54 protein-coding genes (1 of these 54 cut by a window edge) are annotated in these 56566 nt (G+C 59.2%); 31 read left to right on the forward strand and 23 right to left on the reverse strand.

Features of this window, described 5'->3' with window-relative positions:
• Nucleotides 1-569 carry the 5' portion of a hypothetical protein gene (locus FHJ80_RS04230; protein WP_176558213.1) on the reverse strand. It extends 388 nt beyond the left edge of the window, so the window shows 569 of its 957 coding nt (coding positions 1-569); it begins with the start codon at nucleotides 567-569; its stop codon lies beyond the left edge, outside the window.
• 280 nt (nucleotides 570-849) lie between these two features.
• Here FHJ80_RS04230 and FHJ80_RS04235 point away from each other — a divergent pair, with 280 nt between their 5' ends.
• Genes FHJ80_RS04235 through FHJ80_RS04270 form a run of 8 tightly spaced genes read left to right on the forward strand, consistent with a single transcriptional unit; the run spans nucleotide 850 to nucleotide 10474 of the window.
• Nucleotides 850-2889, forward strand: a complete 2040-nt coding sequence (locus FHJ80_RS04235; protein ID WP_139525795.1) for a methyl-accepting chemotaxis protein — start codon at nucleotides 850-852, stop codon at nucleotides 2887-2889.
• Between the two features lie 10 nt (nucleotides 2890-2899).
• Nucleotides 2900-3967, forward strand: a complete 1068-nt coding sequence (gene cheB / locus FHJ80_RS04240) for a chemotaxis-specific protein-glutamate methyltransferase CheB (RefSeq protein ID WP_139525796.1) — start codon at nucleotides 2900-2902, stop codon at nucleotides 3965-3967.
• Complete coding sequence (locus tag FHJ80_RS04245) at nucleotides 3964-5346, forward strand: protein-glutamate O-methyltransferase CheR (protein WP_139525797.1); 1383 nt, start codon at nucleotides 3964-3966, stop codon at nucleotides 5344-5346. The genes cheB and FHJ80_RS04245 overlap by 4 nt, the downstream gene beginning before the upstream one ends.
• Complete coding sequence (locus tag FHJ80_RS04250) at nucleotides 5346-7463, forward strand: hybrid sensor histidine kinase/response regulator (protein WP_139525798.1); 2118 nt, start codon at nucleotides 5346-5348, stop codon at nucleotides 7461-7463. Before FHJ80_RS04245 ends, FHJ80_RS04250 begins: the two co-directional genes overlap by 1 nt.
• 22 nt (nucleotides 7464-7485) lie before the next feature.
• Nucleotides 7486-7842, forward strand: a complete 357-nt coding sequence (locus FHJ80_RS04255; protein WP_139525799.1) for a response regulator — start codon at nucleotides 7486-7488, stop codon at nucleotides 7840-7842.
• A 51-nt stretch (nucleotides 7843-7893) separates the two neighbouring features.
• Nucleotides 7894-9582, forward strand: coding sequence for a diguanylate cyclase (locus FHJ80_RS04260; RefSeq protein ID WP_139525800.1), 1689 nt, complete (start codon nucleotides 7894-7896; stop codon nucleotides 9580-9582).
• Nucleotides 9554-10093: a chemotaxis protein CheW gene (locus tag FHJ80_RS04265; protein ID WP_139525801.1), complete on the forward strand. Its 540-nt coding sequence runs from the start codon at nucleotides 9554-9556 to the stop codon at nucleotides 10091-10093. Before FHJ80_RS04260 ends, FHJ80_RS04265 begins: the two co-directional genes overlap by 29 nt.
• 12 nt (nucleotides 10094-10105) lie before the next feature.
• Complete coding sequence (locus FHJ80_RS04270; protein ID WP_139525802.1) at nucleotides 10106-10474, forward strand: hypothetical protein; 369 nt, start codon at nucleotides 10106-10108, stop codon at nucleotides 10472-10474.
• Here FHJ80_RS04270 and glp (FHJ80_RS04275) read toward each other — a convergent pair.
• From glp (FHJ80_RS04275) to FHJ80_RS04325, 11 genes are all read right to left on the reverse strand, one after another.
• The gene (glp, locus tag FHJ80_RS04275) at nucleotides 10463-11668 is read right to left on the reverse strand and encodes a gephyrin-like molybdotransferase Glp (RefSeq protein ID WP_139525803.1); all 1206 of its coding nucleotides are present in this window, start codon (nucleotides 11666-11668) and stop codon (nucleotides 10463-10465) included. The two genes, FHJ80_RS04270 and glp (FHJ80_RS04275), sit on opposite strands and share 12 nt — an antisense overlap.
• Nucleotides 11661-12179, reverse strand: a complete 519-nt coding sequence (moaB, locus tag FHJ80_RS04280; protein ID WP_139525804.1) for a molybdenum cofactor biosynthesis protein B — start codon at nucleotides 12177-12179, stop codon at nucleotides 11661-11663. The genes glp (FHJ80_RS04275) and moaB overlap by 8 nt, the downstream gene beginning before the upstream one ends.
• Before the next feature lie 3 nt (nucleotides 12180-12182).
• Nucleotides 12183-12527: a DUF1244 domain-containing protein gene (locus FHJ80_RS04285; RefSeq protein ID WP_139525805.1), complete on the reverse strand. Its 345-nt coding sequence runs from the start codon at nucleotides 12525-12527 to the stop codon at nucleotides 12183-12185.
• A gap of 103 nt (nucleotides 12528-12630) precedes the next feature.
• Nucleotides 12631-13743: a formate dehydrogenase subunit gamma gene (locus tag FHJ80_RS04290; RefSeq protein ID WP_176558214.1), complete on the reverse strand. Its 1113-nt coding sequence runs from the start codon at nucleotides 13741-13743 to the stop codon at nucleotides 12631-12633.
• Between the two features lie 11 nt (nucleotides 13744-13754).
• The gene (fdh3B, locus tag FHJ80_RS04295) at nucleotides 13755-14369 is read right to left on the reverse strand and encodes a formate dehydrogenase FDH3 subunit beta (RefSeq protein ID WP_139525806.1); all 615 of its coding nucleotides are present in this window, start codon (nucleotides 14367-14369) and stop codon (nucleotides 13755-13757) included.
• Between the two features lie 61 nt (nucleotides 14370-14430).
• Nucleotides 14431-17286: a molybdopterin-dependent oxidoreductase gene (locus FHJ80_RS04300; RefSeq protein ID WP_139525807.1), complete on the reverse strand. Its 2856-nt coding sequence runs from the start codon at nucleotides 17284-17286 to the stop codon at nucleotides 14431-14433.
• Between the two features lie 24 nt (nucleotides 17287-17310).
• Nucleotides 17311-17514: a twin-arginine translocation signal domain-containing protein gene (locus tag FHJ80_RS04305; protein ID WP_139525808.1), complete on the reverse strand. Its 204-nt coding sequence runs from the start codon at nucleotides 17512-17514 to the stop codon at nucleotides 17311-17313.
• A gap of 76 nt (nucleotides 17515-17590) precedes the next feature.
• A complete protein-coding gene (locus tag FHJ80_RS04310) occupies nucleotides 17591-18244 on the reverse strand; it encodes a molecular chaperone (protein WP_139525809.1) in 654 nt (217 codons plus the stop codon).
• Between the two features lie 4 nt (nucleotides 18245-18248).
• Nucleotides 18249-19961, reverse strand: a complete 1713-nt coding sequence (locus tag FHJ80_RS04315; RefSeq protein WP_139525810.1) for a 4Fe-4S dicluster domain-containing protein — start codon at nucleotides 19959-19961, stop codon at nucleotides 18249-18251.
• Nucleotides 19962-20158: 197 nt separating this feature from the next.
• A complete protein-coding gene (locus FHJ80_RS04320; RefSeq protein WP_139525811.1) occupies nucleotides 20159-20815 on the reverse strand; it encodes a DUF3306 domain-containing protein in 657 nt (218 codons plus the stop codon).
• The gene (locus FHJ80_RS04325; RefSeq protein ID WP_139525812.1) at nucleotides 20812-21252 is read right to left on the reverse strand and encodes a DUF3305 domain-containing protein; all 441 of its coding nucleotides are present in this window, start codon (nucleotides 21250-21252) and stop codon (nucleotides 20812-20814) included. Before FHJ80_RS04325 ends, FHJ80_RS04320 begins: the two co-directional genes overlap by 4 nt.
• A 151-nt stretch (nucleotides 21253-21403) precedes the next feature.
• On the opposite strand from FHJ80_RS04325, the gene FHJ80_RS04330 reads away from it, so the two are divergent.
• Genes FHJ80_RS04330 through FHJ80_RS04350 form a run of 5 tightly spaced genes read left to right on the forward strand, consistent with a single transcriptional unit; the run spans nucleotide 21404 to nucleotide 26164 of the window.
• Nucleotides 21404-22261 (forward strand): formate dehydrogenase accessory sulfurtransferase FdhD, encoded by an 858-nt coding sequence (locus FHJ80_RS04330; protein WP_139525813.1) that lies wholly within the window; start codon nucleotides 21404-21406, stop codon nucleotides 22259-22261.
• On the forward strand, nucleotides 22258-22878 hold the full coding sequence (mobA, locus tag FHJ80_RS04335; RefSeq protein WP_139525814.1) for a molybdenum cofactor guanylyltransferase MobA: 621 nt from the start codon (nucleotides 22258-22260) through the stop codon (nucleotides 22876-22878). Before FHJ80_RS04330 ends, mobA begins: the two co-directional genes overlap by 4 nt.
• On the forward strand, nucleotides 22875-24128 hold the full coding sequence (gene glp, locus FHJ80_RS04340; RefSeq protein ID WP_139525815.1) for a gephyrin-like molybdotransferase Glp: 1254 nt from the start codon (nucleotides 22875-22877) through the stop codon (nucleotides 24126-24128). The genes mobA and glp (FHJ80_RS04340) overlap by 4 nt, the downstream gene beginning before the upstream one ends.
• Nucleotides 24125-25117, forward strand: coding sequence for a GTP 3',8-cyclase MoaA (gene moaA / locus FHJ80_RS04345; protein ID WP_139525816.1), 993 nt, complete (start codon nucleotides 24125-24127; stop codon nucleotides 25115-25117). Before glp (FHJ80_RS04340) ends, moaA begins: the two co-directional genes overlap by 4 nt.
• Before the next feature lie 3 nt (nucleotides 25118-25120).
• Nucleotides 25121-26164: a GTP-binding protein gene (locus FHJ80_RS04350; protein ID WP_139525817.1), complete on the forward strand. Its 1044-nt coding sequence runs from the start codon at nucleotides 25121-25123 to the stop codon at nucleotides 26162-26164.
• Here the strand turns inward: FHJ80_RS04350 and FHJ80_RS04355 are convergent.
• Entirely contained in the window at nucleotides 26144-29194 is a 3051-nt protein-coding gene (locus FHJ80_RS04355; RefSeq protein ID WP_139525818.1) for an EAL domain-containing protein, read from the reverse strand. The two genes, FHJ80_RS04350 and FHJ80_RS04355, sit on opposite strands and share 21 nt — an antisense overlap.
• Before the next feature lie 189 nt (nucleotides 29195-29383).
• On the opposite strand from FHJ80_RS04355, the gene FHJ80_RS04360 reads away from it, so the two are divergent.
• Nucleotides 29384-30292: a LysR family transcriptional regulator gene (locus FHJ80_RS04360; protein WP_139525819.1), complete on the forward strand. Its 909-nt coding sequence runs from the start codon at nucleotides 29384-29386 to the stop codon at nucleotides 30290-30292.
• Between the two features lie 64 nt (nucleotides 30293-30356).
• Here the strand turns inward: FHJ80_RS04360 and FHJ80_RS04365 are convergent, their stop codons facing one another.
• Nucleotides 30357-31868 carry an NCS1 family nucleobase:cation symporter-1 gene (locus tag FHJ80_RS04365; RefSeq protein WP_139525820.1) on the reverse strand — a complete coding sequence of 504 codons (1512 nt, stop codon included), beginning with the start codon at nucleotides 31866-31868 and terminating at the stop codon, nucleotides 30357-30359.
• 614 nt (nucleotides 31869-32482) lie between these two features.
• On the opposite strand from FHJ80_RS04365, the gene FHJ80_RS04370 reads away from it, so the two are divergent.
• The 5 genes from FHJ80_RS04370 (at nucleotide 32483) to FHJ80_RS04390 (ending at nucleotide 38615) form a co-directional block, all read left to right on the forward strand.
• The gene (locus FHJ80_RS04370) at nucleotides 32483-33349 is read left to right on the forward strand and encodes a nitrilase-related carbon-nitrogen hydrolase (RefSeq protein ID WP_139525821.1); all 867 of its coding nucleotides are present in this window, start codon (nucleotides 32483-32485) and stop codon (nucleotides 33347-33349) included.
• A 34-nt stretch (nucleotides 33350-33383) separates the two neighbouring features.
• Nucleotides 33384-34823, forward strand: a complete 1440-nt coding sequence (hydA, locus tag FHJ80_RS04375) for a dihydropyrimidinase (RefSeq protein WP_139525822.1) — start codon at nucleotides 33384-33386, stop codon at nucleotides 34821-34823.
• 38 nt (nucleotides 34824-34861) lie between these two features.
• The gene (locus FHJ80_RS04380) at nucleotides 34862-36241 is read left to right on the forward strand and encodes an NAD(P)-dependent oxidoreductase (protein ID WP_139525823.1); all 1380 of its coding nucleotides are present in this window, start codon (nucleotides 34862-34864) and stop codon (nucleotides 36239-36241) included.
• Nucleotides 36238-37581: an NAD-dependent dihydropyrimidine dehydrogenase subunit PreA gene (preA, locus tag FHJ80_RS04385; protein ID WP_139525824.1), complete on the forward strand. Its 1344-nt coding sequence runs from the start codon at nucleotides 36238-36240 to the stop codon at nucleotides 37579-37581. The genes FHJ80_RS04380 and preA overlap by 4 nt, the downstream gene beginning before the upstream one ends.
• Nucleotides 37582-37757: 176 nt before the next feature.
• Entirely contained in the window at nucleotides 37758-38615 is an 858-nt protein-coding gene (locus FHJ80_RS04390; protein ID WP_139525825.1) for an ABC transporter substrate-binding protein, read from the forward strand.
• Between the two features lie 81 nt (nucleotides 38616-38696).
• On the opposite strand, the gene FHJ80_RS04395 is transcribed toward FHJ80_RS04390, so the two are convergent.
• Nucleotides 38697-39647: a LysR family transcriptional regulator gene (locus FHJ80_RS04395; protein ID WP_139525826.1), complete on the reverse strand. Its 951-nt coding sequence runs from the start codon at nucleotides 39645-39647 to the stop codon at nucleotides 38697-38699.
• 130 nt (nucleotides 39648-39777) lie between these two features.
• Between FHJ80_RS04395 and FHJ80_RS04400 the strand changes: the two genes are divergently transcribed.
• From FHJ80_RS04400 to FHJ80_RS04425, 6 genes are read left to right on the forward strand one after another with little or no spacing between them, the layout of a single operon-like run.
• Nucleotides 39778-40752 (forward strand): TAXI family TRAP transporter solute-binding subunit, encoded by a 975-nt coding sequence (locus FHJ80_RS04400; RefSeq protein ID WP_139525827.1) that lies wholly within the window; start codon nucleotides 39778-39780, stop codon nucleotides 40750-40752.
• An 18-nt stretch (nucleotides 40753-40770) separates the two neighbouring features.
• Nucleotides 40771-42648, forward strand: a complete 1878-nt coding sequence (locus tag FHJ80_RS04405; RefSeq protein WP_139525828.1) for a TRAP transporter fused permease subunit — start codon at nucleotides 40771-40773, stop codon at nucleotides 42646-42648.
• The gene (locus FHJ80_RS04410; protein ID WP_196781563.1) at nucleotides 42645-43571 is read left to right on the forward strand and encodes a 3-hydroxyacyl-CoA dehydrogenase NAD-binding domain-containing protein; all 927 of its coding nucleotides are present in this window, start codon (nucleotides 42645-42647) and stop codon (nucleotides 43569-43571) included. The genes FHJ80_RS04405 and FHJ80_RS04410 overlap by 4 nt, the downstream gene beginning before the upstream one ends.
• Complete coding sequence (locus FHJ80_RS04415) at nucleotides 43568-44416, forward strand: 3-keto-5-aminohexanoate cleavage protein (RefSeq protein WP_139525829.1); 849 nt, start codon at nucleotides 43568-43570, stop codon at nucleotides 44414-44416. The genes FHJ80_RS04410 and FHJ80_RS04415 overlap by 4 nt, the downstream gene beginning before the upstream one ends.
• Entirely contained in the window at nucleotides 44413-45786 is a 1374-nt protein-coding gene (locus FHJ80_RS04420) for an acyclic terpene utilization AtuA family protein (RefSeq protein WP_139525830.1), read from the forward strand. The genes FHJ80_RS04415 and FHJ80_RS04420 overlap by 4 nt, the downstream gene beginning before the upstream one ends.
• Nucleotides 45779-46105: a hypothetical protein gene (locus FHJ80_RS04425; RefSeq protein WP_139525831.1), complete on the forward strand. Its 327-nt coding sequence runs from the start codon at nucleotides 45779-45781 to the stop codon at nucleotides 46103-46105. Before FHJ80_RS04420 ends, FHJ80_RS04425 begins: the two co-directional genes overlap by 8 nt.
• Here FHJ80_RS04425 and FHJ80_RS04430 read toward each other — a convergent pair.
• Genes FHJ80_RS04430 through FHJ80_RS04440 form a run of 3 tightly spaced genes read right to left on the reverse strand, consistent with a single transcriptional unit; the run spans nucleotide 46080 to nucleotide 49317 of the window.
• On the reverse strand, nucleotides 46080-46970 hold the full coding sequence (locus FHJ80_RS04430; RefSeq protein ID WP_255303871.1) for an amino acid ABC transporter substrate-binding protein: 891 nt from the start codon (nucleotides 46968-46970) through the stop codon (nucleotides 46080-46082). The genes FHJ80_RS04425 and FHJ80_RS04430 overlap by 26 nt on opposite strands.
• A gap of 3 nt (nucleotides 46971-46973) precedes the next feature.
• The gene (locus FHJ80_RS04435; protein ID WP_255303872.1) at nucleotides 46974-47882 is read right to left on the reverse strand and encodes an amino acid ABC transporter substrate-binding protein; all 909 of its coding nucleotides are present in this window, start codon (nucleotides 47880-47882) and stop codon (nucleotides 46974-46976) included.
• Entirely contained in the window at nucleotides 47872-49317 is a 1446-nt protein-coding gene (locus FHJ80_RS04440) for a GGDEF domain-containing protein (RefSeq protein ID WP_139525832.1), read from the reverse strand. The genes FHJ80_RS04435 and FHJ80_RS04440 overlap by 11 nt, the downstream gene beginning before the upstream one ends.
• Before the next feature lie 303 nt (nucleotides 49318-49620).
• Between FHJ80_RS04440 and FHJ80_RS04445 the strand changes: the two genes are divergently transcribed.
• Nucleotides 49621-50097, forward strand: coding sequence for a YbaK/EbsC family protein (locus tag FHJ80_RS04445; RefSeq protein ID WP_139525833.1), 477 nt, complete (start codon nucleotides 49621-49623; stop codon nucleotides 50095-50097).
• Nucleotides 50098-50114: 17 nt separating this feature from the next.
• Here the strand turns inward: FHJ80_RS04445 and FHJ80_RS04450 are convergent, their stop codons facing one another.
• A complete protein-coding gene (locus tag FHJ80_RS04450; RefSeq protein WP_139525834.1) occupies nucleotides 50115-50564 on the reverse strand; it encodes a GNAT family N-acetyltransferase in 450 nt (149 codons plus the stop codon).
• Nucleotides 50565-50738: 174 nt separating this feature from the next.
• On the opposite strand from FHJ80_RS04450, the gene pcsA reads away from it, so the two are divergent.
• On the forward strand, nucleotides 50739-51479 hold the full coding sequence (pcsA, locus tag FHJ80_RS04455) for a phosphatidylcholine synthase (protein ID WP_369692944.1): 741 nt from the start codon (nucleotides 50739-50741) through the stop codon (nucleotides 51477-51479).
• On the forward strand, nucleotides 51479-52087 hold the full coding sequence (locus FHJ80_RS04460) for a DNA-3-methyladenine glycosylase I (protein WP_139525835.1): 609 nt from the start codon (nucleotides 51479-51481) through the stop codon (nucleotides 52085-52087). The genes pcsA and FHJ80_RS04460 overlap by 1 nt, the downstream gene beginning before the upstream one ends.
• Before the next feature lie 19 nt (nucleotides 52088-52106).
• Here FHJ80_RS04460 and FHJ80_RS04465 read toward each other — a convergent pair whose 3' ends face one another.
• Entirely contained in the window at nucleotides 52107-53549 is a 1443-nt protein-coding gene (locus tag FHJ80_RS04465) for a PLP-dependent aminotransferase family protein (protein WP_139525836.1), read from the reverse strand.
• Between the two features lie 166 nt (nucleotides 53550-53715).
• On the opposite strand from FHJ80_RS04465, the gene FHJ80_RS04470 reads away from it, so the two are divergent.
• On the forward strand, nucleotides 53716-53907 hold the full coding sequence (locus FHJ80_RS04470; RefSeq protein WP_139525837.1) for a DUF1127 domain-containing protein: 192 nt from the start codon (nucleotides 53716-53718) through the stop codon (nucleotides 53905-53907).
• Nucleotides 53904-54773 (forward strand): PhzF family phenazine biosynthesis protein, encoded by an 870-nt coding sequence (locus FHJ80_RS04475; RefSeq protein WP_139525838.1) that lies wholly within the window; start codon nucleotides 53904-53906, stop codon nucleotides 54771-54773. The genes FHJ80_RS04470 and FHJ80_RS04475 overlap by 4 nt, the downstream gene beginning before the upstream one ends.
• A gap of 70 nt (nucleotides 54774-54843) precedes the next feature.
• Here the strand turns inward: FHJ80_RS04475 and FHJ80_RS04480 are convergent, their stop codons facing one another.
• Together FHJ80_RS04480 and FHJ80_RS04485 are read right to left on the reverse strand one after the other, a co-directional pair.
• Entirely contained in the window at nucleotides 54844-55254 is a 411-nt protein-coding gene (locus tag FHJ80_RS04480) for an Hsp20/alpha crystallin family protein (protein WP_139525839.1), read from the reverse strand.
• 35 nt (nucleotides 55255-55289) lie between these two features.
• Nucleotides 55290-55751, reverse strand: coding sequence for an Hsp20/alpha crystallin family protein (locus tag FHJ80_RS04485; RefSeq protein WP_139525840.1), 462 nt, complete (start codon nucleotides 55749-55751; stop codon nucleotides 55290-55292).
• Nucleotides 55752-55936: 185 nt separating this feature from the next.
• On the opposite strand from FHJ80_RS04485, the gene FHJ80_RS04490 reads away from it, so the two are divergent.
• Nucleotides 55937-56089, forward strand: a complete 153-nt coding sequence (locus FHJ80_RS04490) for a hypothetical protein (protein ID WP_255303873.1) — start codon at nucleotides 55937-55939, stop codon at nucleotides 56087-56089.
• A 6-nt stretch (nucleotides 56090-56095) separates the two neighbouring features.
• Here FHJ80_RS04490 and FHJ80_RS04495 read toward each other — a convergent pair whose 3' ends face one another.
• Complete coding sequence (locus FHJ80_RS04495; protein ID WP_139525841.1) at nucleotides 56096-56551, reverse strand: NUDIX hydrolase; 456 nt, start codon at nucleotides 56549-56551, stop codon at nucleotides 56096-56098.
• Nucleotides 56552-56566 lie beyond the last annotated feature (15 nt).

Below are 56566 nucleotides of genomic sequence, written 5' to 3' on the forward strand. Positions count from 1 at the left end.
TTCATGGGCAGTGAGGGAAGCCGCTGCGCCAATTGACGCCAGCGGTCTGCACTGGTCACCATGATGTCACCCGCATTGAGTTCCCAAAGCGCGTTGGCATGATCAAAGAGAGAGCGCGACGACCAGCCCGCCAGCTGCGGAAGCAGCGCACCGAGCATAAAACCTGCGGCCGTCTGTGCCGATAGCCAACTCACCACGCTACGAACTGGCTGCCCGTCCTGATCAAACAACGTCGCGAGCGCCTCTGCTTCTTGCAGCAGCGACGCCGCACTGTAGCGATGCTGACGTTGGAGTCGATGGCTGAACGCGCCGCCGATGTCGCTATCGAATAACTGTAAGTGGGTAATGTCACCACGCTCGTTCAACGCGTCTGCCCACTCATCCACGGTAATAGAAGAATCAGAAAGTACGTCGGCGTCCGTCAGGCCAAAGCGACGTTTGACCGAATCGACCAGGCTTTCTCGCTCGGGGGTCCCCGCGGCAGGCAGCATATCGCTTTGCGGGTTGCCGTAGCGCGCCAACATACTTCGCAACACGGCAATCAGAGTGGGTGAGGTCAGTGACAACATGATGCTTCCTTAGCAAATCGTCGTTCCATTAGGTTGCCAGATTACTCACATGTATCACTTTTGTCAAAGTATTAACTTATATCAAGCTTGCTAGCTAATACTTGTATAAATAAGCCGGACCTGAAGGCCAATCGTTGGTAGAAATAGTCGATGCTCTTGCCAAACGCCGCTGAAATCGTTGCTATCATGCCAAAGGGTATGAGGCGACTCAGCAATGAACAATGCTGATGCCTCATGCCTTTCGTTAAGCGTTTTCGTCCCACTTGGAGCAACCGCGATAATGACAGCGCGCTGGAAAACCCTGCCATTACGGCTACGTCTGTTTATCTCCTTCGGCACGGTGTTGGCCATTGCCATGTTTCTAGCGCTCTACCTGCAGGCGCGGGCACACGGCCAAGCTCGTCTGGATAACCTGCTGAACGTCGAGTTACCTGCCCAGGTTGAAGAGCTAGCCACACGCATCAACCTCCGCTTGAGTCCAGCGTTGGCGTTGTCTGAAAGTCTAGCCAACAGTTACTTCATCGAGCAGTGGGTTGCCGACGGGCTGCCAGCCATCCAACAACCGGACATCGAGCGCTACCTGTCACGCCTCATGAACCAATTGGACACCGAGCTGCTCTTTATCGCCGCTCAAACACAAGGGCGCGGCGTCTACTTCCAGTACCGTGACGGCAACTTCATGCAGCGTACGCTCCAGCGTCCCGGTGGCGACGACGACTGGTACTATCAGTTCACCGACAGTGACGCTCCGTACAACTTAAATTTAGACAGCGACACCTTCTCCCCAGAGGAGGCCTTCGTCTTTTTGAACTTCCGCAGCAGCGCGACCGCTACCAATGGCCGTCCCAGCGTTGTCGCTGGCGCGGGGCTCGACCTATCGCGCATGGCCCAGCTCATCCGTGACTATCGTCTGGGCGACACCGGTCGAGCGTCGATCTTGAGTGCCGAAGGCGCCTTCATGGTCACCAGTAATGAAACCAATATCTCGGCACTTCAACCCCAGGAAACCGATACGCTACTGCGCCAGGATAATGACATTCGCGTCAGTGAAATCGAGCGCAATGGCCACCCCTATTTCGTCACCACCCGCTGGCTGCCAGAGTTACAGCGCTATCTCATGGTCGAGGTCTCCAAAGAAGAGTACACCAGCAGCATTCGCCAGCGCTTTTTGAGCTCGGTTGAACTTGGCCTACTGCTTCTCATCGCCGGACTGCTGCTGCTTTACCCCTTGACGGGCAGTCTCATTCGCCCGCTCGATCGCTTTCAGCGCCAGCTCAAAGAGATTACCCATAGTCTGGACCTTTCCCGCCGAGTGGAAACCGACGACCGCGCCGAACTGGGCGACTTGGCCGACCAAACCAATCAGCTATTGGAGCGTCTCTCCCGCGCGATTGCGGCGGTGTCGTCCAACGCGCTAGCGCTCAATCAAGTAGCCGACCGCTTGGCACAGACGGCCGGGCTCTCCGGCATACAGGGCGGCGACATACAACATGAAGCCAACCAGACCATGGCTGCTGCGGTCGAGGAGATGGCCTCTTCGGTTGCCGAAATCACCTCCACCATGGAAGAACTCTCCACGTCTTCCACGCAAATTGCCGATCACTCGCAGTCCGTGGTGGACGTGGCGAACCAAACCCTTGAACGCAGCCGCAAGGGCAGTACCGCCATGCAGCTGCTTCAGGCCAAAATGCAGGATATTAGAAGCGACAGTGAGCAGAGCCTCGCGGAAATCATGACGCTGGGCGCGAAGTCCAAACAGATCAGTAAAGTAATGGAGCTGATCAATACACTGGCTGCTCAGACCAAACTGATCGCTTTCAACGCCGCACTCGAAGCGTCCAGCGCAGGGGAGTCCGGCCGTCGCTTTTCCGTGGTCGCCAATGAGATACGCCGCTTGGCCGATAGCGTGACCGACTCCACTCAAGAGATCGAGGGACACACCGACGATATCCAGCAAGCGATCAATCGCTTGGTCGTGGCCTCAGAAAAGGGCGCGACATCGATCGAACAGGGCGTCGAGGCCAGCCAAAGCACCGCGCAAGACCTGGAAGCGCTGCTCAAAGCCGCTAGCCAAACGAGCAGCGCCGCGCAGCAAATTTCGCTCTCGACCCAACAGCAGAAAACCGCCAGCAGTCAGGTGGTGATTGCCCTACGAGACATCGATACGGCCAGCGCTCGCAATGCCCACTCCGTGCGCAGCATCACGGAGATCAGCCAGGACATGGTACAGATGTCTGCCGAGCTGAACGCGCTCGTTCAGGAGTTCACTCTCGATGAGCAGAGCGCCAAACCGAACGACGATAAGCCACGTCCTTCCTGAGGAGGCGTCGATGAGTGCAATTCGGGTCGTGATGGCCGATGACAGCCCGCTAGCGCGCGAGGTATTGCGCGACATACTCACTCGGGATGGTGATATCGAGATCGTCGGTGAAGCGACCAACGGTCAAGAGGCCGTCGAGATGGCGCGGCGGCTGAGCCCACAGCTCATTACCATGGACCTGACGATGCCCATAATGGATGGGCTCAGCGCCATCGAAGAGATCATGCACACCAAAGGGGTGCCCATCGTCGTGATTAGTGACCGTTCAGACGCCCAAACGGCCTATCGCGCGCTGGAAGTCGGCGCACTGGAAGTGCTGCCCAAGCCGGGGCTGGACGACGAGGATGCTCAGCGCCTTCTGGCACGGGTGCGGCTATTGGCGGGCGTGTCCGTGATCACCCGACTGCGCCGACGCGCTCCTGCGACACCCGCGCTCGCGCCTGCCAGGCCTGCGGCTGTCCCTGTGTGCCCGACCGCCTCACGCGGTTTTCAGCGGGTGGTCGCCATTGCCTGTTCGACTGGCGGCCCCCAGGCACTCGCGCGGCTGTTAAGCAAGCTCCCCAAAGAGTTTCCCGCTCCCATCTTGATTGCCCAGCACATTAGCCCTGGCTTCATCGAAGGTATGGCGACATGGCTAGGGTCGCTCTGTACGCTGCCAGTGAGCGTCGCCCAAAGTAGCGAGCGCCTTCTGCCCGGACACATCTATTTGTGTCCGCCCGACAGTCAGATCAACGTAACGGCACAACACCGTTTGCAGCTGTCACCCGGCCCTGCACAGGCGCTCTACCATCCAAGCTGTGATGCCATGCTTCATAGCGTGGCGAGCGTATATGGAGCCGATAGTATTGGGGTGATTTTAACCGGTATGGGCCGAGACGGCGTCAGCGGCATGCGCGCGATTCAGCTCGCGGGAGGCACCACCTTGGCACAGGATGAAGCCAGCTCGGTGATCTACGGTATGAACCAAGAAGCCATCAATGCGGGCGTAGTACAGCAGGTGTTGGGGCTAGACGAGATCCCGACGCGCCTGCTTCGCGACGTGCGCTTCACCCCCTCACCCTGGCGGGCACCGCAATGAGTTCACTGGCACCGTTCAAGCAGTGGGTGCATCAACGCTGCGGGCTACATTTGGAAGGACTCGCTGAAGCGCGTTTGGTGCGCGCCATCGAAGCCTTGCACGTCGAACTCGGTACGCAAGACAGCCACGTCATGCTGACTCGTTTGGCGGAAGATGACGCGCTGTTCGACCGCTTTGTTAGCCAGTTGACGGTCAACGAAACGTACTTCTTCCGCGAACCGGAAACCCTTCACTGGCTGGTAGAGACGTACCTGCCACGTCGGCTGGCCGAGCAAGGCGGTCCGCTACGCTTACTCAGCGCTGGCTGCTCCTCGGGGGAGGAGCCCTATAGCGTCGCCATGGCACTACAAGAGCGCTACGGCGACCGCGCTCAAACGCTGTTCACCATTACCGGCGGCGACGTCGACCAGCAGGTACTGAAAAAAGCGCAGGCAGGGCGCTATGCGGGCATGGCGTTTCGTGCCCTTCACCCTTCACTAAAAGCCCGTTTCTTCACCCCGGTCGGGCGCAGTTTTCAGCTGGATACCACGCTGCGTCAGTGGGTGACGTTTCAGCCGCTGAACCTGCTGTCGACGAGCGCTTGCCACATGGATGGCCCGTTCGATGTCATCCTGTTTCGCAACGTCTCGATCTATTTTGACGAAGCTACGCGCCGTACCATTCAGCACCAGCTCAAGCAGCTTTTAGCCCCTAACGGCATTCTGCTATGTGGCGTGACTGAAACCTTAGGTAACGATCTAGGCGTGTTCTCTCTCAAGGAGGAGCAGGGGGTGTTCTACTTTCAAGCTGAGCTGCCGATGTCAGCGCGCTCCGTCAACGAACTCGTGCCCGTCGCCCCGCAGGCAACGAACGCACCGGTGGCGAGCGAGCCCGCCCCCCATGCGGAGCCTCTGCCCGCCGAGCCCAGTCACCAAGAGGAGCCGCCGCCCTTTTCAGCGCCACCGTCCGCTAACCACGACACGTTGCAGCACGCCCACGATGCGCTGAATCAAAACCGCTTCGACGACGCGAATACCCTGCTGATGCCGCTGTTGGCCGACGACCCGTGGAGCGTTGATGCATTGCTACTGGCGGGCCTCGTTGCCCGCTGGCAACAGCAGCCTCAGCGCGCGTACGATTATTTCAAACGTGCGCTCTACGTGTCCCCCGAGTGCTGGCCAGCCCACTTTTATCAAGCGGAGCTGCTACGCCAAGGCGAGTTACCTGACCAGCCCACTCAGCGGCAGCGCGGTTACGCCGCCGTCGTACGCTTGCTAGACGCCTCTCCGCTAGCCAGTGGCGGATTAAAAGTGATTGCCTCGCCTTTGCCTCCCGGCGATGCCTGCTTCTTGGCAAAACGCTACATGAACGAACATGCCGTCACACAGGGAGCGGGCTAATGGCGCTCGATATTCGACGCTTCATTCAGCGGTTCGTCGAAGAGGCTGCTGACCACTTGCCCCGCTTGCGCGAAGGCATCAGCGCTTTGGAGCAAGGCGCCGCTGATAAAGAGCGTATCAATGAGCTATTTCGCTCCGCGCATACGCTCAAAGGCTCATCGCGGATGCTCAAGCTCACCCCTATCACCGCGGTGGCCCACAGCATGGAGGAGCTGCTCAGCGCTTTTCGAGACGGCAGCCAAGTGCCTGGTCCCGATAGCATCAGTCTGCTATACCAAGCCACCGATGCGCTCGCTGACGATGTGGCCCAACTCGCCCAGGGCGCGTCTCCTGAGACGCTCGCCGTCGCCGACCCGGTGCTTTGCCAGGCGTTGGAAGCCGCTGCCCAACCCAGCACGGCCACTCTCTCCAACGCGGAGGAAGCCCCCGAACCCACAGCACCGCTGCCGCTGTCTCCACCGGTAAACCCACCGCGGCCCGCTGGCAGCGCGACCCTGGCACTCAGCGATACGGTGCGCGTGCGCCTGGAGCGATTGGACGATGTGATTCGTCTGATGGGCGAAGTGCTCTCGGGGCATCACCATCTGCATACGCTGGTCGAACAGGCGCAGGCGTTGGAAGCGCGTCTGCCTGGCGATCAGCGCAGCGCCATTCATGCCTTCAACCGCGACTTGAAAGACAGTGTGCTGAGCCACGATGCGTTAATGAGCGACCTTCACGAGCGCGCCCTGCAGATGCGTATGCTGCCCCTCGGCGTGGTCTTCGACCCGCTGGCGCAGATGGCCAGGGAGCTTGCCCAGTCACTAGGGAAGCATGTGGACTGCCGGGTGCGGGGCAGTGAGATCGAGCTGGATCGCCAACTGATCGACCGCCTTTCCGACCCGCTGATTCACCTGCTGCGTAACGCGCTGGATCACGGTCTAGAGACACCAGAGCAACGCAAAGCGGCAGGCAAACCCCCCCGAGGTCAGCTCATACTGGAAGCTTGGCAGGATGGCAACTGGGTCGTGGTGGAAATGCACGACGACGGCACAGGTATTGCGCTGGACGCCGTCCGCCAAAAAGCCCTGGCCAAGCAGCTGCTCAGCGAAGAGCAACTGTCGGCGCTCAGTGAGCAAGAGACGCTCGACCTGATCTTTTTGCCCGGTTTTTCGACCAAGGCGATGATCACCGACTTTTCGGGACGCGGCGTGGGTATGGACGTAGTGAAACGCACCATCATGGACGAGCTGAGCGGCGATTTGCAGCTCACCAGCGAGGCAGGCAAGGGCACGCGCTTTACGCTGCGTCTTCCACTATCACTGGCATTGATGCGGGTACTACTCATCGAAGCGGGCAACGTAACGCTCGGTATCACCGCCCCCCATGTGGCGGAGCTGGTCGAGTGTTCACCAGCGCAGTTCATCGACGCAGCGGGGCAGCCTACGTTGATCTTACGTAACGAGTTCGTGCCAGTAGTGCCGCTTGCCCAGTTGCTGGATCTGCCCGTGGCCGACACGCTGCCCGATCCGGCGTTACTGGTCGTCGTCCATCAGCGCCAGCAAAAACTGGCGCTGATCGTGGATACGCTGGTCGACGAGCGGGACATGGTGATCAAGCCGCTTCCCGAGCATCTACGCTACCTTCCCCTGATCTCGGGCATGGTGTCTCAGGGGCGTAATGCGCTGGTCAGCCTTCTTCACGTCCCGGCGCTGCTTGAACGCGCCAAGCGCCATACGCTCGCCCCCCGTGGCGTAGAACCCAGCGGCACCGCTCACCGCATATTGGTCGTGGATGACTCTTTGAACACTCGGGAGATCGAAAAAGACGTGCTGGAAGCGTGGGGCTATCAGGTGACCCTGGCAGAGAATGGTCGCGATGGATTGAACAAAGCCCTGGCCGAGTCTTTCGATGCCGTGCTTACCGACGTTGAAATGCCCGTGATGGATGGCTTTGCGCTGACCGCCAGACTGCGCGAAAATGAGCTATATCGTCATAAGCCGATCATCATCATCACCTCTCGCGAAAAAGAGAGCGACCGCCAGCGGGGGATGGAGGTGGGGGCCGATGCCTACATCGTGAAGGGCAGCTTCGATCAGAACAACTTAGTGGAGACGCTCAAAGCCTTGTTGGGCTGAGTCTCCCGCCATGAGGATAACCATGCGAATATTGGTCGTAGACGACGACCCCTTAGCCGGGGAAATGACCGGGGCGCTGCTGGAGTTTCAGGGCCACGACGTCCTGCTCGCCAACGACGCTATGGAAGCCACCCACGAACTGGATTCCCATGACGATATCGCGCTGATCGTCAGCGACATGTATATGCCTCTGATCAACGGCATCGAGCTTTTGCACATGCTGCGAGAGCAGGGTGTCATGCTGCCCTTCATACTGCTCACTGGTGACACGCCGGATGATGCACTGCGCCAGACCCCAGGGCTCAGCGCTTGCTTACAGAAAGATGCCGCGCTAGACACGTCATTAGAGCGCGCCGTTGCCCAAGCGCTTGGTGCGTAGCCATGCCGTTACCCAGCTATGCCCGGCTCGTCCACTCGCACAGGTAGCCTGATGTCATCCTCTGCTTCTTCGCTGCACGATAAACTCAATCAACTGCGTCAGCGTTTCATCGACCAGTTACCCGCGCGTTTACAGCTCACTGTCGGGCTGTGGCAACAGAGCCAGGCCTCCGCCGAGGCACAGGCACGACTTGGCCCAGAGCTGCATCGGTTTTTCCATAGTTTGAAGGGCACCGGACGCTCACTGGGCTTCGAGCGCATTGCGCTATTGGCCGAGCAGGGCGAGGCCGCTCTCGACGGCCAAGCACCTGCCGGGCAGGTGGTGGAGCAGGTGTTCGTCCACCTCGCCGAGGAGCAGCAGCGGCTGCAGTCACTGCCTGAGCAACAGCGGGCACTGGCCGCCATGACCAGCGTCGAATTCTCGCCAAAGCCAGTGCAAACCCGCAGCAAGCGTCAGCGGCTGATCTACCTATGCGACGACGAACCGGACCAAGTGAGCCAACTGCTGCACCACCTGCGCTGCTTCGGCCACGAGGTAGTGCACTTCGAAGACACGGATACGTTCTTCAACGCCGTGATCACGCGTCGTCCCGACGCCATCATCATGGACGTGCAATTCCCTCAAGGTAATACGGCGGGCACCGAGACGCTCGCCAGCCTCAACAAGCTGACCGGTGAACCGCTGCCCTCGATCGTCCTCTCCGCCCACGGTGATTTTCACTCACGCCTCAGCGCCGTGCGAGCAGGCTGTAACGGCTACTTCACGAAACCGGTGAAACCGCTGGACTTGATGCTGGCCGTGGACGAGCTCACCACGCCCAGCGACGAAGAGCCGCTGCGCATTTTGATCGTGGACGATGAACCAGAGGTCGCGGCATATCATGCCCTCCTGCTGGAGCAAGCGGGGATGGCCGTACAGCAGGTCAATCACCCCGCCGATGCGCTGACGGCCCTCGAGCGATTTAGTCCCGACCTGCTGCTCGTCGATGTCTACATGCCCGTTTGTTCCGGCGAAGAGCTGGCGAACATCATTCGCCAACAGCCCGAACACGTGGGTCTACCGATCATTTATCTATCGAGCGAAACCGACAGCCAAAAACAGCTCTCGGCTATGACGGCGGGCGTCGAGGCCTTCATCACTAAACCCGTAATCCCCGATGAACTGGTCTCGGCCGTCACATTGCGCGCCGAGCGCCTACGTTTACTGCGCTCGCTGATGACCCGTGACAGCATGACCGGGCTATATAACCACAGCACCACCACCGAACTCATCAGCAAAGCATTGGCACAAGCGCACCGTGACAACACCGAGCATGCCATGGCGATGATCGACATCGACCACTTCAAAGCGGTGAACGATACCCACGGCCACCTTGCCGGTGATCAGGTCATCATCACCCTGGCAAGGTTGCTGAAAACCCGCCTGCGCATGTCGGATATCATCGGGCGTTACGGCGGCGAAGAGTTCGTCGTGCTACTCAAGGGGGTCAGCGACGAGCGCGCCTGCGAGCTGATCGATGCACTGCGCCACGACTTTGCCCAGGTGGACTTTCATGCGGGCGGCACGCGCTTTCGCTGTACGTTCAGTGCCGGCATCAGCCGTTTTCCTAACCACCCCTCCACTGAGTCGCTGCGCCTGAGTGCGGACCAGGCGCTCTACCGCGCCAAGCATCAGGGGCGCAACCAAGTGGTCACCAGCAAGGAGCAGGACGATGACGGACTCCCCACGGACTGCCCCTGAGGCGAACGCCACCTTCGCGCAGGCGTTCAACGCGCGCGGCGATGAGACAGCCATTGTGGAGGTGGATGAGCCCAGTCAGCAGGTGGTCCTCTTCCAGCTCTCCGGTCAACCGTTTGCGCTGCCCGGCCAGGCAGTGAGCGAAATTTTGAAAGGCGACACGCCAGTGTATTTCGTCCCTGGCTTGCCGGATTCCACCGAAGGGGTGATTCACCTGCGCGGCCAGATCGAATCACTGATCACGTTGCAGCCGCTGTTGGCCCTTGCTCCGTCTCAAACCGACGGCATGATGCTTGTCGTGAAAGGCGCCGGCATCCGCAGCGCGGTCCGCATCGATCAGTTGCAGGATGTCTGCGAGCTGCCGATAAGTGCTTTGAAGACGCCTCCCGACACCCTGCCCAGTGCGCTGCGTCCCTACGTAAGCGCGCTCTGGCAATCCGATGACACGCAGCGCGCCACGGCTCTCCTCGACCCCGACGCACTGCTTCAAGCGTACCTACAGGGTCTTGGCTAGCCAGTGAGTACCGTGACCTGTGTTCGCTTCAACGCCTGCGGCCATCAGTGGGCGCTGGAAGCTCACCACGTCAGGCGTATCGATAGCGCCGCGACGCTGGCACGTTACGTGTCTTTCGAGACACTCATGTGCCGAGGACCTGGACACTCGAGTCGCTGGCTCACGCTGATCGACCGCCAAGGCCCTTGGCAGCTTGGCCTGCCTGGCGACAGCGAGCTTGTCCCTCTCCAGGCCGCTGACCTCCACCCTCTGCCGCCGCTTTTGGCCGCCCGCACGTCCTACCCGGCGCTTTGCGGCGTCGCCCTGGAAGGAGCGTCCATGACGCTTCTTCTCGAGGGTGGACGACTCGGCCTGCCCGTCGATTCTGACTCAGTGGACTAACCACAAACAGGTCACCCGGCTGCCCGGCTCTACTTGGCAGTGCGGTTCGATCACGGCCAACGCATCAGCCGCAATACACGAAGAGAGCACGGCTGAGTTTTGGTCGTCGAACGCCTCGGCCTCTATCCCCTCGGCGGTAAAGCGCAACGCCACGCGCATGTAATGCTGGCGCGGACCGGTGTCAGTGGCGAACCTAGCCGTGGCCGTCAGTCGCGGCAACGACCCAAGCGAGGGGCAATCTAGGAGCGCCCCAATGAGCGGCCGCAGAAACAGCCATGCGCCCACGAACCCCGATACCGGGTTGCCCGGTAACCCCACGAAACGCGCAAGGCTACCGTCGTCACGGGGGAGTCGCCCCAACGCCAGGGGCTTACCGGGACGAATCGCCAGCTTCCACATATCGAGCTGGCCTAGCGATTCCAGGGCCGCTTTGACGTGGTCTTCCTCACCCACGCTCACACCACCCGTGCTCACCACCACGTCGGCGTCGGCAGCTGCGGCGTTCAACAGCGCGACGGTCTGGGCGTAGTCATCGGGTACGCTCACCAACTGAACCACCTCAGCACCAAACGTCTCTAGCAGGCGCTTGAGCATCGGGCGGTTGGAGTTATACAGCTGGCCAGGCTCGAGCGGCGTACCGGGATCGACGATCTCATCACCGGTGGAGAGCAGCGCCACCCGAGGACGACGACGAACGCTGACGTCGGTGATGCCCTGCCCCGCTAAATGCCCTAACGCTGCGGCCTCCAAGCGCTCACCTGCATTGAGCAGAAGATCGCCTTGACGTACGTCGCGCCCCTGCAAGCGCACGTTATCACCGGCAGGCACATCGTCTGGGATAAGCGCTTCGCCCTCCTTTTCGACCACCCGCTCCTGCATCACTACGCAGTCAGCGCCGGGGGGCATCTGCCCGCCGGTGAAAATCCGCGCGCAGGTGCCCGCTGCCAGCGGCTGTGCCGTATCGCCCGCCGCAACTCGCTGGCTGACCAACAGCCACTTACCGGCGTCTACAGCGCGCAGCGCATAGCCATCCATCGCGCTGTTATTGAAAGGAGGCACGTCCAGCGTCGCCGTGACCGGCTCGGCCAGCACACGGCCAGCGGCGTCGTTCAACGCGACTCGTTCAACCGCTAGCGGCATAACCTCGGCCAGCAGCGCGTCGAGCGCCGTTTCGATCGGCTGCAGCTCAGCCATGCTGCCCCCGGCCTGGAATCACCAAGTTGGCAAAGTTACAGGGCTTATGGCGGCTATCGAGCTGCTCGGCCAGGATGCCGTCCCAGCCGGTGCGGCAAGCGCCGGTGGAGCCCGGCAGACAAAACACCACCGTGGCGTTGGCAAAACCGCCCAGCGCGCGGCTCTGAATGGTGGAGCTACCGATCTCATCGCCGCTCAGCTGGCGAAAGCGCTCGCCAAAGCCTTCGATGCGTTTATCCAGCAGTACCGAGACCGCCTCGGGTGTGGAGTCACGCCCGGTAAATCCGGTGCCACCGGTGGTCAGCACCACCTGCACGCTGGGGTCGGCGATCCACTGCGCCACCACCGCCCGAATTTGATACACGTCATCCGGCACGATGCGCTTGTCGGCCAAGCGGTGGCCCGCCTCGGTCAACCGCTGCACCAGCGATTGGCCCGAGCGATCGGTCTCTTCCGTGCGAGTATCCGAGACGGTGAGCACCGCGATGTTCAGCGCTTCCATGGCATCCATCGGCTACTCCTCGCGCTCATTTCGAGCATTGGCTTGTTTCCTGGCTTGACGCGCCTCGAGCGCGGCGAGCTGTTCCGGCGTCGCCTCGCCCTGGTGATGCGCCTTCCACTCACTGTAGGGCATGCCGTAGACATACTCGCGGGCGGCCTCCAGATCCAGCTCGGTGCCGTGCTGATCAGCGGCGGTCACCAGCCATTTCGAGAGGCAGTTACGGCAGAAGTCCGCCAGAATCATCAGGTCGATGTTCTGCACGTCTTTATTGTCATCCAGATGCTTCAGCAGGCGGCGAAACGCGGCGGCCTCCAGCTCGGTGCGGGTGGTGGCATCCAGTTCGTCAAATGTCGCCATGGTCATTCCTCTTTCCCAATGCATGGAAGTGCAGCATAACAAAAGACACCGCCCGAAGGCGGTGTCGAAGGGCATTCACGTTCACTGATGTCGACGGAGTGACTCAGCTTGGCTTAGCGGCAGAGTTGGCTGCCGAATGCTCGCCGCTGTCACCCGCTTTACGCGCCGCTATCTCTTCTTCGCTGATGGCCTGATCTTTGACCTCTTCGTACCACAAATTGTGGTGCTCTTTGGCCCAGGTTTCATCCACGTAGCCGGTGGTCATGCCTTCCAGCGCGCCTTCCGTGCCCAGCGTGCCGATGTAGATGTGGCCCAGCGACACGGCGGTCAGGCCGAGCGCTCCTACGGCGTGGATGATGTTGGCCCACTGCATGGTGTCGCGACCCTGGTCGAAATTGGGGAAGTCGAGCACGAAGCCGCTCGCCACCACCAGAATGCCGACGGATGCCAGCAGCCAATACCAGGCTTTTTCACCGCCGTTGCAGAAGCCCGCATCGACATGGCCTTTGCCAATCATGCCGCCGCCTTTTTTGAACCATACCCAGTCGTGCTTTTTGGGAATGTTCTCTTTGATCAGGCTAATCAGCATGATCACCAGCAGCACCCCGAAGATCGGTCCCAAATAGTTGTGCAGCACTTTGGAGGCCGACACCATCCAACCCCATACGGCATCGCCAAATAGAGAGCGGAACACGAACTTACCCAGCAGCAGGTTGAGTCCGGTCAATGCCAGGGTGATGAACAGCGTGGCGACGGTCCAGTGTAGAGCGCGCATTAGCAGCGACCAGCGCAGTAGCAGACGACCGGTGCGCGGCTCTTCCAGATACTTCCGCCCGACGATGAAGTAGAACAGCGCGATCAGTGCTGCCATGCCGCCAATGGCAATCATGCCAAACGGCGACACCCAGCGATTACGCAGAATGCGCCACGTTTCGCCGCTCGCGTTGATCAGGTTGTAGTTACTTTCATGCCGCGAGTCGCGGTAGTTGGGCCCGGTTTCTCCGCTGCGCACCTGACGCCACTGGTCGGCGGTGATGCCCGGCGCAGCCGTGGTCATTTCACGATCTGGATCGGCTTGCGCCACGGCCATTTGGGTGACGCCCAGGCTGGCCACCAACAGTACCAGCATGAGACAGAGACGCCAGCCGCGCTGTAGCCAGCTAGCGGTGCCGCTAGGCGCCCGTGAGGGCACCTTTGTCATGGTCAAGGTTGTCATGACACGCCTCCTTACCCTTTGCGGGCAGCATCGTAGGCAAGGTTGTCAGTGCTAGCCTGAGGATTGTTCGACCACGCACCATCTTTATGGCCACGGTGTACCACGCGTTGACGGAAGATATCGGCAACGTCCTGCGCGTCTCCGGCCAGCAGCGCTTTAGTGGAGCACATCTCGGCGCACAGCGGCAGCTTGCCTTCTGCGATGCGGTTAGAGCCGTACTTCTGGTACTCCTCTTCTTTGGTTTCGGCGGGACCACCAGCGCAGAAGGTGCACTTGTCCATCTTGCCGCGCTCGCCGAACGCATCTTGCTGCGGGAACTGCGGCGCGCCAAAGGGACAGGCGTACAGGCAGTAACCACAGCCGATACATAGGTCTTTATCGTGGAGTACGATGCCGTCGTCGGTTTTGTAGAAGCAGTCGGTGGGACATACCGCCATGCAGGGGGCATCGTCGCAGTGCATGCAGGCAACGGAGATGGACATTTCGTCCGCTTCACCGTCGTTCAGGGTCACCACGCGGCGGCGCTGAATGCCCCACTCGACGTCATTGGCGTTCTTACAGGCAGTGACGCAGCCATTGCACTCGATGCAGCGCTCGGCGTCACACATAAATTTCATTTGAGCCATGGTGTTCTCCTCGTGCCGGTGCGGGGGTAGCCACACCGGCATGCTGTCTGGTCAGGTCGTGTTAGCTGGCGCGTTCGATACGGCAAATGGTGCACTTGGTCTCTTGCATCAGTGTCACCGGATCGTAGCCGTAGGTGGTCGCGGTATTGGCCGCTTCACCAGTCACGTAGGGAACGGTGCCTTCCGGGTAGCGGTCGTGCAGGCTTTCGCCCTGGAACACGCCGCCAAAGTGGAACGGCATGAACGCCACTTTACGATCCACGCGGGGCGTCACCAGTGCTTTTACTTTGACCCGACCACCTTCGGCGCCTTCGACCCACACCTGATCGCCATCGCGGATGCCAATGTCGTTGGCATCGGCTGGGTTGATTTCGACGAACATCTCCTGCTGCAGCTCGGCCAGCCAGGACATGGAGCGCGTCTCTTCACCGCCACCTTCGTACTCGACCAAGCGACCGGAGGTCAGAATGATCGGATACTCCGCGCTGTTGTCACGGTCCTGGATGGTTTTGTACATCGTGGGCAGACGCATGATGGAGTCGAAATCGTCCCATGTCGGGTAGCGCTCGACCAGGTCACGGCGGGTGGTGTAGAGCGGCTCCCGGTGTTTCGGAACGGCATCTGGGAAGGTCCACACCACGGCGCGCGCTTTGGCGTTGCCGTAAGGCGCACAACCGTGTTCGATGGCCACCCGCTGGATACCGCCGGAGAAGTCGGTCTTCCAGTTTTGGCCTTCGGCCGCTGCTTTCTCCTCATCGGTGAGATCATCCCACCAGCCCAGATCTTTGAGCAGCTGATCGGTAAACTCCGGGTAGCCGTCGTCGATGTCACCGCCAACCGGTGCCGAGCCTTCCGCCAGCAGGTTCACACCGTCGCGCTCGATACCGAAGCGGGCGCGGAAGCCCATGCCGCCTTCCATGACCGGGACGCTGGTGTCGTAGAGGTTGGGCGAGCCGGGATGCTTGAACTCAGGCGTTCCCCAGCAGGGCCACGGTAGGCCGTAGTAGTCGCCATCGGCAGGGCCGCCCTGGGCACGCAGGTTCTCAAAACTGAAGGTGTGCCAGTTTTGCTGGTGCTCTTTCAAGCGCTCTGGGCTTTGGCCGGTGTAGCCGACGGTCCACATACCGCTGTTAATTTCACGCAGTACGTCTTCGATCACCGGTCGATTGCCTTCCATCGCGAAGTTCTTCACGAACTCGTTGCCAAAGCCGAGCTTGTTGGCAAATAGATACATGATTTCGTGGTCCGGCTTGGACTCGAACAGCGGCTCGATGACCTGGTCGCGCCACTGAATCGAGCGGTTCGTTGCCGTGACGCTACCGGTCGTTTCAAACTGGGTGGCGGCGGGCAGCAGGTACACGCCGTCGGTACGGTCATGCATGACAGCGGCAACGGTGGGATACGGGTCGACGATGACCATCATCTCCAGCTTCTGCATCGCCTTCTGCATTTCGACGCCGCGGGTTTGCGAGTTGACCGCGTGGCCCCAGTAGAACATCGCTTTCAACGCAGTGCGCTGGGAGATGTTGTCATCCTCTTCCAGCACGCCATCCACCCAGCGAGAGACGGTGATACCGCTGGAGTACATCGGTTTGCCATCGGCGTACTCGGTGTCGTCGAAGCGGCCTTTCAGCCATTCGTAGTCCACGTCCCACACCTTGGCCCAATGCTGCCATGCCCCCTCTGCCAAGCCGTAGTAACCCGGCAGGGAGTCACACCCTAGCCCCAAGTCGGTCGCGCCTTGCACGTTGTCGTGACCACGCAAGATGTTGGCGCCGCCACCGGATTTACCGATGTTACCCAGCGCTAGCTCTAGAATGCAGTAGGCGCGGGTGTTGTTGTTGCCGGTGGTGTGCTGAGTACCGCCCATGCACCACACCACGCAGCCGGGGCGGTTGTCGGCAAGACGCTTGGCTACGTCGAACATCTCGGCTTCGGGTACGCCAGTAATGTCTTCGACGACGCTGGGCGGGAACTGGGCGACTTCGGCCCGCACATCGTCCATGCCATAGACGCGCTGGCTGATGTACTCACTATCTTCCCAGCCGTTTTCGAAGATGTGCCACAGCAAGCCCCAGATGTAAGCCACGTCCGAGCCGGGGCGAATGCGCACGTACTTGTTGGCTTTCGCCGCCGTACGCGTAAAGCGCGGGTCTGCGACGATGATGTCGCAGTTGTTGCGCTCTTTGGCAATCAGGATGTGCTGCATGGCGACCGGGTGCGCTTCACTGGGGTTCGAGCCAATGAACAGGATCGCCTTGCTGTTGTGCATATCGTTGAGCGAGTTGGTCATCGCTCCATAACCCCAGGTATTGGCTACACCCGCCACGGTCGTGGAGTGACAAATACGTGCCTGGTGGTCAGTGTTGTTGGTGCCCCACATGGAGGCGAGCTTGCGCATCAGATACGCCTGCTCGTTGTTGAACTTCGCCGAGCCCAACCAGTAAACGCTGTCCGGGCCGTAGCTGTCGCGCAGCTCGAGCAGCTTGTCGCCGATCTCGTTGACCGCCTCGTCCCAGTCCATGCGCTGCCACTCGCCCGCCACTAACTTCATCGGGTACTTCAAGCGGCGCGTGGAGTGGCCGTGCTGGCGCAGCGACGCGCCTTTGGCACAGTGAGCCCCACGGTTGATCGGGTGGTCGAAGGCAGGCTCCTGTTTGGTCCAGATTCCCTCTTGCACTTCGGCATAGACACCACAACCCACCGAGCAGTGGGAACAGATGGTGCGCTTGGTCTCCACCGGGGAGTCGAGCACCGGCGTTTTATTCGCCGCTTCGGTGCGCTGCATCATCGGCGCGCCCATGAAGCCTGCTGCGGCAACGCCGCCAGTGGCGACGCCCGTACGCTTCAAGAACTGACGACGGGAAATACCCAGTCCAGTGGTCGCAGGGGCGTTCGTTTTACGAGTTAAACGCATGGCAAATCTCCTGGCAGTTCGCCGTCAGTCACGCAGCGATGCGTAGTAAGCACGAATATGGTCGGTCTCACGGTAGTTCACCGTCTGCTTGTCGCGCTCGACCGGGCTCTTGTCATCCGCCTGTGCCAAGGTGACGTGGCCGACCGCAGCGGCGGCACCCGCAGCAGCGGTGCCTAAACCAACGGTTTTCATAAACCGGCGGCGCTCAGGGTTATGTGACTGGTGCATGGGGTTCTCCTCTTTCATGCTTTTCTTATACGTGGCCAGCAGGCCTGTCGTTCACTTACCGCTGCGCACGGTCACGTCACGGTGTGGTTTTGCGCGCTGCACCGGCGTCATAGGAAGCAGGCTCCACTATGCGTACCGGTCGATAGGCCGCCTGATCGCTCAAGCGTGCCTGTTCGCTCTCCATGAAAGCGCTACCCAACTGCCCCAGCGCTGCATAGAAAGCGGTGTCTACGTTGGCAAGGTCATCCCAACAGCGGCTGGCCCAAGGGGCAAGATGCCGTTGAAAAAAGGTAAATTGCTCGCCATTTTGTGCCGCGATGAGCATGGCCATCACTTCACACACCGCGGCCAGGTGATCTTCTGGATCCCGGGTATGCTCGCTGCGCTCGAAGCCCAGCGCTCGGAGGTCTTGGCGCAGTGCGACCAACGCGGCTTCCATCAATTCGCCATTTCGGTACCAAGACGCATAGGGGACTACGTCGCCTTGAATCACGCCGACCAAGTGGCGAAAATGCGCCCGTTTCAAGCCGTCGACATCGCTCTGGGCCGCGGCCAGCGACAGCGCCGCCCAACACTCGGCAATACGGCTACCGTCTTGCTCGTTATCCAAGCTCGCCAACCACGCCAGCAGCTCGCCATCCGGCGCTTGGCGCAGCAGGCTGGCGAGCAGCTGGTAGATATCCATGCGCAGCGCATCGGTGTCGCTTAGCGTCGGCATTGCATCGCTCATAGCTTCATACCTTTAGTTGCGCGTTAGGGTCGCGCGCCATGGTTTTCCAAACGTCTTTCACCCGGCAGTCTTCGCACATTTCCAACCGCGCCATGGCATCCCCGGCAAAATAGGGGTGATTGGCCAGCTTGGCTTTGATGGTGGCCACGGTACTGGCCGTGGCGAACGGCTTGCCGCAGCCAATGCACTCGAACGCCGCCTCTTCATGGCAAATGTGCCGTGTGTCGCGCTCGGGCGTGGCGAGGAACCCCGGCGCCAGCGTAATGGCGTCTTCCGGACAGGCCTGTTCGCAGAGCCCGCACTGCACGCAGTCTGCTTCGAGAAAACTCAGCGCGGGGGCGTTGCCCCCAGACTTGAGCGCAGGCGTTGGGCAGTTGCTGACGCAGGCGTGGCACAGCGTACAGGCCGCGCTATCCACCTGAATACCACCGTACGCCGCGCCCTGAGGCATGGCATGACGTTCACCGCTGGGCGCACCCAACTCGGCCAGTCGCGTCAGAACCACGTTCAGGCGGGCACGCTTGTTAGGCTCGTCGAAGTTCAACGGCGACTCGGTGAGCGGAGTGAGGCTCGGCAGCGCATCGCGCTCGCTCTCGGCTCCAACGGGCAGCAGCTTGATGCGTGCCGTGTCGTGGCCAAGCGCGGTCAGTAGCGCGTGCGCCTGGGCGATTTGCTGCTCTAAAAACGCGCTGAGCCGATTCGGCATGTCATCGTGAAGCTGAATGCGCACTTCGGCGGCACCGCTGGCAAGTGCCGTCAGCCACTGGTCGTGACCCGCCGCGCCCAGTTCTTCTAGGGGAGCATCGATGATATGACCCGGCGTGGTAATACCTGCGTTGCGCTCGGCTTCTAGCGAGTCATGGGTGATGAAGCGCAGCACCGGCACCTCGCCACCGGCGTCGCGGTAGGCAGATAGCCAAGTGGCGAGCGTATCCTGCTGCCGACGGGTTTCCGGGAGGCGAAACTCGATGGCACCGGTCGGGCACGCGCTGGTGCAGCTCCCCACGCCCTGGCAGAGAAACGGATCGATCTCGATGCGCGACTCGATGCGGCCTTGGATGCTGGCAATCGCATCCGCCGGACAGACGTCGAGACAGCGGGTGCAGCCGACGTTACCACTGGAAGAGTGGGCACAAAGATCGGTATTGACCTGGAAATAGCGCGGTTTGTCGAATTCGCCCACCAGTTCGGTCACGCTCTCCAGCACGTCGGCACGCTCTGCCTCCTGACGCTCCCACGCAAGGCGCAGGTAGCCCGGCGGCGGCAACTCCCATGCAGCCACGTCCAATGCGCCTTCCGTGAGATCCAGCACCACGTCGAAAACGTCGCGTTCGATCAATGCTTGCGCCAGATTGAGCGCGTCGCCACCGGCTTGAGCCAAGGTGGTTCGGAACCCGCCCAGGTGACCCGCAATACGCAGTTGGGGCTGCTGATGTGTGCTCAGCAGGTGTGCGGTGACCGGCTCGCTGGTGGCAGGAAGATCGACAGCGACATCCGTCGTCAGCAGCGTCAGCGACGCGAGCCCACGACCTTGCAGCGCACGCACCGCTGGGCTGACGGACGCTGCACGACCCAGTAGCAATACGTGCCCTCGGCTATGGTAGGTCACGTTGGCAGGCGTTAAATTCACCGGCCATGAGATACGCCGACGCACCGCTTCACGGGCGGCGGCGTTACGCTGGTCGTCGATCGACGCCAGTTGGATTCGTTGGTTCATGCATTCTCACGGTCAAGAGGTCGTTTTTGTTATAATTAGCGTTTAGATGTCGTCATTTCGAGGATGACTTTCGACGTTATATCGACATAGCTTATTGTATCAGCGTACGGCGCAAACCGCTTTTTTGCCACTTCCATTGGTCGTATCGCTGTCAACGCAAGCCTGCTCGATTTTTCACAACCCACTGATTCAAAAAGCTAACCGTCTTTTTTTCGCTCTCCCAGAGCGTGATCGGAATCATCAGACCGGTCGTCTAGTGAGGCACTTTGTACAAAACTGTCATCACTTGTGCAAGCGCTCCCCTGCCCAGCTCCCTTCTCATCCTCGTCATGGCCCGCGCGTTCTGCGTCGTTTTGCGCGGACTCGTCCAGCTTATCGAGGGTCTCCTCTGCTTTATTGGCCCAGCGCCGCAGCTTGCCCGCCAGCTCGCTCGCCATGGGCTTCAATTGCTGAGTGTAGTCAGCGTCGTAATCGTCCAGACCATCGCGCACGTTGTAGTTACCGGTGGCCCAGAGCCTGCGTAGCGCGCGACGGCGCAGGGCGGCGCTCACGCCAGGCACCATGAAGGCACTGAAATCACTGCCAGCAGGCAGGGTGTCGGGATCGGGCAGCGTGTGGTCCAAACTACCGGGGGGTGGCAACGCTGACGTCTCTTGCTCGTCAGTGGCTGCCTCGACTGCTACTTCATCGGCCCCATGATCGGCAACATTAGCGCGCTGTTCCGCCGACGGCCTGACGCGCTCACCTTGCTCGACACCCGTAGGCTCGGAAGAGTCAGTTTCAGACGAGCTAGGCGGAAGATTATCGTCATCGAGACCGCGCTTTTTACGCGACCAGCGCTCAAAACGGCTCACTGCGGCTGCTCCTTGGCCGGGGTCTCTTTACCACGCCCGGCTCCTTTGCGTTTTTTCTTGCGGGTTTCCACCGGGGCGTCACCGTGGCGGGCGAGGTAGTGCTCGATCCACACTTGAATCGCCATCGGCATGGGCGCTTCCAGCACCTGCTGCTCGCCATCGAGCCAGCCCGCGGCGACGTCTTGGCTGGCGGTCATCGCATCGGGCGTCGGGGTCTGCCCCGTGAATCCAGCACGCACGAACAGGCGCGGTGTGGACGAGGTAAGGTTGAACCGGTAGGCCGCTCGCTCGGTCATGTAGAGCTGCAAGTTGAGGACACACTCCCCCTGGTCGCCCGGCACGAGCTCGGCAATACGCCACTGGGTCTGTGTGAAACGTCCCACCTGCTTGGCCTCCGCCATCAAGGTGACGCTCAGCGCGCGCAAATTATCACTCATGGGTTTCACCCCCTTAGACCTTGAACGGGTAGACAAGTAAGCCTTTTGAGCGCCATCATCGTCAACTCAGACTATTTTACTCAACTATTATCGTAATGTTCGCCGTGTTTGCGTTACCCACACCACGTTTTGGTATCAGTGAGGATTGCGGATGCCCGCCCTTCAGCTAAGCCGAGCCCGCTTACCGGCCACGACCACCATCGATGTCATGGATGCCTACGGCGACACGCGCGCCCAGGCGATTGCCGCCGAGCGTGCGCTCACGGTCTACCTCAATAAGCGCGAGATCGTCACGCTAATGACCCTAGGGGACGACCCAGAAGCGCTGGTGGTGGGCTACTTGCGTAATCAGGGACTATTGCGCAGCGCCGAGGACTTGGCCGCCGTGCAGGTCGATTGGGACGTCGAAGCAGCGGTGATCGTCACTCGCCATCTGCCGGAGGACTTGGAAGCGCGCCTGGGCAAACGCACCGTGACGACCGGCTGCGGCCAAGGTACCGTGTTCGGAAACCTGCTGGAGCAAACCGCCCTGACCGCGCTGCCCGAGACACCGTTGGCGCAATCCACTCTGTATGATTTATTGGCTAATTTGAACACCTATAATGACACCTATCGCAGCGCGGGGGCGGTTCACGGCTGTGCGCTGTGCCACCAAGCGCGGGTGCTGGATTTCGTCGAAGACGTGGGCCGACATAACGCCGTCGATACGCTGGCCGGCCGCCAGTGGCTCAATCAAGCGGACAGCCAGAGCGCCGATATTTTCTATACCACCGGCCGCCTCACCTCCGAAATGGTGCTAAAAGTCGCGCAAATGGGCATTAGCGTGCTGGTATCGCGCTCAGGCGTGACGCAAAAAGGCGTAGAGCTGGCCGAACGTTTCGGCGTCATGCTGATCGCTCGGGCCAAAGGCAAAAGCTTCCAAGCGATCAACGCCGCTGGCCGCTTGACCCTAGACGCCATACCCCCCAAACCGCCCAGCGCGCGCTCGTCCAAGGAGGCAGGCGTATGATAGCCAAGCAGGATCTCACCGGAATGATTCTCGCCGGCGGCGAGGGTCGCCGTATGGGCGGTCGAGACAAGGGGCTCGAGCCTTTCGCGGGCCTGCCGCTGGTGGCGCATACCGTCAAACGCTTTGACGGTCACGTGCATGAGCTGATGATCAACGCCAACCGCAACGGCGATGCCTACGCGCTGTTTGCCGACCGCGTCATCGCTGATGCCGAAGGCGGTTTCAAAGGTCCGCTGATGGGTATTTACAGCGGCCTATGTGCCGCCCAAACGCCGTGGCTATTGGTCGCCCCTTGCGACTCCCCGGCGCTGCCCTTCGATGTGGTGTCGCGGATGATCGCGGGGGTTATCCAAGAAGGTGTCGAACACGACATTGCCGTGGCCTTCGATGGCGAGCGCCTGCACCCGGTCATCGCGCTACTGCGCACGTCGCTGGCCGACGATCTGGCCGCGACGCTGGCCGACGGCGAGCGTAAAATCGACCGTTGGTACGCCCGCCACGCTTGGTGCCGCGTCGATATGTCGGATTGCCCGGAAGCGTTCGCCAACCTCAACACCGAAGAGGAAAAAGCGCGTTTGGAGCAGGCCATGACGACATCCTCCCAGGAGGTGCCATGAGCCTATCGTGTTTCGAGCTGGGCGAGCAGATGCTGAGTGTCGAGGCCGCCCGAGCGGCGCTGATGACGCTGGTGGAAACGCCGGTAGCCGTCGAGCAGGTGCCGCTGAGCCGCGCCTACGGGCGCAGGCTGGCCGTCGACATCACCGCCCGAATCAACGTGCCGCAAAATACCAACGCGGCGATGGATGGCGTTGCCCTGGCATGGCCCAATGCGTCGCCTCATGCTGTGCACTTTCCTGTCATCGGCGACGCCATTGCCGGGCAAGCGTTCGACGGTCATGTGCTCCCCGGCCAGTGCGTACGCATCACCACCGGGGCGCCCATGCCTACCGGCACCGATACGGTCATCATGCGTGAACAGCTCGTCGAAGAGGCGCACCGTGTCACCGTCGAACGCCCTGAGCGCGTCAGCGTCGGGCAGCACGTTCGCCAAGCGGGCGAGGACATTGCCGAGGGCGATGTGGCGTTGACGGCAGGCACACGTCTGGACGCTGCAGGCATGGGTCTGGCAGCCTCGCTGGGCTATGCCGAGATCACGGTGTATCGTCGTCCCAAGGTCGCGATTTTCTCTACCGGCAACGAAGTCACGCCGCCAGGGGAGCCGTTGCCCAACGCCGGGATTTACGATACCAACCGGTTTACCCTGATGGGCATGCTCAGCGAGCAAGGGGCCGAGGTCGTGGATCTAGGCATTTTGCCCGACGACCCGCACACCATCGAACGGGCGCTGGCCGAGGCTGCGACACAGTGCGACCTAGTGATCACCAGTGGTGGCGTATCGGTCGGTCATGCGGATTACACACGCACCGCGCTGGAGGCCCTTGGGCGGCTGGCCTTTTGGCGAGTGGCGCTGCGCCCCGGTCGCCCCATGGCCTGCGGCCAGCTAGGCGATTCGCGCACGCCGTTCGTGGGTCTGCCGGGCAACCCGGTGGCCGTCATGGTAACGTTTAGTCAGTTCGTGGTGCCGCTGCTGCAGCGGCTGCAAAGCCAACCACCGGCAGCACCGCGACGGCTGACGGCGATGGCCCAAACGTCGCTTAAAAGTCGTTTGAAACGCACGGATTTTTTGCGCGGTGTCTATACGTGCGATGACCAGGGAGTGCTGCACGTGCGCAGCACCGGCGCCCAGGGTTCGGGTATTTTGACATCCATGGTGATGGCCAACTGTTTGATCGAACTTGGCGATGACCAAGCAGGCGCTCAGCCAGGCGAGGCGGTCTGCATTCAACCCATAACGAGCTGGCAATGACCGAACAACTGATCGACGATTTTGGCCGCCGGGTACGCTACGTACGCATGTCGGTCACTGACCGCTGCGACTTTCGCTGCGTGTACTGCATGAGCGAGGAAATGACGTTTCTTCCCCGTGCGCAAGTCCTCACACTGGAAGAGCTGGCCATGGTGGCACGCGCCTTCACCGAGCTGGGTGTCGAGAAAATCCGCCTGACCGGGGGGGAGCCGCTGGTGCGTAAAGGCATCGAGCAACTCGTGGACGACATCGGCGCCCTACCAGGGTTGGACGACTTCACCATGACCACCAATGGTGCCAGCCTGCGTAAACACGCCAAGCGGCTCTACCAAGGCGGCTTGCGTCGGCTCAATATCAGCCTCGACTCTCTCGATCCCGAGCGCTTCAAGCAGCTCACGCGCACCGGCGATCTCGCCAAGGTGATCGACGGCATCCACGCCGCCCAAGAGGCGGGCTTCGAGCGCATCAAGCTGAACGCGGTAATTTTGAAGGGCCGCAACGAAGACGAAGTGCTCGACTTGGTGACCTTTGCCCGCCAGGAAGGCCTCGATATCAGTTTCATCGAGGAGATGCCGCTGGGCGATGTATCGGATCACTCCCGGGCGGAGACTTTCTACTCCAGCGACGACGTCCAGGCGATGATCGAAACCCGCTACCCGCTGACGGCGACTACCGAGACCACGCCCGGGCCGTCGCGCTACTTCAGAATGGCCGACAGCGATAGCCGCGTAGGCTTTATCTCGCCCCATAGCCACAACTTCTGCGATAGCTGTAACCGCGTGCGGGTCACCGTGGAAGGCCGTCTGCTGCTGTGCTTAGGGAATGAACACTCGGTGGACTTGCGCGCCGTGTTGCGCCGCCACCCTGGCGATATGCAGGCGCTCAAAACCGCCATTATCAACGCCCTGCCGCTCAAGCCAGAACGCCACCACTTCACCACCGACGGTGATGTGCAGGTGGTGCGTTTCATGAACATGACCGGAGGATAACCGTTGGCTGCTGCGTCACGCGTACCCGTTCACATCGTCACCGGCTTTTTAGGTAGCGGTAAAACCACGCTTATCCACAGCCTGATCGAACAAAAGCCTGTGGATGAAAAGTGGGCCATTCTGGTCAACGAATTTGGTCAGATCGGCATCGACCAAGCTATGTTCGATAGCCGCGACGATGTGGTGGTGAAGGGCCTACCCGGCGGCTGCTTGTGTTGTCAGCTTGCGTTCGTGTTACAGGCCGCGCTGGTCAATCTGTTGGCGCGCAGCAAGCCTGACCGGGTGATCATCGAGCCCTCCGGCCTTGGCCACCCGGCGGGGTTGCTCGACCTGCTGCGCGGTGAGGCGTTTCAGGACGTGGTAGCCGTACAAGATATTATCGCCACGCTCGACCCTCGTCGCCTGGACGACCCCCGCGTGCGCGAGCACGAGACGTTTCAAGACCAGCTGCAGATGGCCGATGCCATCGCCATCACGATGGGTGACCAAGCAAGAGAGGCCCAGCATCGTCAAGCGCAGCAGTTTGTTGGTGCGCTATGGCCAACGCCAAAGTGGGTGCATATCGTCGACCACGGCAAACTTCCCGTGGCGCTGCTGCTGGAGAGCGGTCAGGCCAGCCAGCCAGCGCACCCCGCGATGCCTGACGCGCACCATGCCTTGGCGGCGGCCCCGAGTCTGGATGGCGCGTTTTTCGATTTCCCACCGCCGCCCGGCACGCCTCAGCAGCAAACCGCCAACGCCTTGGGCTACACCAGTACCGGCCTGCGCTGGCACCCCACCGAACGCTTCGACCTCGACCTGCTTGCCCACTGTGTCGGCGAATTACCTACCTCCGCTCGGGTGAAGGGCGTGTTTCACACCACGGATGGCTGGAAACGGCTCAACCGCGCCGACGGAGCGCTCAGCGTCGCCAGCAGCGCCTGGCGGCAAGACTCGCGGCTCGAAGTGATTACTCCCGACCCTATCACCTCCGACGCTCTCGAACACGCGGCGCTCATCGCCACCCTGCATGCACAGCTAGCTCGCTCACGAGTGGAAGCGCCCTGATACCATCGCCTCGATCTCACTGACCGGAACCGGGCGACCATACAAATAGCCTTGAAAGGCGTGGCAGTCGTGGGCCATGAGCCACACCTGCTGGGTCTGGGTTTCGACCCCCTCGGCAATGATGTCGAGGTTCAAGCTCTTGGCCAGGGCGATGGTACTCTCCACGATCGCCGCATTGGCCTTGCTCTCAAGTACTTGGTGTACAAAGGACTGGTCGATTTTTAGCTGATCCAACGGCAACTGAGCCAAATAGGCTAACGACGAGTAGCCGGTACCAAAATCGTCCAATGAAAAGCGCACACCCAACGCCTTCAAGCTCAACATTTTATCTCGAGCGTCGTCACGGGCCTCCACGAAGAGTGACTCGGTGACTTCGAGTTTGAGCTGGGCCAGCGGCGCTTGGGTGCGCTGAAACACGTGCTCCACGCGGGGCAAGAAATCCGCCTCGCGAAACTGCAGCGGACTGATGTTGACCGAAATCGTCAGCTGGCTGAGCAGCGGTGAAGGCGCCCAGCGAGCAAGCTGCTGGCAGGCTTCTTCCAATACCCATTCGCCCACGTCATTGATCAGCCCGGTGCTCTCCAGTAGTGGAATGAACTCCCCCGGAGAGACCATGCCACGCTCGGGGTGCTGCCAACGCAGCAGCGCTTCCACCCCGGTGAGCATACCGTGGCGATCCACCTGAGGCTGATAGTGAAGTCGCCATTGCTGATTCTCCAATGCCTGGCGCAGTTCCGCCTCAAGCTTCACTTTGGCCAGCAGCGCGGCCTGCATGGAGGGATCGAAGAAACGCAGCGATTGGCGCCCGCCCGTCTTGGCTTGAGAGAGCGCCATATCTACCTGCTGTAGATAGTCGTCGGCGCTCCGCTGACTATCCGACACGATGGTAATGCCCACGCTGGCACTCACCACGGCACTCTCTTCACCAATTGGGACGGGCTCGTCCAGCGCCGCTAACAGTTTTTTGGCGATGTGCTCGACTAACGCGTGCGTTTGGCGTGGGCTACCATCCACGCCTTCGATCAACACGGCAAATTCGTCACTGCCCAGCCGAGCGAGCGTGTCGGTGTCACGCAGCATTTGACCGAATCGGCGGGCCACGCACTGCAACAGTTGGTCCCCCGCGTGATGCCCCAAGGTGTCGTTCACATGGTTGAAGTTATCGATGTCGATCAGCAAGAGCGCGCCACAGCGCTGATGGCGGTTTAGCTCCTTCAGCGCCGTGCCGACACGGTCCATGAAGAGACGCCGGTTGGCGAATCCGGTGAGCGGGTCGTAAAACGCCAACTGGTGAATCTCCTGCTCGGCAGCTTTGCGCTCACTGATATCGCTCATGGTGGCGACGTAGTGGGTCAGCTCGCCCGCCGCGTCGTAAACCGCACTAATGGTCAGCCACTCGGGAAACAGCTCACCGTTTTTGCGCTGATTCCAAATTTCTCCTTCCCAACTCCCCGTGGCCATGACGCTGCGCCACAAACGACGATAAAACGCCGCGTTATGGTGGCCCGAGCTGAACATGCGCGGATTCTTGCCCACCACTTCTTCATCGCTGTAGCCAGTAATGCGTTTGAAGGTATCGTTGACCTTTAAAATGTTACCCCGCGCGTCCGCCACCATGATGCCCAAGTGCGCCTGAAAAGCCGCAGCCGCGATTTTCAGCTCGACTTCTGCTTGTTTCGCGTCGGTAATATCGCGGGTCACGGATAAAACTCCTTCGATGTGATGAGTGTGACTGGCCAACGGGCTCACCGTGGCGTGAAAGTGACGCTGCTGCTGGCCAAGCAGTAACGGATATTCGAACGTCGCCACCTGTCCGGAGCGCTGGACTTGGTGGAACACCTTATCAAAGGTCTTGGCCAGCGTGGCAGGCAGTACTTCATCGTAATGTCGCCCTAGCGCTTGCTGGCTTTCCAGTAGAAGTTTGTCCTTCTCGATGGCGTGAACGAAGCGAAACCGCCCTTGACCATCGAAGACGAAAATCAAATCTTGCAACGAGTTGATCAGCGCGTCCAAGCGCGCCTCCCGGGATTGCAGCCGATACGAGAGCGACAGTCGATTCAAATAGTGCCGCACGCCCCAGGCCCCCAGTAGCAACATCCCTCCCATTGCCAGCGTGAGAACCAGGCCGCGTTGACGCCAACCGGCAAGCTGGCGCTGCACATCGACCCCGACCACTACCAGTACGGGGTAATTGCCGACACGCTGCATATGGAACAGGCGCTCGCGCCCGTCCAGCGGCGAGCGAGCCGTAAACGTTTGAGAGGCTTGCTGGGTGGTCAGCCACTGCCGTGTCGCCGGATCGTCGATCTGCATGCCCACCAAGGCAGGTGGATCAGGCACGGGATGACGAGCGATGAGCTTCAAGCTACCGTCGACCAAGCTCATGCTTTCGCCATCATAAACGCGCATTTGTTGAAGAGCGTCCATCAGGGTTTTGGGCACCAAACGCGCGACCACGACGCCATCAAATCGGTCGTTTTCGCCGCTGATTCGCCGAGCGTGATAGAGATAAAACTGACGATCCTCGTCCGACCAGTAAAGCGGCGTCACGAGCTCGCGCTGGCCCCCTTGCTGAAACGAGCGAAAAAAATCAGTGTGACTAATATCGATGCCCGCATGGCGATTATCACGACTACTGATCCATACGCGCCCTTGGTCGTTGAGAATACCGATCTCATTGATCAGCGGCATATACCGGGTCAAGGCTTCTACGGCCCCCTGTATGTCGGCCATACCGTCAGCGCTATCGAACCCGCGGGTCTCAACGTGCTGAGCCAAGGTGAAAAGTGCTTGCCCGCTCTGCCCAAAGACGCCTTTCGCCCACTCGGTCATGACGTTAGAGCGGGCAGAGGCCCGGGCTTCTGCCGCACGAATCTCCTGCTGGTACTGGCCAGTCAATAGCCAACCAAACAGCGACACCACCACACACAGCGCCAAAAAGAAAAAGCCGATCGCGCGTCGCTGCAAACGTCGATAACGTGGCAATACGGGCACATCGCGGCTCGTTGCATCACTGCGAGAAGGAAACATGGCACATCGACCTTATTCAGGTATCCCGCAGGCGCACCTGATACAGTGTAAAAAAGAACAGTGGAAGATACACCAACGCCAGGCCAAGATGACATCACCCCATAGTGGCGCGTTGTTTTTTTGATGTATATCAGTTTTTAGCCAGCTTAATTCTTCAATAAGCGCCCTTTTTATCAAGAAGAGGCAGTTATGGCATCGCTAGGCCAAATGAGCGACTACGACATACGTCTAGTGCGTATTTTTAAAACGGTGGTGGAGTGCGGAGGCTTCACTGCAGCCGAGACCACGCTGGGCATTAGCCGCTCGGCGATTAGTCAGCACATGAGCGACCTTGAAAGCAGGCTGGGCTTTTCGCTATGTCAACGTGGGCGTGGAGGCTTTAGCCTGACAGAAGAGGGTAAGGAGATTTACCAGGCGGGACTCACACTGCTTACGGCGCTGGAAACGTTCAAAAGCGATGTGAATGCGCTACACCATACCATCAAAGGCGAGCTGAACATCGGCATTACCGACAATCTCGTCACCCTCCCCGCCATGAATGTCACCCATGCGCTAGCCGCACTGACCGCCCCCCACCATGAGGTCACGGTACACATTCATATGGAGCCCTCAGATGCGGTGATTCGCGGCGTGATGGACGGTCATCTACACGTGGGCGTCGTGCCCGCCGTGAACCTGCCCACCAGCCTGGAAACACGCTTGCTCTACGACGAGCCCTCTTACCTATACTGCTCCGCTGGCCACCCGCTGTTCAGCGTACCCGACGACGCCGAGAGCGCCGCCCAGCTCGCTCGATACCCGGCCATTCGACCCCGCTATCCGCTTCCCGACATGGCACGTCAGGCCCACGAAGCGCTCAACCTACAAGCCTCCGCTTCCGACCGGGAGGGCGCGGCGTTCCTGATCCTCACCGGCCGATTCATCGGCTTTCTACCCGAGCATGTCGCCGCACAGTGGGTCGCCGCAGGCAAAATGCGCGCTCTGCATCCGACCACTCGGCACTATCGTATTCCCTTCGTGCTGGTCACACGCCACGACCGACGACCCAACCGTGTGGTCGATGCGTTTTTGGGGTTTGTCGAACAACGCGAATCATAAAGCATAACGCCCGGTAAAGTGCCGGGCGTCATAGCGTGGTTCAGTCATCAAACCGGATAACGACTTATTTTACGACCTCACTCGCCGCGAGAGGTACAGGCCCCACCTGAGGCGACGTTGCCAGTGCTTGGCTGGCGAGGTAATAGACGACTGCCCCCAGCGCGGAGCCCGTAAACCAGCCGTAGTCATAGAACCAGTTCATGGTACCGGTCAGCAGCGAGAGCAGCGTTAACGCCACCGGAACACCAAAGGCGATAAAACCGGCGATATTGACGGCGGGATAAGCATGGTGGTCCATATACAGGCTCGGCACATCCAAACGCTGCTTTTTAATCAGGAAGTAATCCACCGCCATGATGCCAGCGATGGGCCCTAACAGGCTGGAGTAGCCCAGCAGCCAGTTGGAGTACATCTGCTCCAGAGAAACGCCCTGGCTCACCACCCCCGCCTTTTGCAGCAGGTCGTAACCCATCAGCAACACCCCTACAGCCCCTGTCAGCAGCACTCCTCGCGTTTGATTGATAAATTTAGGCGCAATATTTTGGAAATCATTGGTAGGGGAAACAATGTTAGCGGCAGTATTCGTGGAGAGTGTCGCGATAATGATCAATACCATCGCCAGCACCACCCAAGCAGGACTGTCAATCACCCCAATCAAATTGACTGGATCAGCAATGGTCTGTCCTACCAGCGACTCAGACGCTGCGGTAAGCACCACACCAAGGGCAGCAAAGAAGAACATGGTCAACGGCAAGCCCAGGATCTGCCCGACGATCTGGTCCTTCTGGCTCTTGGCGAAGCGACTGAAATCAGGAATGTTCAGTGACAGCGTTGCCCAGAAGCCCACCATGGCCGTCAGGCCAGCAAAGAAGTAACCATATACCGAAGCCCCTTCCGGGCGCGACGGCGGCTGGGCCAGCAGCTCGGTCATCGACATGTGCGGCCACGCCCACATCATCAACCCGATCCCTACGGCCAGCAGCAGCGGCGCTGCCAGGGTTTCCAGCCACTTGATCGACTCGGCCCCGCGAATCACCACGTACAGGTTCATGGCGCCAAACACGAAGAAGCCAATCACCTCGCCGACACCTCCCAGCGCCGCCCAGGCGGGAAACAGCGCCGACAGCAGCAGGTGAATGGCCAGCCCGCCAAACATGGTTTGAATGCCAAACCAGCCGCAGCCCACCAGCGCCCTCACCAGGCAGGGCACGTTGGAGCCCAGGATACCAAACGAAGAGCGCAGCACCACCGGAAAGGGAATGCCGAATTTGGTGCCGGGAAAAGCGTTCAGCGTCAGCGGAATCAGCACGATCACGTTGGCCAGCAGAATGGCCAACAGCGCCTCGCCAACGCTCAGCCCAAAGTAGGCCGTGAGCACGCCGCCCAGGGTGTAGGTGGGTACGCAGATCGACATACCGACCCACAGCGCCGCAATGTTCCATTTGCTCCAGGTACGCTCTTTTGCTTCGGTGGGCGCAATATCCTCGTTGAAGCGGGCGCTTTCACGTACATCGTCTTCCACTGCCAGTTCGACCAACCCCTGCTGATCGATCATTCGAGATTTCGCTGCCGTCATCGTTGTCTCCTTAGCCTCGCCATTGCTTTTTTTATCTTCAAAGGTTCAACAGGTTACCCAGCAATAAGCGTGCCCAAAACCACACACTCACCGCTAACTCATTGAACACAAAGCTGACTAAAAAGACATATATAAAAAAGAAACTCTCTACATCATTATTGTTATAGCAACGGGTATTAAAACTTACTAAACAGGGTAGCGGCATATTCATAAAACGCACCATAAGAATGCAAAGAATCAATATGAAAATAAAAAGACAAAACACAAACTATTGATTTAAAATCATAAAAAAGAAACGCCATAATAGTGCAGCATCTCACCAAATTGATAAAAACGGCCAACTTAAAATTTAAAAAACAGAAAAAACAGTCACTTGAAAGACAACCAGGCTTTTTATAAAAACTTCTTGCAAAACGTCTTCAATCAGCGCTATGTTCAAAAAACTGTCTATCATGACAGCTTTGCTAACAATTATAAGTGTCGACCATGAGTCGATGTCATGACACGCCTAGCGATCTTTTCCGCCACTCATCGATACCGGCAGAAAAGCCACCCATAGCTGACCTCCCATCCATTCGGATGGTCGGCGCGTTATGACAAAAGAGGGGTAGTCCATGCAGAAAATGAAGATTGGCCTGATTCAGATGGCCCTGAATACCAGCACTGATCAAGAACCCGGCGCCATTCGTGACGCGATGAACGAAGCGCACCTGCCCATGATTCAGCAAGCCGCCGAGCAAGGCGTGCAGGTGCTGTGCTTCCAGGAAGTGTTCAATCAGCCCTATTTTTGCCCCAGCCAGGACAGCAAGTGGTACGCCGCCGCCGAGCGGGTGCCGGAAGGCCCCACCTGCCAGATGATGCAGAAGCTCGCGGCCGAGCACCGCATGGTAATCATCGTCCCTATCTATGAAGAGACCGAGACCGGCGTTTACTACAACACGGCGGCGGTATTCGACGCTGACGGTAGCTACCTGGGCAAATACCACAAGACACACATTCCCCAGGTGGCTGGCTTTTGGGAGAAGTTTTTCTTCAAGCCGGGGCAATCCAACTGGCCGGTTTTCGATACTGCCTACGGCAAGATCGGCGTGTACATCTGCTACGACCGCCACTTCCCGGAAGGCTGGCGGGCACTGGCGCTCAACGGCGCCGAAGTGATTTTCAACCCTTCTGCCACGGTGGCCGGTCTTTCCCAATACCTATGGGAGCTGGAGCAACCCGCCTCTGCCGCTGCCAACGGCTGCTTCATCGCCGCGATCAACCGGGTTGGCACCGAGGCGCCCTGGAATATCGGCGACTTCTACGGCTCCAGCTACATCGTCAACCCACGCGGCAAGATCGAGGCCCAGGCCAGCGCCACAGAAGACGAGCTGCTGGTGCATGAGATCGACCTGGATATGGTGCGCGAGGTGCGCAACAACTGGCAGTTCTTCCGCGACCGCCGCCCCGAGACCTACACCCGCCTCACCGACGGTGAATGATTCTGCTGGCTAAACACAACGACAGGAGCGAACCATGAGCTTATTGATCAAGGGCGGCACGGTGGTCACCCACGCTGACACTTACCGCGCCGATGTGCTGTGTGTCGACGGCAAAATCCACGCCGTTGGCACCGACCTGGAGGTGCCGGAAGGCTGCGAGATCGTCGATGCCAGCCACCAATTGGTGATGCCTGGCGGCATCGACCCCCATACCCACATGCAGATGCCCTTCATGGGCGCGGTGGCCAGCGAAGACTTCTACACCGGCACCGCCGCCGCCATGGCGGGCGGCACCACCACGATCATCGACTTCGTGATTCCCAGCCCCGGCCAGTCGCTGCTGGAAGCCTTCGAAACCTGGCAGGGCTGGGCGGAGAAAGCCGCCACTGACTTCGCCTTTCACGTGGCGATCACCTGGTGGGATGAGAGCGTCAAAGAGGAGATGGGCACCCTGGTACGCGAGCACGGGGTCAACAGCTTCAAGCACTTCATGGCCTACAAGGGCGCGATCATGGCCACCGATGACATTCTGGTGGAGAGCTTTTCCCGCTGCCTGGAGCTGGGAGCGGTGCCCACCGTACATGCTGAAAACGGCGAGCTGGTCTACCACATGCAGCAGAAACTGCTGGCCCAAGGCATCACCGGCCCGGAAGCCCACCCGCTTTCTCGCCCACCGCAGGTGGAAGGCGAAGCCGCCAGCCGTGCCATTCGTATTGCCTCCACCCTGGGCGCACCGGTCTACCTGGTGCATGTCTCCACCAAAGACGCGGTGGATGAAATCGCCTACGCCCGCCAGCAGGGCCACCCGGTGTTTGGCGAGTGCCTGGCGGGCCATCTGGTGATCGATGACAGCGTTTACCAGCACCCGGACTGGGCCACTGCCGCCGCCCATGTGATGAGCCCGCCATTCCGGCCCAAGGGCCACCAAGAAGCGCTCTGGCACGGCCTGCAATCTGGCAACCTGCAAACCACCGCCACCGACCACTGCTGTTTCTGCGAAGAGCAGAAGGCCGCTGGTAAAGATGACTTCACCAAGATCCCCAACGGCACCGCGGGTGTGGAAGACCGCCTAGCGGTTATCTGGGACGAAGGGGTGAATAGCGGCAAGCTTTCGCCCCAGGAGTTCGTAGCGGTCACCTCCACCAACACCGCCAAGATCTTCAACCTCTACCCGCGCAAAGGGGCGATCCAGGTGGGTGCCGATGCCGACCTCGTGGTCTGGGACCCCAACGGCACCCGCACGATTTCAGCCAAGACCCATCATCAGAACGTCGATTTCAATATCTTCGAGGGCAAGACGGTACGCGGCATTGCCCGCCATACCATCAGCCAGGGCAAGTGGACATGGCGCGACGGGGAGCTGTACGCCGAGCGCGGTGCGGGGCGCTATTTAGAACGTCCCGCCTACCCCGGTGTGTTTGAACTACTCGCCAAACGTGCCGAGCTAAACGCACCCATGGCGGTAACGCGCTAACCCGCCCTTTCTCAGAACAGAGCCATGGAGAAACGACCGTGACCCATTCACTTGATCATCTGCCCAACGCAAAAGAGGTCGGCACCTACGACCCAGCAACGCTGGCAAGCAACTTCAGCGATCTTCATCCGCCGCTGACGCCGCGCCAGGCCATCATCGAAAGCCAGCGCTGTCTCTACTGCTACGACGCCCCCTGCGTCGAGGCCTGCCCGTCGGACATCGACATTCCCAGCTTCATCCGTCAGATCAGTGACAACAACATCAATGGCGCAGCAGAAACCATTCTGGAAGCCAATATCCTCGGTGGCAGCTGCGCCCGGGTGTGCCCTACGGAAATCCTCTGCGAGCGCAGCTGCGTGCGTAACCACGACGCCGAGTGCCAGCCGGTGCTGATCGGTTTGCTCCAGCGCCACGCCACCGACCATATGCAGTTCGATAGCCACCCCTTCAAGCGGGCCGCCAGCACTGGCCGCCATGTTGCCGTGGTGGGCGCGGGGCCAGCGGGGCTCTCCTGCGCCCATCGCTTGGCCATGCTGGGCCATCAGGTAACGATCTTCGAGGCCGAGCAAAAGCCTGGCGGGCTCAACGAGTACGGCATTGCCCGCTACAAGATGACCGACGATTTTGCCCGCAAGGAAGTCGAGTTTCTGCTGGGGATTGGCGGCATTGACCTCCAGTACGGCCAACGCCTGGGCGACAACCTCACTCTCGACACCCTGCGCCAACAGTACGACAGCGTATTCCTGGGATTAGGGCTGGGCGCCAGCCGTACGCTAGGGCTGACCGGCGAAGATGCACCGGGCCTGATGCCCGCCGTGGACTACATCAAACCCCTGCGCCAAACCGATGACCTGGGCAGCCTGGCCGTAGCCAAGCGCTGTATCGTGATTGGCGCAGGCAATACCGCCATCGATATGGCCACGCAAATGGCGCGTTTGGGGGCTAAAGAGGTCACCCTAGTGTATCGCCGTGGCACTGAGGCGATGTCTGCCACCGACCACGAACAGGAGATCGCCAAGGCCAACGGCGTGCGCATGGTGACCTGGGCCCAGCCGGACGAAATTCTGCTGGACGCCCAAGGGCGCGTGGCAGGCATGCGTTTTGCCAACACCACCGAGCAGCAGGGCCGCCTCTCCACCACGGGTGAGACCTTCGAGATCGCGGCGGATGCCATTTTCACCGCCATCGGCCAGGGCTTTGCGGGCGACAGCCTACGCGATGCCACCGCCGCCGAACTGGCCCGGGATGGCGAGCGCATCCACGTGGATGAAATGTTCCAAACCTCACTGCCCAACGTGTATGCCGGTGGCGACTGCGTAAAACCCGGCCAGGACCTCACCGTACAAGCCGTGCAGCACGGCAAGCTGGCCGCCCACGCCATTCATCAAGCGCTCGCCGCCCAGCAGGAGGCCGCATGAATACCACACCTTTCAACACCCTCTCTTTTCCAGGCAAGAAAAACAGCGGCGACAGCGTGGTGAACGGCGTCGACCTATCGGTGAACTTTGCTGGCATCAAAGCTCCCAATCCCTTCTGGCTGGCATCGGCCCCGCCCACCGACAAAGCCTACAACGTGGTGCGCGCCTATGAGGCGGGCTGGGGCGGCGTGGTATGGAAAACCCTCGGTGAAGAGCCGCCTGCCGTGAATGTCTCCTCCCGCTACTCGGCCCATTACGGCAAAAACCGCGAGGTGATCGGCTTCAACAATATCGAACTGATTACCGACCGTTCGCTGGAGATCAACCTTCAAGAGATCACCCAGGTGAAGAAGGATTGGCCGGACCGTGCGCTGATCGTCTCCATCATGGTGCCCTGCAACGAGGAAGCCTGGGCGTATATCCTGCCGCGGGTGGAAGCGACCGGCGCGGACGGCATCGAGCTCAACCTGGGCTGCCCCCATGGCATGCCGGAACGCGGCATGGGCGCGGCGGTGGGCCAAAACCCGGATTTGATCGAAAAAGTCACCTACTGGTGTAAAAAGCACTACTCCAAGCCGGTCATCGTCAAGCTCACCCCCAACATCACTGATATTCGCGTGGGCGCCCAGGCGGCGCTGCGGGGCGGGGCCGATGCGGTCTCGTTGATCAACACCATCAACTCCATTACCAGCATCGACCTGGACAACATGGTCGCCAAACCCACCGTGGGCCACCAGAGCACCCACGGCGGCTACTGCGGCAGCGCGGTGAAACCCATCGCCCTGAACATGGTGGCGGAAATTGCCCGTGACCCGGCCACGCCCACGCTGCCCATTTCCGGTATTGGCGGGATTTCCACCTGGCGGGATGCCGCGGAATTCATCGCACTCGGCGCGGGCAGCGTGCAGGTATGTACCGCGGCAATGCTCAACGGTTTTAGAATCGTGGAGGAAATGAAAGACGGCCTCTCCCGCTGGATGGCGGAAAAAGGCTACGACTCCACCGAGGCGTTTTCCCGCAAGGCGGTGCCGCAAACCACCGACTGGAAGCACCTGGACATCAACTTCAAGACCATCGCCCATATCGACCAGGACCTGTGCATCGAGTGTGGCCGCTGCTATATCGCCTGCGAGGACACCTCCCACCAGTCGATTGCCAAGCTCACCGAGCAGGACGGCGCGCGCCGCTACGAGGTCATCGAAGACGAGTGCGTGGGCTGCAACCTGTGCCAAATCACCTGCCCGGTGGAGAGCTGCATCACCATGGTGCCTCAGGAAACCGGCAAACCCTTCCTCGCCTGGGACGACGACCCGCGCAACCCCTTCCGCGTCGCCTCTTAGGCGCTACTCAGCCACACCTACGCCGACTCAGGTCGACACGGCCGCCTCTTGATAAAGAGGCGGTCGCATTTTCTGCAACCTACCGTTCCCCCAGTGGCACACGACAACGCCTCGACTTACTGCGATGATGAGAAAATATTGCATATAGCTATATTTCTCAAAGAAAAGGATGCCACATGACAGTAAAAGCCATCGCTGCCACATTGCTGCTGGCCAGCGTCAGCGCCGCCGCGAGCGCGGACCAGCGCATTGCCACGTTTGATCTAGGCAGCTTGGATACGCTGGACGCCCTAGGGGTGAGAGAGCAGGTCGTCGGCGTGCCGAAAGCGAGTTTGCACAGCTATCTCGACCAGTACGCTGCCGACGCTTATAGCGACATTGGCGGCCTGCGCTCGCCGGAGATGGAGGCACTGCAACACGCCGATCCAACCCTGATTCTTTACACCGGCCGTCAAGCCGAGTGGGAAGCGGAATTGGGCGAGATTGCTCCGCTGCTCAATACCAGCCTGACGGGCGATGATTACCTGACCGCCTTCGATGCCAACGTGCGCGAACTCGCCGGACAGGTAGGCGAAGAAAATAACGCGGAAGAGGCACTCGCCACGCTGCATACCGAGATCGAGCAGCAAAAAGAGGCGTTGAGCGACGCGCCGACAACGCTGGTCGTCACCCATAATGGCGGCAACCTGATGCTCAATCAGCACCCGGTGGTCCATGACGTATTGGGCATTGCAACACTGGAGATGCCCGAGAGTGTCACCCCCGAAGTACGTGGCGAACGCACTTTTACACCGCTTTCCGCTGAAGCGATTGCCGAGATCGCTCCTGAGGTAGTGCTCGTGATCGACCGCAGCGCAGCCATTGGCAATGAACCTGCTAACGCGGACCAGCTGCGCACTTTACTGGCGGAAGCTGGCGCCGAGCCTAGACTCGTGATGCTCACACCGGCCCTTTGGTACCTATCCGGCGGTGGCTTACAAAGCTTGGCGCTGCAAATTGACGAAGTCACCAGTGCGCTAGCAACACAGCTTTAAATCATCATCTTTACGAGCCGGTTCCCGTTGCGCTGGTCAATGTACTGCGTCGGATAGTCAGCCATCTGAAGGGCTCGCTTGCTAAGACGGATCACGGTCGCCTTCGGGCGGCCGTGGTGGCACATAAGCGGCGGTGCCGCCTAGCTGCCCTGCATGAGCTCTTATGCTTTCCAGCATGGCGGTTGCTGCGGCAGACGGGGAGCCTCTGACCGGTGTAATGATCCCCAAAGAGCGGGGTACGTACGGTTCGATCAAAGGACGCCAGCCGATGCCCTCTGCAGATATCTGTCGGAAGCTGAATGAAGGAAGCGCTGCCACTCCTAATCCCGCCGCCACCATCCGTCCAGCGGTGCCAATCTGACTGACTTCACACATCAAGTCCATCTCAAGGCGTGTCTGTTCTAATACGCTCTCAATGGCAGCACGCGTGCTCGATAGGCGGCTCACGCCGATAATGGGATAACGCAGCAGCGCCTCCCAAGGCACGGTGTCCATCGCTAACAAGGGATGCCCCACGGGGCAAACCGCGACGAAATAGTCTTCAACGAGCGGCTCGAAATGCGTTGCCTCTACACGAAGCGGCTGTACCGACAGTCCAATGTCTGCCCGGTGGTCACTTACCAGGTCATCTACCTGGGAGGCCAGCACATCGTGAACACTGATCGCGATATTGGGAAATCGATGCCGATAATCGGCTAGCACGGTCGGTAAGAATCCTGCCGCTAGCGTTGGCAGCGCAGCCAGCGTTACTTTGCCTCGCTGTTTATTGAATAGCTCTCCAAGATCACCCAGCGCGTCATCCCAATCGCTAATCAATCGCCTAGCCGTTGGCAAAAAGAACTTGCCTTCTGGGGTGAGCTGCACGCCGCGAGGGGAACGGTTGAACAGCACGCCTCCCACACACTCTTCTAGTTTGCGAATGGCAATACTCAAGGCTGGCTGCGACATGTGCAGCCGCTCCGATGCTTCGACGAAGCTGCCGAACTCGGCAATCGCCACGAAGGCTTTTAGCTGACGAATGGAAGGCTGCATAAATAAAGTAAAAGTCTCATTCATATAATTATATTAGACAAATACTAGCAGGCTCTCTCATTCTTAATAAGTCAAATGACACGCATCTTCTGGAACCAACAACCCACAATACCCAGAGAGAGCAACTGCTATGTACTCACTCAAAACGCCACTCTTAACCGCCATTCTCAGTGCTGGCTTGATCGCAGGCACGGCCGTTCACGCCGAAGAGCAGCTCTTGATTGGCTCGACCTCCACATCGTCTAGCCAATACGGCTATTTCGTCGCCGTTGGACAAATTATCAATCAGCATGTCGATGGTGTGCGCACCTCTGTCGTAGAAACCGGTGCCACCGTGGACAACTTGCGGCGCATTTTAAGAAACCAAATCGATATGGGGCTCGTTACCACCAACGTGGGCTATCACGCCTATGCAGGCGAGGGTGAGTTTGAAGGTCGCCCCGTGGATAACCGTCTTCTTTGGGTTTACTCCCAAGCACCACAAAATGTCGTGATGCGCGAAGATTCCGGCGTTACCAGCATGGCAGAACTAGACGGCGTGCGCCTGAATCCGGGGATTACCGGCTCTGCCACCGAGGCCACGACCATTGCCGTGATGGAGACGCTGGGGCTTACCCCAGAGTATGTGCGCGGTTCTACGACGGATGTGGTCGCCGGTGTCAAAGACAACCGTATGGCGGGATACGTCAAATCTGGCGTGGGCGAAAAGCTGGACGGGTCCTCCATGGACATTGCGACGTTCACGCCGATCCAAGTGCTGTCCCTCAGCGATGAACAGGCTGAAACGCTGAATGCACAGATGCCTGATATTTCCGTGGTCAATATTCCTGAGGGAGCGGCCGAGGGCATGCCCGCTTACACGACGTGGAGCTTTGGCTTAGCGATGCATGCAAGTCCCGAGCTTGACGAAGAAACGGCCTACCAAATCGTTAAAGCCGTGATGGAAAATCCCGACCCGCAAGTCAGTGCACTCGCTAATCTCGCCGAGGTCGACATCGCCGAACTCACTCTCAGCAGCGGAACGGTGCCCTTTCACCCGGGTGCCGCGCGCTATTTCGAAGAGCAGGGATACGACATTCCTGACCGTCTGATGCCGTCAGAATAAGGAAAGGAGCTCGGTTCCATGCGCAATAAGCTGCTCATGCTGGTCGCCCTGTTGTTGGGCGGCTTCATCTTCTATACCTCAGCAACCGGGCCTTTTGAAAGCTTGGTTCATCGCAGTCTCTTTCTTGCGCTGGTCATCGGGCTGGGGCTACTCACCTATCCACTGGGCGCTGGAAAATCCTGGCGCCCCTTAGGGATAGCGATCGATGGGTTATTAGCCCTGGGCGCCATCACCGCCTGCCTGTTCATTACCTTCAACGCTAACCGCATTCTGACCACGCTTCCCTGGGCAACCCCCCAAGATATGGCACTCACGGCCATTTTGGTGGTGTCCATTTTGGAAGTTGCTCGACGGGCGATTGGGTGGGTCTTTCCGCTGTTAGTCACTATCGGCATCGCTTATGCCCTACTGGGTGACCGACTCTCAGGACCGCTTAGCCACCGGGGTTTTGATGCTAGCTTCGTGACGGAAACGCTGTTTCTCGGGGATTTAGGCGTATGGGGGATGTTGCTAGGCGTCGCAGCCACGACCATTGCCGCGTTTGTGCTTTTTGGTAGCCTTTTGCTTCATACGGGGGGAGGTCAAACGTTCATTGACCTTTCAATGCGCATCGGTGGGCGTAGCCAAGGGGGCGCCGCCAAAATTGCGACCGTGGCCTCCAGCCTATTCGCGATGGTCAGCGGCAGTGCAGTAGCGAACGTGGCTACCACCGGCAACTTCACCATTCCGATGATGAAGCGGCTCAAATATCCTCCGGCCTTTGCTGGCGGCGTAGAGGCCGTGGCATCCACAGGGGGCCAAATCGCACCGCCTATTCTCGGGGCAGCGGCATTCATCATGGCAGAGATACTGGGGGTCAGCTACGTCACCATTGCCCTCGCTGCCGTATTACCTGCGCTGCTTTTCTATGTCGCAGTATTCTTTACGCTCCACTTGGTAGCGGTACGCAAAGCCCTCCCCTTGGTACCGGAGAGCGAGCTTCCCGCTTGGCCCGATGTACTTCAATTGAGACGATTAACCCCCATTGTTGCCGCGCTGGGTGGCTTATTTGGGGGTGTTCTAAACGGCTACTCCATCCAATTCGCCGCTTTTTTAGGCATTACACTGCTGCTGGTCAGCTATCTTTTCTTTGCGTTGCTAGACCGAACACCGCCCCGTCAAATAGCCCGTTCGCTTGTGACCGGCTTGGAAGATGCGGGTAAGGGCATGGTGATCATCGGGGTGTTACTCGCTGGCGCACAGATTTTGGTCGCCATGCTCAACCTAACGGGCATTGGTGTCACGCTGTCGACGCTCGTGGTCAGCGTTGCGGGTGAACAGGTTTTCCTAGTGGCCCTGATCGTCGCCGTCATCTGTCTCATTATGGGCATGGGCATTCCGACTACGGCGGCCTACGTGTTGGTGGCTGCCGTGTTGGCGCCAGCGCTAACGCGCATCGGTATCGAACCGTTAGTCGCCCATCTGTTCGTTTTCTATTTCGCGACGATATCGGTCATCACGCCACCGGTCTGTATTGCGGTGTTCGTTGCCGCTGGCATTGCTAAGGCGGGCTGGCTGCAGGTCGCTGGCCAAGCCATCCGCTTGGGGGCGACCACTTACATTATCCCCTTCTTGATTTTGGCGTACCCGGCGCTTATCGGTTTAGGCGATGCCTGGGACATTACCCTAGCCGCTGCGCGTGCCATGGCCTTTGTCTTGGCTTTTGCCGGCATATTAGGGGGCGCTCGTTTCTTCGGTCACCGCTGGCTGGATAGTGCGCTGCTGGCCATCACAGGACTATTAGCGCTGGTACCCAATAGTGCGCTTGGGTTACTCGGCATCGCGGGCCTGACAGGGCTCTATCTATGGGCTTGGCAATCCTCTCGACGTATTGCACTTCAAGGAGCGGAGCTATGAGTCATCGAGAAGTGAACATGACGACGATCGCCGTGATTGGCTGTGGCACGATCGGCGTCAGTTGGGCCGCCTACTTTCTTTCCCGCGGTTTACTCGTCACGGCTTTCGACCCGGATACCAACGCCCGTGCCTACTTTGCTCAGCGCGTCGCTGAGGATATGCGTACGCTTGGCGTCGATCCTATCACGCCAGTGGTATCGCCCACCCTGGAAGAGGCGCTACAGGGGGCAGAACTGGTCGTCGAAAATGCGCCCGAGTCCATCGCGCTCAAGCAGCAGGTATTAGCCGATATTCAACTGATAGCGCCCTCGCAAGCGTTGGTGGTCAGCAGCACCTCCTCTCTAAAGCACTCTGATATCACTGAGGGGACGCCTGCACCTGAGCGCATCATTATCGCGCACCCCTTCAACCCCCCCCACTTAGTGCCACTGGTCGAACTCTACGGGCCAGATAGTGAACGGGTGCAGCGCTTGGCCGATTTTTATCACAGCATCGGCAAGCAGCCGGTGGTGCTGCGTAAAGAGATGGTCGGCCATATTGCGAACCGCCTCTCTTCAGCCTTGTGGCGAGAAGCGCTTTATCTGTTACAGGAGGGCGTGGCCAGCGTCGAAGACATCGATCTAGCGGTGACGGCAGGCCCAGGGTTGCGCTGGGCCATTCAAGGCCCATTCCTGACCTATCACCTAGGCGGTGGCCAAGGGGGCATTCGCCACTATCTGGAACATCTCGGCCCTAGCCAGGAGTATCGCTGGGCAAGCTTAGGGCAACCGACCATGAGCGACGAACTCTACGAGCAAGTCATCCAAGGAGTAGAGTTAGCCACGCATGGTCACTCACTGCCGGACCTCTTCTCTGAACGAGACCGTCAGTTAACGGCCATCCAGCATGCGCTAGCAAACGGCAAACAGGAGAAGTCCCTATGATCGCCTCACCTTGTTTGCTAATGGTTGCCCCCAACGGCGCACGGCGCGTCTATCAAGACCACCCTGCCATTCCATTGACCCCAGAAGAGCTCGCACGCGATGCGAAAGAGTGTCTAGCGGCGGGAGCCTCTGCCATGCATCTGCATGTGCGAGAGGCCGATGGCCGTCATTTACTCGATGCTGCGGCCTACCAAGAGGCGCTTAGCGCCATCCAAGATGCCGTTGGAGATCAATTACTCCTTCAGGTCACCAGCGAAGCCGGTGGACGTTATTCACCTTCAGAACAGCGACGTGTGATTGAGGCGTTACAGCCAGAGTACGTGTCTATCGCGGTGCGTGAATGGTTCGGCGATGCGTATGAAGTTCACGCCAGTGGCGAGCTGTGCCGTCACTTGGTAAGTCGTGGCACCCATATTCAATACATCGTTTACTCACCTGAAGATGTTTATCATTTCAATAAATTAAGAGATAAAGGTGTAGTACCCCACGGCCCGGCGTTTTTGCTCTGCGTGCTTGGACGCTATGCAGACCCGCCCATTGCCGACCCTGGCCGTTTACCAGGTTTTTTACAAGCATTGGCGGCTGGCGACCATTGGGCGGTGTGTGCCTTTGGCCCCACCGAAGGTGATTGCTTAGCACTAGCAGCCCAGCAAGGCGGCCATGCTCGAGTCGGCTTTGAAAACAATCTATGGCGGGCGGATGGCCAACTCGCCACCCACAATGCCGAGCTGGTCGCTGAGACCAAGGCGCGTATCGAAGCAACGGGACGCCGAGTGATGACGGCACCCGAAGCACGCCACTTCCTTGCCTTGACTACCAATGCACGCACGGGAGTCACCTTATGACGGTCGTAGTCGGTTGTGGTGCGGGCTTTTCCGGTGATCGTACCGATGCAGCCAGGCCGCTCGTCGATGCACTCATGTCGTACGATGCGCCTCGTGCGCTCATGTTCGAAACATTGGGTGAGCGAACGCTGGCGGCGGCTCAATTACGCCGCATCAAAGATCCTGACAGCGGTGATGAGCCGTTGCTGGAAGAGTTTTTATCGCCCGTGTTGAGCGATTGCCTCGCCCATCACATTACGGTGTTGGGCAACTTTGGGGCGGCCAACCCTGAGGCCGCCTGCCGTCGTATTCAGCAGCTAGCCAAGCGCTTGGGTCACACTGAAGCGTGCTTGGCCACGATTCACGGCGATGACGTGAGAGACCAGTTGCATGCCCTTGACTGGCAGGCCTGGGAGGGCGAAAAACGGTCTCTGTCAGCACTCGAGCACGTGGTCGCCGCCAATGTCTATCTCGGCGCAGATGGGCTGATAGAGGCGATGGCACGAGGGGCACACGTCGTGATTACCGGGCGCGTGGCCGACCCCTCGCTGGCACTCGCCCCACTGTGCTACTACCACGACTGGGCAAGCGATGACTGGCACAGGCTTGCCGCTGGGGCATTGGCAGGTCACTTGATTGAGTGTGGCACGCAAGTCACCGGGGGCTACTTTGCGGACCCTGGTTTCAAAGACGTCCCTGGTATGGCCTCGCTGGGTTACCCCCTGGTGGAGGTGGAGCGAAACGGGCGACTGATCGTGACCAAACCACCCGGTACGGGTGGCTTGGTCACCGAACAAACGGTGAAAGAACAGCTGTTGTATGAAATACATGATCCCAGTGCTTACATCACTCCTGATGTCGTCATCGATCTGGCGCATGTCAGCGTCAGACAACTGGCCAAAGACCGTGTCGAAATCACGGGTGTCCGCGGCAAACCAGCACCTGCTCGTTTAAAAACCACCGTTAGTTTTCTGGGTGGCTACCAAGGTGAAGCCGAAATCTCGTATGCAGGCCCTAATGCGTTTGCCAGAGCCCGTCTCGCCAGAGACACGCTTCGACAACGGCTGGCATTACGCTGCCCCGCCAATTTGCGAGCGCGCTTCGACTTGATTGGTGTCTCCAGCGTTTTCGATGGTGACTCGCAATACAATCCCCATCACATCGGCCAAGCCGCTAGCGATATTCGCCTCCGTCTCGCCGTCGAGCATGCCGACCAACGCGTGGTGGAGCTGGCGACACAGGAGTTATTAGCCCTTTATTGCTGCGGACCTGCTGGCGGTGGCGGCGTCAGGAGACACCATACTCAACGCCTAAAAACCGCTTCGTATTTGGTACCCAGACAACAAGTTACCCCCATCGTGACACTGCATAGAGGAGAGGGTAATGCGTGAGTTATTGCATCGCTACGCCCATGCCCGGGCAGGCGACAAAGGCGATCGGCTCAGCTTAGGCGTGTTTGTATACGAGGAAGCGCACTATTCCTGGCTGGTCGAACAGCTCTCGGAAGCGAACGTTGCAGCGCTATTTGCGCATCGAGATGTGCATCACGTCACTCGGTATTTATTACCTCATCTCAAAGGTATCAACTTAGTGTTGGACGATGCGCTGCAAGGGGGCGTCAATGGCGCGTTGAACCTGGATGGACATGGAAAAACGTTGTCCGCCCTACTTTTATCCATGGAGGTCACTCCTCCCGAAGCGGCTCTCTGACATACCGCGCTAGCGTATCGCTCATCGGCACGTTGAGGGTAATGCCTTTACCGGGCAAAGGCTGCTGGAACCAGCGTTCGTAGAGTGCCTGCATGTCCCCTTGCTGGTAAATGGTGCGCAGCGCTCGATTGACCTGCGCCACGAACGCCTGATCGTCTTTACGCATCAGCAAGCCCAGTGGCTCTTCGGCGGTAATGGCCTCTTCTGAGAGGGCATAAGCCGTTGGATCCTCTGACTCTGCGATCATCGTGCTGAGCAGAATGTCGTCCATGGCGAACGCGGCGACGCGGCCATCGGTGACGAGATCGAAGGCAGCTTGCAGCGTCTCGACCGGTACAACGGAAAGATTCAGCCGCCGTTCACGGTTGGCTTGGTTGATTTGCCCGACGTTGACGGTGCCCCGGGCCACGCTCACACTGCGTCCGGCCAAATCCTGAAGCGTGTCGTAATGGTTCTCTTTGAGTGAGACGAAGCGCACGGAGACAAAAAAGTGACTCAGCGAAAAATCAGCGCTGCGTCGGCGCTCTTCATTATTGGTGCTTGCGTTGCATTCGATATCGATCTCGCCGCTATTGAGCATCTGCACACGATTCCCGGGCGTTCTAAACACGTACTCGATGGCGAGGGAGGGCAGGTCGAGCTGCTCTTGGAGTTGCGACGCCACCTGCTGGCATAAGTCGATGGAGTATCCGAGCACGTTGCCGTTGTCATCCGTGTAAGAAAAGGGCGCGGTATCGCCATAGCCCACGCGTAAGGTGCCTGTCTCGCTCAGCCGCTGCAGCGTATCGATATCGGAAGCCGCCGCCGAGGAGACAGCCCACACCGACATGAGAAGTCCTACCCACCACTGCACTAGGATTTTCACGTTTCACCTCCTGGAGGGGTCATGTGCATCGGGCCATTCGAACGTGGCCGCCAGCTCTGCACTCATCGGTAAACCCATCACTAGGTTATCGGGCGGTATGGGCTGCAAAAACCATTGATCGTACAGCGCATGAATGGCCCCGCTTTGGTAGTACTCATGCAGCGCCTGGTTGACCGCCTCCGCAAAGACCGCATCCGCTAGCGGCATCATCAAGCCATAGGGCTGGGGGTCGCTGATCGCTTCGTCAGAAATACGAAAACGCTCGGGGGCATCCGCACGGGCGACGAGACTGGCAAGCAAACTGTCGTCCATCACGAACGCGGCGGCCTGTCCCTTATCGACCATGGCGAACGCCTCTTCATGGCGACGGCTAAGCATCACGGCAATGTTCAGCCCATGACGGCGGTTAAGTGCGTTGATCTGCTCGATATTGATCGTCCCCGTCGTCGATACCACGCTGCGTCCCGCGAGATCTGCTACGGTGCGCATCGCGTTTTCTGCCAAGGCGACATAGCGCGTCGCGGTGTAAAAATGCGGGTATGAGAAAGCCGCCTGTTCGAGCCGCTCCGACGTGCGCGTGGTGACGCCACACTCGAGGTCGATGTCCCCATGGCGCAGTAGAATGAAACGATTGACCGGCGTGACCGGCACGAACCGGACCTCGAGCGGCACGCCGCCCAACCGCTGTTGAAGACCCGCGACCACCGCCCTACAGAGATCGATGGAGTAGCCGACGGGCTGCCCATCGACCACGTAAGAGAAAGGAATTTCCTGAAGGCGGTGACCCAGCGTGATGGCCTGCTGCTGCGCGATCCGCGTCAAGGTAGGCGAGGTTTCAAGGGCAATAGGTGACGCGCTTACATGCAGGCTCATCAGTGTCAGAGCCAACACGCCGACACTGTTAGCCCTCATGCGGTGCGCCCCCCATGGTCATGGCAGGGTTGAAGACCGCATAGCGGCCACGCCCCATCGCTTTCGCGGTATACAGTGCCACGTCTGCGCTGCGTAATAGCGTATGGCTACTGGTTCCGTCCCGGGGCGCCAGCGCAATACCGACGCTTACCCCAATGTGTACCTCGTGACCATCGATGGCAAACGGCTCTTTCAGGACCTCGACCAGTTGATTAGCCAACTGCTGGGCTTTTGCCAATCCGTCATGGCGAGCTTGCTGAATGATCGAAAACTCGTCGCCTCCCAAGCGCGCAACGAGGTCGCTCTCTTCCAGCAGCGCTTGCACGCGTTGGCTCGCCTCTATCAGCAAGGTATCGCCTGCCGCATGGCCAAGCGTATCGTTCACCGCCTTGAAGCGGTCGAGATCAAAAATCATGACATTGAAGGGTGCGCCGTGTGGGGCTTGTGTCACGGCCTCCTGTAGCGCATCGTTGAAGTGTACGCGATTGGGCAGCTTGGTCAGCGCGTCGTGATGCGCTAGGTGCTGGTAACGCAGTGCCTGCTCTTTCACTTCTAATAGGTGCTCTCGCTCTTCCACCTTTTTACGCAACGTCTCGATGGCCTGGGCCATGCAGCCAATTTCATCGCTGCGCCAAGTATAGGGCGTGGCCCGATCCGCTCGATTGTGCGCAATATGCGTCAAGGCCCGGATCAAGCGAGGGACCGGTTTGAACAGTCGATGCATCAACATACTCAGCAGCAGCGCCGTTGCCAGCAGCACCACGCCCAACGACGCCACAATCTTCAAGATCAGTTCACGATGTAAGTGATACAGTTCACTCTTCAAGCCAATGCTCGACACCACGACCCCATGCAGATCGCCCTGAGGGCTGATGATAGGCAGCGAACTCACGAAGTGCGCCTCGCCCCCAATGCGCGCAAACCCCACATAGAAGTCGTTCGCAAATGGAGCATTGCCAAGCTCAGCGGCATTCGGAAACACTAATTCACCGGCGGTATCGCTATACGCATTGGCGACCGGCGTAAAGCGGCGGCTATTCGTCAGTGAAAAGAGCCAAACGTTGTGGCGCGTTTGCGCACTGGCCAGCGCCAAGACATCGATGGGGCTGAAGCCAGTGCTCAACACCGACTCTTCATCGCCAATCGGGCGTGTCGATACCAGCTGCGTCACTTGCCCGCCAGGATCGGTACGCACCGCAACAGAAGTATAAATACGCCGAATGGTAGCACTGACTATCTGTGCATTCATTTGCGCTTCGCGCCCCCACTGATCCCGGGCGCTGCGCTCAACCATGGTGAAGCCCAGCATCGCGCCCATCAGATAGGCAAAGATGACGCCCATCAGCATGAAGATGGCCACTTTACCTACCACCGTTCGGTGCCAAGGAAGTGAAGCCTTCGAATCAGGGGCGTTATCGGCGCTGGCCTCTTGCATGCAGCAGGTGTCCTTCAATCGGCGTTTTAGCCATCCGTATCGATGCGTTTAGCGACCAACATCTTGAAATGACATGTCTCACCTTTCAGCAACAGCTGCAGGCCCATGGTTGTTTGATAAATTATCACCAAATGCCTTCTAAATAAGCACACTATTTAAACGTTTTATCCATGAGTCATGTCGCTTTTCTGGCATGCCCTTTGCGAGCTTCAGCCAATCGCTAGGCGCAGGTATTTCATCCCCGCTTGGCTAGCGAGCGGGGGACACGCTAAGTTAGTGATAAATATCTTCAAGGAGCCCATCATGAGCATCGAAACCGTTCGCCAATTTTTTGCCGAGCACGCGCCCGAGGTGGCCATCGAAGAGCTAGACACCAGCACCGCCACCGTACAGCTCGCCGCCGAGGCGCACGGTGTGGTCTCTGGGCAAATTGCCAAAACGTTGGCGTTCAAAGTGGGAGAAAAGCCGCTACTGATCGTCGCCAGTGGCGATGCGCGGATCGATAATCGCAAGATCCGCGATACCTTCGGTGGCAAAGCCAAACTGCTGGATGCCGACACGGTGATGGAACTGACCAGCCACCCGGTAGGAGGGGTATGTCCGTTTGGACTGGCCACCCAACTTCCCGTCTATTGCGACGAATCCCTGCACGCGTTCGATGAAGTGCTACCCGCGGCGGGCTCACCGAACAGTGCCGTGCGCTTGAGCCCACAACGCTTAGCCGACTTAGTCAGCGCTCAATGGGTCGATGTGTGTACGCTACCAGAGAGCATCCGCTAAGTGACGATGAAGCGCGTTTAGGTCACATCGAGCAAATAGCCATAAAACGCCGTATTGCGCTGCCAGCCCAGCGACTCGTACAGTCGCTGGGCGCGCTCATTGTCGACCTGCGTCATCAATATCAAACGCGCAACACCATGTTCACGAGCCAATCGAGTGGCCGCTTCCATCAGCGCTCGCCCCGTGCCGTTCTCTCGGCACGCTGGTCGTACGAAAAGATCGTTCAGCGTCCAGCGCGCATTTAGCCCCACGGTGGACACGCCCGGATAAAGCTGAACGAACCCGGTGAGCGTGCCATCCTCACCTTCGCTCACCATGATGCGCGAATCTGCTTGCCCAAACCGTTGGCGCAAAAAGTCACGCGCGGCTTGCCTATCACTTGGCTGCTGATAAAACTGCCGATAGCCGTCTAGTAACTCGGTCAAGGCGTCGAGATCATGAATCGTGGCAGAGCGAACGTGGGACATGCGCTATAACTCCTATATGGGTGAGCCACCGAGTGTCTGGCACACCGCCAAACGCTGAGACCAGACGATTTGCCGCGGATTTTCTGACGACGTTCTGATTGTAGTGTATCGTCTTTTCACCGTTTATCGATCCATCTAACAGCAAGGGGACCACGTGTTCCCACTGGGGTTACCGTGGTCCAAACACTCTTTACTCAAACCGAATCCCGAGCACCGATTTACAAAGCTTGGAGCGTGCATGTTTTTACCGCCAGCGGAGTACTGCTAGGCACGATGGCGCTGCTAGCGCTAATCGACAATAACCCGGTGGCCTGCCTGCTCTGGCTGGGGGCGGCGATGATGATCGATGGGGTGGATGGCACGCTGGCACGCAAATATGAAGTAAAATCCGTGCTGCCGCATTTCGATGGATCAACGCTGGATATGGTGATCGATTACCTCACCTGGGCCTTCATTCCCGCGCTATTCATTTATTACTTCATCGAACTACCGCCCTATTTAGGGCTGACCTCCGTCTTCATCATACTGCTGTCGTCGATGTTCTGTTTTTGTAACGTCGATATGAAAAGCCAGGATAACTATTTCGTTGGCTTCCCCGCCGCTTGGAACATTGCCGCGGCCTATTTTTACATTCTCGATTTACCGCCGCTCATCACGTTTACCGCCATACTGGTCTTAGCGATGCTGACGGTGACCAAAATGAAGTTTCTGCACCCCTTTCGTGTGCGTTTGTTCATGCCGTTCAATATCGCCGTCACGCTGCTGTGGTGCGTGTGTGCCACCTCGTTAATTCTTTCACACCCTGATCACACCGCCTGGGCACGGTGGGGCTTAGGTTTGACTTCTCTGTACTTCGCGGGCATGTGCTTTTGGCGCACGGCTCAAGAGTGGTTCGGCGGTCAGGTACCACGCTAATGGCTCATGACTTCATCGCCCCCGACGGTAACCCTCGCTGCCAGTGGTGTGGCGGAGCGGCGGAGTTCCTGCCCTACCATGATCAGGAGTGGGGCTTTCCCGTGAGTGATGACCAGCGGCTATTTGAAAAGCTCTGCCTGGAGAGCTTTCAATCGGGCTTGAGCTGGCGCACGATTTTGAATAAACGTGAGAACTTCCGCGCCGCCTTTCACCACTTCGACTTTCACCACGTCGCCCGCTTTACGGAAGAGGACGTGGAGCGCTTACTGCAGGAGGCAGGCATCATTCGTCATCGCGGTAAAATCGAAGCCACCCTCAATAACGCACGTCGGGCCCAGGAGATGGTGGTTCAGGAAGGCTCGCTAGCGGCGTTTTTCTGGCGCTATGAACCGGACAGCGCATCCCGTCCAGACCCACAAACGCAAACCACATCGCCAGAATCGATTGCGCTAGCAAAAGAGCTTAAAAAGCGCGGCTGGACATTTTTCGGCCCCACCACCGCGTTTGCATTCATGCAGGCCATGGGGCTGATTAATGATCACTCGTTAAACTGCGTCACACGTGAACGGGTTGAGCAGGCACGCGCAGCGTTTCAGCGGCCTTCGTAAGTCAGCGCGAAATCGTTGCTTACTTCATCGCTAGTAAAGGCTCACCTACCTCGTTGAGCATCTCACTCGCTAGCTCGCCCACCGTACGCACCGCCTCTTCAATCGCAGGCGTTAGGGTAAACGCGTAGTTCAACCGCAAGCACTGGCGAAACTTCCCAGAGGCCGAGAACAGCGACCCCGGTGCCACATGGATGGCGTGCTGCGCTAAACGCTCGTTCAGGCGCACGCAGTCGACATCCGCCGGTAGCTCTACCCAGAGTAAAAAGCCCCCTTGCGGATAGCTAATGCCCGACCCTTTGGGGAAGTAGCGCTGCACCCAGCTAATCATGATGTCCCGCTGGCGCTGATACTGGCGGGAAACCGCGCGCAAATGGCGCTCAAAATGGCCTTTGGCGACAAACTCCGCCACCGCTAATTGCGGTAGCGTGGCAGAGGCGCCGGTGGAGACGTACTTCATATGCAGTGCTTTTTCCCGATAGCAGCCAGGGGCCAACCAACCCACTCGCAGGCCCGGCCCCAAGGTTTTCGAGAAGCCGCTACACAGCAGCACACGCCCATCGGTATCAAAGGATTTTATCGTCAGTGGCCTGGGCTGGGTATAGGCCAAATCCCCATAGATATCGTCTTCGATAATCGCTACATCAAAACGTTGGGCAAGCTGATAGAGCGCCCGCTTGCGCGCTTCCGGCATGGTATAACCCAAGGGGTTGTTATAGGTAGGCGTGACCTGAATGGCGCGGATAGGCCACTGCTCTAGCGCCAGCTCTAACGCCTCCAGACTAATGCCGGTTTGCGGGTCGGTGGGAATCTCCAGCGCCTTTAATCCGTTGGCTTTCAGAATCTGCATGGTGCCGTAAAAGCTGGGCGAATCCACTGCCACCACATCACCATGCTGGGTGAGTGTGCGCAGCGCAATGGCCAGCGCCTCCTGACACCCCGTAGTGATCATGATGTCATCCGGGTGCAGCAAGCAGCCAGATGCCACCGCCAAGCGCGCCACCTGCTGGCGCAGTTCAGGGCTACCGCTGAGTTTGTCGTAGTTGAAGCCGTGCAGATCGTTGCTACGGTGCAGCCCGGCGAGGATTTTCGACAGTGGCTTTAACGACTCGACTTCAAGATTGGGAACGCCGCGCCCAAGCAGCAGCCGTTTATCGTCCCGCTGGGTAGCGACGAGTTCTAACACTTGGTCCCATTGGGAGACATCAAGCGGGCACTGAGCAGGCCGCGAGACAGAGGGTAGCACAGAGGGAATACGACACGGCAACACGAAGTACCCCGACTTTGGCCGGGACTCGATCAGCGCGGCATCCATGAGCTGGCGATACGCTTCTTGTACCGTTGAGATACTCACATTCAGCTCTTGGCAGACCGCTCGAATAGACGGTAGCCGGTCGCCCACGCGATAAATCCCGTGCTCGATTCGCTCCCGCAACGTTACCGCCACCTCTTCGTAGCGCGTCATCACGCCCACCTCACTCGGTTAATTCGCCATACAGAAGGCATCCCGCTTTGCCATACAGAGGTATAACACGCCCCATCTGTATCGTAAAAATAAAAAAACCTATATCTGTATGGCAGCCGGAAGGGTACGTAACCTAGATAGGCACCCCACCACCCGGAGAGCCGCCATGCCACGCTTCAGCCTCACTCAGCTGCGTTATCAGCTAAGCCGCTACCAACAACGCCGCCGCAGCCGTCGCCAACTGCTCACGCTAGAGGATCACTTGCTGCAAGACATCGGCCTCACCCGTGAACAGGCCTGCCAAGAGGGAAAACGCACCTTTTGGAAACAGAGGCTCTCCAATAAGGGGGATGTATGACTACCGCCGAGTACTACTTGCTGGATGTCTTTACCGACCAGCCGTTTACGGGCAACCCATTGGCCGTGTTTCTCAACGCGGATGGATTGGACGCCCACACCATGCAAGCGCTGGCCAATGAATTGAATCTGGCGGAAACGGTTTTTTTGAGTGCCGCCACGCAACCGAACCACTATCCAATGCGGATTTTTACGCCGACGAGAGAACTCCCGTTTGCAGGCCATCCGACGGTAGGTACCGCACACTTGCTGGCAGCATTGGAACTCGCCCACCCGACGCAACCGCTGGTACTTCATCCACCTATCGGGGAGCTGGCCATTACATCGACCAGCGGCAGAACGGAGTTCACAACGTCGCAAGCCGTTATGCTGTCAACCAGTACGCTCGATCGCTCCACTGCCGTGGCGCTGTTGGGATTGGATAGCCACCAAATAGTCGGCGACCCGATTATCGCGTCTTTCGGGCTGCCCTATCACTTGATCGAGCTATCGGATACCTCGGCCTTGGAGAGCGTCACTATTTCACCTGCTCTCTGGGCCAGTACCGTGCTGCCCAGTAGTGCGGTTCAAATCTACCTGTACGTTAGGGAGCCATCAGCAGGGCAAGCGACCGTGATTCGTAGCCGCATGTTCTGCATGCACGACAGCCTCTGCGAAGACCCGGCCACCGGCAGCGCTGCCGCAGCGTTAACCGGCTATCTAGCCTCCCTCCAGACCGAAGCGTTGCGCTGCGAGATACATCAAGGCATTGAAATGGGGCGGCCCAGCGTTATTTATACGACGGCTAACGGTGATATGACGCCGGGGTTCGTGACGGTGGGTGGGCAGGCCATCTTGGTGGGTAAGGGGACGCTTTACCTACCGTGAAGCCTTAAAAGCAAAAAGAGTGTCCACGATATCGCGGACACTCGCTCTTATCGCCATGCACTGCCTAGCGTCACGCCGCCTGCACTTCGATACGGCGTGCGCGGTGGCTCTCTTTCTTGGGAAGCGTCAACGTCAGCACGCCGTTGACGATAGTGGCCGTAATGGCCTCACTATCTACCTCCCGGCTCAGGTTGAAGCGCCGCGCGAAGCGTTGACCGCGCATTTCGGCATGCAAAGCGCTGAGTCCTTCCGGCATATTCAGCGCTATCTCCCCTTCCAGGCTCAACACTTGGTCATCGACCTCTACCTTTAGCGTCTCCGGTGTCACACCGGGCATATCGGCCACTAGCTTGAGCGCGTTAGCCTCTTCGATAATATCCACCGCCGGTAGAAGCGCTTCCTTATAGTGCCGATTCTGGCCGTTCTGCTCCTGCTGCAGCGGGGAGTGATGGGAGTGGGATGAACGGACGATGTCATTCATGATTCGACCCTCCAAAACCTGGTTAAACGCATGATTTACGCCGCTTGAACATCAATACGCCGTGGCTTGAGCTCTTCGCGCTTGGGTAGCACGATCTCGAATACCCCATGGGCATGACGGGCCTCTGACCGCTCGACGTCTATTCCCTCGGGTAAGGCGATCGATCTAACGAATTCCCCGCTGGCGCGCTCACGGCGCAGAACCTGACGCGACTCACCCTCCTCATGTTGGCCCGACACGGCGTCTCGTTGACCACGCAGTGTCAGCACATTGTCCTGAACATCGATGATTAGATCCGAGGGGGCCAACCCTGCGGCAAACACGTAGACCCTAACGGCCTCATCGCTGCGGGCGATATTGATCATGGGAAAGCTACCCCGCGGAACCGCGCGAATATCCATGGTATTGCGATCAGGAAAGAAGCCATCCAGCAACTGGCTGAGCCAGTCAAACTGCTCAGACGAGCCCGTTTCAAAACGCTTGAGATCATCGAACATGTCGAATACCTCCTACGTAAAGCAGACTGTGAGACTTGCGATGAGAGGCGGCCCCTTATCCACTCCTCCGAAGCAGCCTCTACGGTACGAAAAATAGGAGCGTTCGTTCGTATTTCAAGCGTCTGATGGCCATTTTTTTGGCGCATTCTAAATCGCCTAACCGATGTGTATGTGTTGAGCTCAGTGTGCTGACCGTCACCGATTTAGAGGCGTATGACCGCTTCTGCGACCGCGTACTCTATGGCGATGACAACCTACGCAAGTTCCGCACGTTACTCTCGCGTAAGCGCCATAAGTTCGATCTATCGGTGCCCATGGAGAGCCTGCTTGCGACATAGCACGACTCATGCGACTGGCGCGATAGGATAGGTGCGCCAACCGGTAGGCGGCTGATGACCATGCCAGTGGGCCAGCACCGCTTGGCTGGCCGGGAATAGCGGCGCGGGCAGCGCGCCGGGGTGGAACCAGCGCCACTCCGTGAACACCTGAGGCTCTAGCAGCAAGGCCTCGGCCTCTTGTTTCACGTGGGCGATGACGGCTCCCGCCACCATGGAGGCGGCGCTGTCGAGGTTCTGAGTGATCGCCAGCAAGGCCAAATCGTGCAGCTCGGTAATGCCCGTTTCTTCCGCGACTTCGCGAGCAGCCGACGTCTCAAAGGACTCTCCCGCATCGACATGGCCGCCGGGCAAACACCAGCAGGGCGTTTCCCCCGGCTTATCGCGATACCCAAGCAGTACGCTTCCATCCGGGCGTATGACTATCACCCCCACACCGATGATAGGTCGGGCGGTATCGTCCATCGCTCCCCCCTTTTG

It is taken from the genome of Halomonas sp. BL6 (assembly GCF_006228115.1).
Classification (GTDB): domain Bacteria; phylum Pseudomonadota; class Gammaproteobacteria; order Pseudomonadales; family Halomonadaceae; genus Vreelandella; species Vreelandella piezotolerans.

What these genes read in the sequence shown, in the direction of transcription:
- FHJ80_RS04495 (WP_139525841.1), bottom strand. Translation starts at nt 56,551, where the DNA reads ATGGACGATACCGCCCGACCTATCATCGGTGTGGGGGTGATAGTCATA.
- hydA (WP_139525822.1), top strand. Translation starts at nt 33,384, where the DNA reads ATGAGCTTATTGATCAAGGGCGGCACGGTGGTCACCCACGCTGACACT.
- FHJ80_RS04365 (WP_139525820.1), bottom strand. Translation starts at nt 31,868, where the DNA reads ATGACGGCAGCGAAATCTCGAATGATCGATCAGCAGGGGTTGGTCGAA.
- FHJ80_RS04370 (WP_139525821.1), top strand. Translation starts at nt 32,483, where the DNA reads ATGCAGAAAATGAAGATTGGCCTGATTCAGATGGCCCTGAATACCAGC.
- preA (WP_139525824.1), top strand. Translation starts at nt 36,238, where the DNA reads ATGAATACCACACCTTTCAACACCCTCTCTTTTCCAGGCAAGAAAAAC.
- FHJ80_RS04330 (WP_139525813.1), top strand. Translation starts at nt 21,404, where the DNA reads ATGCCCGCCCTTCAGCTAAGCCGAGCCCGCTTACCGGCCACGACCACC.
- cheB (WP_139525796.1), top strand. Translation starts at nt 2,900, where the DNA reads ATGAGTGCAATTCGGGTCGTGATGGCCGATGACAGCCCGCTAGCGCGC.
- fdh3B (WP_139525806.1), bottom strand. Translation starts at nt 14,369, where the DNA reads ATGGCTCAAATGAAATTTATGTGTGACGCCGAGCGCTGCATCGAGTGC.
- FHJ80_RS04445 (WP_139525833.1), top strand. Translation starts at nt 49,621, where the DNA reads ATGAGCATCGAAACCGTTCGCCAATTTTTTGCCGAGCACGCGCCCGAG.
- FHJ80_RS04475 (WP_139525838.1), top strand. Translation starts at nt 53,904, where the DNA reads ATGACTACCGCCGAGTACTACTTGCTGGATGTCTTTACCGACCAGCCG.
- glp (WP_139525803.1), bottom strand. Translation starts at nt 11,668, where the DNA reads ATGGCTGAGCTGCAGCCGATCGAAACGGCGCTCGACGCGCTGCTGGCC.
- FHJ80_RS04245 (WP_139525797.1), top strand. Translation starts at nt 3,964, where the DNA reads ATGAGTTCACTGGCACCGTTCAAGCAGTGGGTGCATCAACGCTGCGGG.
- FHJ80_RS04415 (WP_139525829.1), top strand. Translation starts at nt 43,568, where the DNA reads ATGATCGCCTCACCTTGTTTGCTAATGGTTGCCCCCAACGGCGCACGG.
- FHJ80_RS04250 (WP_139525798.1), top strand. Translation starts at nt 5,346, where the DNA reads ATGGCGCTCGATATTCGACGCTTCATTCAGCGGTTCGTCGAAGAGGCT.
- FHJ80_RS04395 (WP_139525826.1), bottom strand. Translation starts at nt 39,647, where the DNA reads ATGCAGCCTTCCATTCGTCAGCTAAAAGCCTTCGTGGCGATTGCCGAG.
- FHJ80_RS04285 (WP_139525805.1), bottom strand. Translation starts at nt 12,527, where the DNA reads ATGGCGACATTTGACGAACTGGATGCCACCACCCGCACCGAGCTGGAG.
- FHJ80_RS04260 (WP_139525800.1), top strand. Translation starts at nt 7,894, where the DNA reads ATGTCATCCTCTGCTTCTTCGCTGCACGATAAACTCAATCAACTGCGT.
- moaB (WP_139525804.1), bottom strand. Translation starts at nt 12,179, where the DNA reads ATGGATGCCATGGAAGCGCTGAACATCGCGGTGCTCACCGTCTCGGAT.
- FHJ80_RS04305 (WP_139525808.1), bottom strand. Translation starts at nt 17,514, where the DNA reads ATGCACCAGTCACATAACCCTGAGCGCCGCCGGTTTATGAAAACCGTT.
- FHJ80_RS04485 (WP_139525840.1), bottom strand. Translation starts at nt 55,751, where the DNA reads ATGTTCGATGATCTCAAGCGTTTTGAAACGGGCTCGTCTGAGCAGTTT.
- moaA (WP_139525816.1), top strand. Translation starts at nt 24,125, where the DNA reads ATGACCGAACAACTGATCGACGATTTTGGCCGCCGGGTACGCTACGTA.
- FHJ80_RS04300 (WP_139525807.1), bottom strand. Translation starts at nt 17,286, where the DNA reads ATGCGTTTAACTCGTAAAACGAACGCCCCTGCGACCACTGGACTGGGT.
- FHJ80_RS04405 (WP_139525828.1), top strand. Translation starts at nt 40,771, where the DNA reads ATGCGCAATAAGCTGCTCATGCTGGTCGCCCTGTTGTTGGGCGGCTTC.
- FHJ80_RS04470 (WP_139525837.1), top strand. Translation starts at nt 53,716, where the DNA reads ATGCCACGCTTCAGCCTCACTCAGCTGCGTTATCAGCTAAGCCGCTAC.
- FHJ80_RS04410 (WP_196781563.1), top strand. Translation starts at nt 42,645, where the DNA reads ATGAGTCATCGAGAAGTGAACATGACGACGATCGCCGTGATTGGCTGT.
- FHJ80_RS04325 (WP_139525812.1), bottom strand. Translation starts at nt 21,252, where the DNA reads ATGAGTGATAATTTGCGCGCGCTGAGCGTCACCTTGATGGCGGAGGCC.
- FHJ80_RS04390 (WP_139525825.1), top strand. Translation starts at nt 37,758, where the DNA reads ATGACAGTAAAAGCCATCGCTGCCACATTGCTGCTGGCCAGCGTCAGC.
- FHJ80_RS04420 (WP_139525830.1), top strand. Translation starts at nt 44,413, where the DNA reads ATGACGGTCGTAGTCGGTTGTGGTGCGGGCTTTTCCGGTGATCGTACC.
- mobA (WP_139525814.1), top strand. Translation starts at nt 22,258, where the DNA reads ATGATAGCCAAGCAGGATCTCACCGGAATGATTCTCGCCGGCGGCGAG.
- FHJ80_RS04425 (WP_139525831.1), top strand. Translation starts at nt 45,779, where the DNA reads ATGCGTGAGTTATTGCATCGCTACGCCCATGCCCGGGCAGGCGACAAA.
- FHJ80_RS04450 (WP_139525834.1), bottom strand. Translation starts at nt 50,564, where the DNA reads ATGTCCCACGTTCGCTCTGCCACGATTCATGATCTCGACGCCTTGACC.
- FHJ80_RS04465 (WP_139525836.1), bottom strand. Translation starts at nt 53,549, where the DNA reads ATGACGCGCTACGAAGAGGTGGCGGTAACGTTGCGGGAGCGAATCGAG.
- FHJ80_RS04360 (WP_139525819.1), top strand. Translation starts at nt 29,384, where the DNA reads ATGGCATCGCTAGGCCAAATGAGCGACTACGACATACGTCTAGTGCGT.
- FHJ80_RS04315 (WP_139525810.1), bottom strand. Translation starts at nt 19,961, where the DNA reads ATGAACCAACGAATCCAACTGGCGTCGATCGACGACCAGCGTAACGCC.
- FHJ80_RS04310 (WP_139525809.1), bottom strand. Translation starts at nt 18,244, where the DNA reads ATGAGCGATGCAATGCCGACGCTAAGCGACACCGATGCGCTGCGCATG.
- FHJ80_RS04255 (WP_139525799.1), top strand. Translation starts at nt 7,486, where the DNA reads ATGCGAATATTGGTCGTAGACGACGACCCCTTAGCCGGGGAAATGACC.
- FHJ80_RS04290 (WP_176558214.1), bottom strand. Translation starts at nt 13,743, where the DNA reads ATGACAACCTTGACCATGACAAAGGTGCCCTCACGGGCGCCTAGCGGC.
- FHJ80_RS04480 (WP_139525839.1), bottom strand. Translation starts at nt 55,254, where the DNA reads ATGAATGACATCGTCCGTTCATCCCACTCCCATCACTCCCCGCTGCAG.
- FHJ80_RS04460 (WP_139525835.1), top strand. Translation starts at nt 51,479, where the DNA reads ATGGCTCATGACTTCATCGCCCCCGACGGTAACCCTCGCTGCCAGTGG.
- FHJ80_RS04440 (WP_139525832.1), bottom strand. Translation starts at nt 49,317, where the DNA reads ATGCAAGAGGCCAGCGCCGATAACGCCCCTGATTCGAAGGCTTCACTT.
- FHJ80_RS04265 (WP_139525801.1), top strand. Translation starts at nt 9,554, where the DNA reads ATGACGGACTCCCCACGGACTGCCCCTGAGGCGAACGCCACCTTCGCG.
- FHJ80_RS04355 (WP_139525818.1), bottom strand. Translation starts at nt 29,194, where the DNA reads ATGTTTCCTTCTCGCAGTGATGCAACGAGCCGCGATGTGCCCGTATTG.
- FHJ80_RS04400 (WP_139525827.1), top strand. Translation starts at nt 39,778, where the DNA reads ATGTACTCACTCAAAACGCCACTCTTAACCGCCATTCTCAGTGCTGGC.
- FHJ80_RS04435 (WP_255303872.1), bottom strand. Translation starts at nt 47,882, where the DNA reads ATGAGGGCTAACAGTGTCGGCGTGTTGGCTCTGACACTGATGAGCCTG.
- FHJ80_RS04235 (WP_139525795.1), top strand. Translation starts at nt 850, where the DNA reads ATGACAGCGCGCTGGAAAACCCTGCCATTACGGCTACGTCTGTTTATC.
- glp (WP_139525815.1), top strand. Translation starts at nt 22,875, where the DNA reads ATGAGCCTATCGTGTTTCGAGCTGGGCGAGCAGATGCTGAGTGTCGAG.